The 43,061-nt window shown below is 51.9% G+C and carries 37 protein-coding genes; 25 read left to right on the top strand and 12 right to left on the bottom strand.

All coding sequences use genetic code 11. The annotated features are described in order from the left end of the window. Positions 1-1,694, bottom strand: a 1,694-nt coding sequence (locus D8V06_RS13355; protein WP_177434420.1) for a ShlB/FhaC/HecB family hemolysin secretion/activation protein, incomplete at its 3' end; no start/stop codon positions are given. A gap of 317 nt (positions 1,695-2,011) precedes the next feature. Between D8V06_RS13355 and D8V06_RS13350 the strand changes: the two genes are divergently transcribed. The 5 genes from D8V06_RS13350 (at position 2,012) to D8V06_RS13330 (ending at position 7,884) form a co-directional block, all read left to right on the top strand. Beyond that, positions 2,012-2,599, top strand: a complete 588-nt coding sequence (locus tag D8V06_RS13350; protein WP_130905490.1) for a fimbrial protein — start codon at positions 2,012-2,014, stop codon at positions 2,597-2,599. Between the two features lie 109 nt (positions 2,600-2,708). Further along, a complete protein-coding gene (locus tag D8V06_RS13345) occupies positions 2,709-3,251 on the top strand; it encodes a fimbrial protein (protein WP_130905491.1) in 543 nt (180 codons plus the stop codon). A 30-nt stretch (positions 3,252-3,281) separates the two neighbouring features. Next, entirely contained in the window at positions 3,282-4,040 is a 759-nt protein-coding gene (locus tag D8V06_RS13340; RefSeq protein WP_130905492.1) for a fimbria/pilus periplasmic chaperone, read from the top strand. 6 nt (positions 4,041-4,046) lie between these two features. After that, entirely contained in the window at positions 4,047-6,668 is a 2,622-nt protein-coding gene (locus D8V06_RS13335; protein ID WP_130905493.1) for a fimbria/pilus outer membrane usher protein, read from the top strand. Further along, the gene (locus D8V06_RS13330) at positions 6,655-7,884 is read left to right on the top strand and encodes a hypothetical protein (RefSeq protein WP_130905494.1); all 1,230 of its coding nucleotides are present in this window, start codon (positions 6,655-6,657) and stop codon (positions 7,882-7,884) included. The genes D8V06_RS13335 and D8V06_RS13330 overlap by 14 nt, the downstream gene beginning before the upstream one ends. A 189-nt stretch (positions 7,885-8,073) precedes the next feature. Here D8V06_RS13330 and D8V06_RS13325 read toward each other — a convergent pair whose 3' ends face one another. Then, a complete protein-coding gene (locus D8V06_RS13325; RefSeq protein WP_130905495.1) occupies positions 8,074-8,571 on the bottom strand; it encodes a hypothetical protein in 498 nt (165 codons plus the stop codon). Then, positions 8,550-9,359 carry a winged helix-turn-helix domain-containing protein gene (locus D8V06_RS13320; protein ID WP_177434419.1) on the bottom strand — a complete coding sequence of 270 codons (810 nt, stop codon included), beginning with the start codon at positions 9,357-9,359 and terminating at the stop codon, positions 8,550-8,552. Before D8V06_RS13320 ends, D8V06_RS13325 begins: the two co-directional genes overlap by 22 nt. Before the next feature lie 646 nt (positions 9,360-10,005). Between D8V06_RS13320 and D8V06_RS13315 the strand changes: the two genes are divergently transcribed. Both D8V06_RS13315 and D8V06_RS13310 read left to right on the top strand, forming a co-directional pair. Then, entirely contained in the window at positions 10,006-11,652 is a 1,647-nt protein-coding gene (locus tag D8V06_RS13315; protein WP_130905497.1) for an EAL domain-containing protein, read from the top strand. Positions 11,653-11,969: 317 nt separating this feature from the next. Next, complete coding sequence (locus D8V06_RS13310; protein ID WP_130905498.1) at positions 11,970-12,605, top strand: DUF1120 domain-containing protein; 636 nt, start codon at positions 11,970-11,972, stop codon at positions 12,603-12,605. Positions 12,606-13,018: 413 nt separating this feature from the next. Here D8V06_RS13310 and D8V06_RS13305 read toward each other — a convergent pair whose 3' ends face one another. The 4 genes from D8V06_RS13305 to D8V06_RS13290 all read right to left on the bottom strand — a co-directional run bounded on the left by D8V06_RS13305 (position 13,019) and on the right by D8V06_RS13290 (position 15,328). Then, on the bottom strand, positions 13,019-13,465 hold the full coding sequence (locus D8V06_RS13305; RefSeq protein WP_241667816.1) for a YMGG-like glycine zipper-containing protein: 447 nt from the start codon (positions 13,463-13,465) through the stop codon (positions 13,019-13,021). Positions 13,466-13,803: 338 nt separating this feature from the next. Then, positions 13,804-14,007 carry a carbon storage regulator gene (locus D8V06_RS30390; RefSeq protein ID WP_177434418.1) on the bottom strand — a complete coding sequence of 68 codons (204 nt, stop codon included), beginning with the start codon at positions 14,005-14,007 and terminating at the stop codon, positions 13,804-13,806. Between the two features lie 138 nt (positions 14,008-14,145). Beyond that, the gene (locus D8V06_RS13295; RefSeq protein ID WP_130905501.1) at positions 14,146-14,820 is read right to left on the bottom strand and encodes a DUF3313 domain-containing protein; all 675 of its coding nucleotides are present in this window, start codon (positions 14,818-14,820) and stop codon (positions 14,146-14,148) included. A 190-nt stretch (positions 14,821-15,010) separates the two neighbouring features. Continuing rightward, positions 15,011-15,328, bottom strand: coding sequence for a DUF2388 domain-containing protein (locus D8V06_RS13290; RefSeq protein ID WP_130905502.1), 318 nt, complete (start codon positions 15,326-15,328; stop codon positions 15,011-15,013). A gap of 909 nt (positions 15,329-16,237) precedes the next feature. Between D8V06_RS13290 and D8V06_RS13285 the strand changes: the two genes are divergently transcribed. The 8 genes from D8V06_RS13285 (at position 16,238) to D8V06_RS13250 (ending at position 26,465) form a co-directional block, all read left to right on the top strand. After that, complete coding sequence (locus D8V06_RS13285; RefSeq protein WP_130905503.1) at positions 16,238-16,873, top strand: response regulator transcription factor; 636 nt, start codon at positions 16,238-16,240, stop codon at positions 16,871-16,873. A gap of 38 nt (positions 16,874-16,911) precedes the next feature. After that, the gene (locus D8V06_RS13280; RefSeq protein ID WP_130931096.1) at positions 16,912-20,553 is read left to right on the top strand and encodes a transporter substrate-binding domain-containing protein; all 3,642 of its coding nucleotides are present in this window, start codon (positions 16,912-16,914) and stop codon (positions 20,551-20,553) included. Between the two features lie 497 nt (positions 20,554-21,050). Beyond that, the gene (locus D8V06_RS13275; protein ID WP_130905505.1) at positions 21,051-21,377 is read left to right on the top strand and encodes a hypothetical protein; all 327 of its coding nucleotides are present in this window, start codon (positions 21,051-21,053) and stop codon (positions 21,375-21,377) included. 102 nt (positions 21,378-21,479) lie between these two features. Next, positions 21,480-22,007, top strand: coding sequence for a serine acetyltransferase (locus D8V06_RS13270; RefSeq protein ID WP_130907819.1), 528 nt, complete (start codon positions 21,480-21,482; stop codon positions 22,005-22,007). Between the two features lie 30 nt (positions 22,008-22,037). Beyond that, positions 22,038-22,400 (top strand): NUDIX domain-containing protein, encoded by a 363-nt coding sequence (locus D8V06_RS13265; protein ID WP_130907818.1) that lies wholly within the window; start codon positions 22,038-22,040, stop codon positions 22,398-22,400. A gap of 457 nt (positions 22,401-22,857) precedes the next feature. Then, positions 22,858-25,215 (top strand): tetratricopeptide repeat protein, encoded by a 2,358-nt coding sequence (locus D8V06_RS13260; RefSeq protein WP_130931095.1) that lies wholly within the window; start codon positions 22,858-22,860, stop codon positions 25,213-25,215. Between the two features lie 297 nt (positions 25,216-25,512). Next, a complete protein-coding gene (locus D8V06_RS13255; protein WP_130907817.1) occupies positions 25,513-25,698 on the top strand; it encodes a hypothetical protein in 186 nt (61 codons plus the stop codon). A gap of 134 nt (positions 25,699-25,832) precedes the next feature. Beyond that, complete coding sequence (locus tag D8V06_RS13250; protein WP_130907816.1) at positions 25,833-26,465, top strand: hypothetical protein; 633 nt, start codon at positions 25,833-25,835, stop codon at positions 26,463-26,465. A 1,200-nt stretch (positions 26,466-27,665) separates the two neighbouring features. Here D8V06_RS13250 and D8V06_RS13245 read toward each other — a convergent pair. Then, a complete protein-coding gene (locus D8V06_RS13245; protein WP_130907815.1) occupies positions 27,666-29,105 on the bottom strand; it encodes a TolC family outer membrane protein in 1,440 nt (479 codons plus the stop codon). A gap of 427 nt (positions 29,106-29,532) precedes the next feature. Further along, a complete protein-coding gene (locus D8V06_RS13240; RefSeq protein ID WP_130931094.1) occupies positions 29,533-30,165 on the bottom strand; it encodes a hypothetical protein in 633 nt (210 codons plus the stop codon). 318 nt (positions 30,166-30,483) lie between these two features. On the opposite strand from D8V06_RS13240, the gene D8V06_RS13235 reads away from it, so the two are divergent. From D8V06_RS13235 to D8V06_RS13225, 3 genes are all read left to right on the top strand, one after another. After that, a complete protein-coding gene (locus D8V06_RS13235; RefSeq protein ID WP_130905275.1) occupies positions 30,484-30,786 on the top strand; it encodes a PepSY domain-containing protein in 303 nt (100 codons plus the stop codon). Positions 30,787-31,900: 1,114 nt separating this feature from the next. Beyond that, positions 31,901-32,080, top strand: a complete 180-nt coding sequence (gene csrA / locus D8V06_RS13230) for a carbon storage regulator CsrA (RefSeq protein WP_130905383.1) — start codon at positions 31,901-31,903, stop codon at positions 32,078-32,080. A gap of 118 nt (positions 32,081-32,198) precedes the next feature. Continuing rightward, complete coding sequence (locus tag D8V06_RS13225) at positions 32,199-33,029, top strand: cell envelope integrity protein TolA (protein WP_130903520.1); 831 nt, start codon at positions 32,199-32,201, stop codon at positions 33,027-33,029. A gap of 183 nt (positions 33,030-33,212) precedes the next feature. Here D8V06_RS13225 and D8V06_RS13220 read toward each other — a convergent pair whose 3' ends face one another. Continuing rightward, positions 33,213-33,584, bottom strand: coding sequence for a hypothetical protein (locus tag D8V06_RS13220; RefSeq protein WP_130908166.1), 372 nt, complete (start codon positions 33,582-33,584; stop codon positions 33,213-33,215). Positions 33,585-33,945: 361 nt separating this feature from the next. Here D8V06_RS13220 and D8V06_RS13215 point away from each other — a divergent pair, with 361 nt between their 5' ends. Beyond that, the gene (locus tag D8V06_RS13215) at positions 33,946-34,128 is read left to right on the top strand and encodes a hypothetical protein (RefSeq protein WP_130903522.1); all 183 of its coding nucleotides are present in this window, start codon (positions 33,946-33,948) and stop codon (positions 34,126-34,128) included. Between the two features lie 525 nt (positions 34,129-34,653). Then, the gene (locus D8V06_RS13210; protein ID WP_130931093.1) at positions 34,654-35,298 is read left to right on the top strand and encodes a hypothetical protein; all 645 of its coding nucleotides are present in this window, start codon (positions 34,654-34,656) and stop codon (positions 35,296-35,298) included. Positions 35,299-35,524: 226 nt separating this feature from the next. Here D8V06_RS13210 and D8V06_RS13205 read toward each other — a convergent pair whose 3' ends face one another. Further along, positions 35,525-36,184 (bottom strand): response regulator transcription factor, encoded by a 660-nt coding sequence (locus D8V06_RS13205; protein WP_130931092.1) that lies wholly within the window; start codon positions 36,182-36,184, stop codon positions 35,525-35,527. 376 nt (positions 36,185-36,560) lie between these two features. Here D8V06_RS13205 and D8V06_RS13200 point away from each other — a divergent pair, with 376 nt between their 5' ends. The 5 genes from D8V06_RS13200 (at position 36,561) to D8V06_RS31020 (ending at position 41,869) form a co-directional block, all read left to right on the top strand. After that, positions 36,561-36,887 carry a hypothetical protein gene (locus tag D8V06_RS13200; RefSeq protein WP_130908164.1) on the top strand — a complete coding sequence of 109 codons (327 nt, stop codon included), beginning with the start codon at positions 36,561-36,563 and terminating at the stop codon, positions 36,885-36,887. Positions 36,888-37,929: 1,042 nt separating this feature from the next. Then, entirely contained in the window at positions 37,930-38,364 is a 435-nt protein-coding gene (locus D8V06_RS13195; protein ID WP_177434417.1) for a hypothetical protein, read from the top strand. Between the two features lie 715 nt (positions 38,365-39,079). Continuing rightward, positions 39,080-39,406, top strand: coding sequence for a hypothetical protein (locus D8V06_RS13190; RefSeq protein WP_130903380.1), 327 nt, complete (start codon positions 39,080-39,082; stop codon positions 39,404-39,406). A gap of 444 nt (positions 39,407-39,850) precedes the next feature. Further along, entirely contained in the window at positions 39,851-40,483 is a 633-nt protein-coding gene (locus D8V06_RS13185) for a hypothetical protein (RefSeq protein WP_130903381.1), read from the top strand. 510 nt (positions 40,484-40,993) lie between these two features. Continuing rightward, on the top strand, positions 40,994-41,869 hold the full coding sequence (locus D8V06_RS31020) for an ion transporter (RefSeq protein ID WP_206663013.1): 876 nt from the start codon (positions 40,994-40,996) through the stop codon (positions 41,867-41,869). 1,008 nt (positions 41,870-42,877) lie between these two features. Here D8V06_RS31020 and D8V06_RS30585 read toward each other — a convergent pair. Next, the coding region (locus D8V06_RS30585; protein WP_206663184.1) for a hypothetical protein at positions 42,878-43,061 on the bottom strand (184 nt) is incomplete at its 5' end.

Here is a 43,061-nt window from a genome sequence, read left to right as displayed (position 1 = left end):
GATCGGATAAAATCGGGGATAAGCAGCGGGCGGGACAAAGTGAACCCGAGCATGGCGTGAGGCCAGTTCAGGCGCGTGCCGATGCTTGCACCGGCAATAGTGGCGTCTTCGGCATATCCCGGTTCCTCATAAATTTCATCAACGTAACCTGCATCCAAACCTACAAACGGGGCAAAATTGCCGTAATTTGTTTGAATGGGCAGCGTTATGGTGTTGTTGACGAAGATGGCCCGATCTCCCCACAAAGCAGGCCCTTGAAACCCACGCACGGTGTATTCATCACCAATACCTTGCTTGTACGTGGTCACCGTACTGTCTTTGGCATACTGGCCTCCGACATGCATGGCGTACTCAAAATCCCGGTCATAAAGTTGAAGCCCACCTGACCAGGCCGTGTTAAAAGCAAACAATCTCACATTGGTGGGTTTGCCATTTTTTTTGAAAGCCGCATCGCTACCGCCAAACGCCGAAAGCCCTTGGGTCAAACTCCAGTCGCCATATAAAACTCCGCCTTGGAGCTTATTGACCATTTGTAATCCCATGGTCAGCGCGTTGTACCGTAAACTACTGGCTTCTAGATACGTGTCTTCTAAATAGTTCGCGCTTTCTTTACGTTCTAACTGCGAGTAAGCGGAAAGCTTGGTGTTCGTGTCCCGCCACAACGTATGCGACAGCTTGATGTCATAAGTTTGCGAGTCGCCATGGGTGGAATAATCACCGAAATTCCCCGACAGTATATTGCTGTAATAAGAGTCGCTGTAGCGTAGTTCAACAAGGCTGTAGCCCACCGGAAACGAATAATTCACCCCGGCGGAATATTCCGACTTATGCTCGTCATCCTTGAAGCGCCGGCCATTGCCATACACCGAAAGCGAGTCATTACCCAACAACAAGTCATTCAAACTGGACGTTAAAACATACTGATAGCGCCCATTGCTCGGAGAATTCACGCCGGAGTTATTCATGCCGAGCGAAACGGTATTGGCCTTGCTTGGGGTGGTGACAATATTCAGAAGCGAATAACCCGCGCGTTCCGACGGCACGACATCGATGGTGGCCCGCTTGGCGCCGTTGTTAAGGTTTTCAATCGCTTGATCCAGATCAAAAATATTAAGCGGTTTGCCGATGACACCCGGCATCGCTTGGAATGTCATCATCTTTTCCGCGATTGAGCTAGGAGCATTGCCATTGACGAGCCAACCTTCGACCAACCCCCAATCGATCACCAGCGTTAAAAGTCCGGACTTCATGTTGCCGGGAATGACTTTCACTGCGGTGGTCGAAAAGCCCTTTCCGCTGTAGCGATTGGTGATGTCGCGCACTAGGTAGAAGACGTCAGTGCCGTCGAGCTTACGACCGGTATAACGCTGCAATATGTCGTCAACCTCAACCGCGTCAGCAGGAAACAAACCCGTGTCAACTTCAATGTGGTTAATCATGAAGCTCGGTCCGCCACGAATCCCTGCGGGCTCAACCGTTTGATCGGGCTCATCAACCAAGCCTTCTGGGCTACGGCGCGCTTCATTGAGGGCGCGTTTGATCATAGCGTCTTGATAGATCTTATTCTGTTGATCCTGCTCCCGACTCGTCGGCAGGGCCTGTTGAGGGGCCGCGATCACCCATGAAGGAGGGATCGCTATTAGGAGTAAAAGCGCTGAGGTAATAAAGCGTCCTTTACGTTCCAATAAACTCATGGCGGCTCCTCGCGACCAAAAATAATAAATAGTTGTTGTAAGACGCTTCAAGATCATGCCAATGTTCAGTCGAACTGAAATGCATAGAAATCCTAAACAGAAACCGCGCTTCGCCAGAATCAAAAATTGTTATTTATTATTATTTAGATAATCAAACACGCCTCGCCCTCTTGCCGCTGGCGTTAATCGGCTTAAATATTGTTATTTTTTACACCAATCACTTCCGCCGCGGTCGATGGCGACCTACCATTTAGACACTTACGCGCTAAGGCCTAAGTTCAAACCCCTTGTTTTATTAAATTCGACGAGACTATTTTATGATTAGCATGAAGAAGTTTGCATTCGCGGCCAGCGTAGTGGTAGCGACGGCAATGGCGCAAACAGCAATGGCTGCCGATACCGGCGTGATCGATTTCACTGGAGAAGTGACAGATACCACTTGCGACGTTTCCGTTAACGGCGGCACCGCTAACGCCACTGTTACTTTGCCGCGCGTTTCGAGCAGCGCCTTGGCCAATGCGGCGGATGTCACTGGTCGCGTATTTGTGCGTATGAACCTGAGCAATTGCGGTCTGGTAGCAGGTGGCACCGGCACGCCAGCCACCGCCGTGCATGCATTCTGGCAGGCTTCGCCAATCATTAATGTCAATGGTCGTTTGAATAACCAGACCGCCGTTGCGAGCGGTGGTGCCACTAACGTTCAGATTCAAATGCTGAATGACACCTTGCAACCAATCGACCTGTCTAAGCCAGATGGTCAGCAGAACACTACCAACGCCACTATCGTTGGCGCAGCCGGTGCCGGTACTGCCGAACTGGTTCACTACGCCCAGTACTACGCCACCGGCCAGTCCACTCCGGGCTTGGTTACCTCGCAACTGGAATATGTTCTGAGCTACAACTGAATTCCAGTCAGTTAGGTAGAACCTGTCGGCGTTCCGCTCATTGGGAGGGAACGTCGGCTTTGTTTGCGGTCATCGCCGATGCCCGCGCAATGTCTGGCTGAGTACTTATATGAAGCGGCCTATTTATCATCGCGGCGGGGGAGTGCTCGCCCTGTTGGTGCCGTTGGTCACATTGGCGGATACACAGACCGTCACTGTCCTGGGTGAACTTAAAACGTCAACTTGTGAAGTGCGAATCAACGGCGCAAACACGGACGCCACCGTTGCCCTTCCTCCCACCACAGTGGCCAAACTTGCTTCGGTGGGCAATGTAGACGGTAAAACCAGTTTTACACTCAATCTGACTAATTGCAGTTCGACCGGTGAGGTAGTGCCGTATTTTCAGAACACGCAAAGCACCATCACCCCTCAAGGTCGACTCAACAATACTGCCAGTTCAAATCCTGCGAGCGCCGTTGAGCTGCAGCTGCTCGACAGTAACTCAGGGGTGGTGAACTTGAGCCTGGATAGCGATTCGCAAAACGCGGCGACGCCCACTGCGCCAACCGCAGGTGCGGTCAACTTTTCTTTTTATATTCAATATTACGCGACTGCCGCCGCCAGCGCTGGCGCGGTCAGTAGTGCACTCACTTACGTCATTAATTATCTCTAGCCCTTTGGGCCCAACATCGGTGAAACACCCATGTACCGCTACCCTACTCGTTTGTTCGTTACTTGGTTGATGACATTTTTAAGTGCTGTGTTATGCATGTCGACGGCTCACGCATCAATCGTGATTGATGGTACGCGCGTTATTTATCCAGCGAAGGCCGCGGAAGTGACGGTGCGCCTGACCAATAAAGGCGAAGCCCCTCGCTTGGTGCAGGCCTGGATTGATGACGGAGATGAAAAGTCCAGCCCCGAAAAGATCGACGTCCCCTTTATTATCTTGACCCCCATTTTCCGTATGGATCCCGACAAAGGACATGCCTTACGGGTTCGCTATACCCAGAGCAAACCGGTTCCCACCGATCGTGAATCGGTGTTTTGGTTGAATGTCCTTGAAATTCCCGCCAAGCCCGCCGGCGACACCAGTGACGCCAATTATCTGCAGTTTTCCCTGCGTACCCGTATCAAATTATTTTTCCGTCCTGAAGGCTTACCAGGCAGCGCAGCGGCGGCGCCAGAACAATTGGTCTGGCAGGCTCAACCAGGGGGACTACTGGTGAAAAACCCCAGCGCCTTTAACGTCTCGCTTAAGCGCGTCGAGTTGGGAGCTAAAGGCGACGCAGGCACTGTCGAAGGCATCATGGTGGCTCCCTTCTCACAAGCGGTGCTCAAGCTTGTAGGGGCTAAAACTTCGAACCCGTCCAGTACGGTTACCTACTTTCCAGTCAATGACTACGGTGGAACCCCCGAACTTAAAGCGACAGCCCTGCCTTATCATGGTCGGGCAGACTAAATCATCATGGCTCGTATAATTACTGCTCCTTCTCCCAAAGGCCCTCTGTATTGTGCTCAGGCCCTCAGCGCCTTATTGATTTTGCCTGCGGCGGCGCACGCCGACCTTCAACCTCAATATGCTGATGTGGAATTTGACCAGCGCATGCTGTGGGGCAACGAGGCTGAAAAAAGCCATGTTGACCTGTCGCGCTTTTCCAAGGGCAACCCCGTATCGCCTGGCACTTACTCGGTACAGTTTTATGTCAATGATAACTTCTACCAAGAGCAGACTGTTCTGTTCACCGCAGGGGCTGACGGTACCAATGCGACGGCATGTTTAACTCCTTTGCAAATGCGTATTTTTGCGTTGGATATGACGAAATTAGATCCCAAAGAACGCTTGTGGGTAACGGGGGTCGATGCCCCCGTACCGCCCTGCCAGCCTGTCAGCGCCATCATACCCGGGGCTTCATCCCGTTATGATCTGAACGAGCAGCGCCTGGATATACAGATTCCCCAACTTTATTTGGCGGAGCGTCCGCTTGACTATATCGATCCCTCTTTGTGGGACGATGGCATCACCGCGGGGCGGTTGAACTATGCCCTTAACCTGTTTAGCAACGAGTCCCAAGGCCAACAAACGACCGACGGTTTTTTACAACTGGACGCCGGTTTTAACTATGGTGGGTGGCGCTTTCGGCAATTATCGAGCTTGAGTCGCAATGAGGACACTCAGACCTACCAACGTCAACGCACTTATGCCGAAACGGATGTACCATCGCTGGGCTCAACCTTGAGACTGGGTGAAACTTATACCGATGGCCAGGTCTTCGATTCGTATAACTTTCGCGGCGCCATGTTGGCCACTGATGAGCGCATGCGGCCGGCTTCGCAACGAGGGTATGCCCCCGTGGTTCGCGGGACAGCCAACAGTAACGCCAAGGTCACCATCACCCAAGGCGGAATGACTTTGTACCAGCGCTCTGTGGCTCCGGGGCCCTTTGAGATTCGCGACTTGGCGCCGGTGGGCTACGGCAGTGACCTTGAAGTCACTATCACCGAAGCTGATGGGCAAAGTCGTACCTACACCGTACCGTATTCGGCTTCTGCGCAGTTGTTGCGCCCTGGTCAAATTAACTATTTCACGGCCATTGGCCAGGCGGAAGGCCCTGGACTGGATGATTACACGCCTAAGGTCGCTCAATTTACGACCACCTACGGCCTGAATAACACCCTAACCCCCTACGGTGGTGTGTTGGCCAGTGAGGATTATCACTCCGTGGCCTTCGGCAGCGCGCTTAACACACCCATTGGCGCGTTCTCAGCTGATTTTACCTACGCAAAAAACCTTCTGGACGATGTGCAGGCGAATGAAGGCAGCAGTGTGCGCGTGTTGTATTCCAAGCTTCTGGACGCTACCCAGACCAACATTACCCTGTCCAGCTATCGGTACTCGACTGAAGGCTATTGGTCATTCAGCGATATGGTGCAGAGCGAGAATAACCGGCGTGCGGGCGGCAGCGTCAGGGACAGCACGGTATTTTCGGTCAACGACAAACAAAAAAGCCGGTTTAGCGTCAACCTGACGCAATCGTTGGGTGAAGGCTGGGGCAGTCTTTATCTCAACGGCGAAACGCGCGATTACTGGAATCGTTCAGGCACCGACAGCTTGTATCAAATGACCTACAACAACTCGTTTAAAAACATTAATTACAGCTTCGAAATCGATCGCACCCTCAATCAAAACGGTTTTAACACGACTCAATACATCTTGAGTTTCACCATGCCACTCTTTCCATCGGACAGCGGTAATCGCCAATACCTAACCAGTCGCAACACCTTCGATGACAATAACAATGGCCAAGCCCAAGCGACCCTGACAGGTACGGCAGGCGCTGATGGACGCTACTCCTACGGTGCTACTGCCAGTCAAGCCTTGGGCAATAGTGGTGACAGTGGCAGTTTGAGCCTGAACGGCGCCTATCAAGGTGCGCTGGCCAATGTAAACCTCGGCGTCACTAAAGGTGACGGGTATACGCAGACCAACGCCGGTATTTCCGGCGGGATGCTTGTGCACGCTGACGGCATTACCTTGAGCCAAAGCCTGGGACAAACCGTGGCGCTGGTGGAAGCCAAGGATGCAGCGCAGGCAAAAATCATCAATGGGTACGGCACCAAGGTCGGTGATAGCGGTTACGGCGTCGTGCCAACCTTAACCCCCTATGCGCGTAATCGCGTCGAGCTCGATCCATTGGGATTGTCGACCGATGTGCAATTGGACTCCACCAGTAATGAGACTATTCCTGCGTCCGGGGCCATTGTGCGGGTCAAATTCAATACCTCACAAAAAACATCCGGCTTGATCACCGCCACCCTCAGTGATGGCTCGCCGCTGCCTTTTGGGGCTGATGTGAGAGATGCCCCCGCGGGCAGTACCGTGGGTTATGTTGGGCAAGGCGGTCACATATTCGTCCGCGGCATTGAGTCCACCGGAAAGTTGTTCATTGCGCTGAATAAAACCGACGGCTGTGTGATCAAGTATACGTTGACGAAGAAAGCGCCTACGGCTAAGGGCATGAATGCCATGGCCCAAGCCACAGGGATTTGTGAACCTTTCGCGCTGAGTACCGCCCATGTCCAAAAATAATGAAACCTCCTCCCTCAAATGGATATCACGCCGAGCGGTCCTGTTAGGCCTGTACATGGTTTGTTCGTCCGGCACCGCATACGCCGCGGGCTGTTCGATCATCCTCAACGGCACGGATGGGAGTGTCAGCCAGAACAGTCCCTTCATTTTGTCCTCAATTTTTAATATCGACACCGGCGGCAACGGCCCTCCGTCCTGGATGGATGCGGCGACCCTTCCGATCAACGCCCTGATGACCGACATCAGCTTTCCAACGAGTTCGCTCGGTGGCTGCTCGGTAGCGTCCACCGCGGTTGGGCATAAAGTCGAAATTTTGTTCGTGGCGCCCCCGGGCTCCTTGCCCAGCGGTAGCGGTTACATCGTGCCGAGCAATGTGCCTGGCGTGGGGTTGCGGTTGCAATTTCCGGGAAAAGTCAATGGACCGATAGCGAACTCCATTGTTGTGGCGGCGCCGACCGCCAACGTCAACCCCACCGGCGTGGTGACTTATTTGCCTTTCACACTGCGCGCCAGCTGGATGCGTACCGGACCGTTTTTGGCGACTCCCGGGGTGGAAACGTTCCTGAATGTGAGCAACGGTGGGGCCTTCAAAATTTATGACATGACGCTCGGTCAGCTGACGTCTGATGCCGGAAACCCGGTGTCGACCAACTTGCGACCCAGCAACACTGCGCCCAACAACATTCCAAGCTTGGTGGTGAAAACCCCGGCGTGCCAGGTCGGCAGTGTTGGAGGCGCTAACACGGGTCGTCAGGTCACCATGCAGAGTGTCAATGTCACTGACTTCAATGCCGTCGGCAATCAGGGGCCTATCAGCACCAGCCAAAAAGAAACTGGATGGTATTTTTCCTGTGAGGCTCTCGCCAATCAAAGTCTACCCGAGGTGTCCTTTAACACCGCCTTTCCGGGGCCGGAAGATGGCGTTGCGTTACCTACGGCTGACAGTACCTTGGGCATACAATTATTGATGCGAGGCGTGCCCGTCCAATTTGGGGTCACCTACCCGAATCAACCGCTCGGAGGTCCTGGCGCGCCGTTAACGGGTAAATATTCCAGTGACGACGGCGCCACCTTCCAGACTCAATACTTGCAAAACAACGAATTCAATGGCGAGGTGTTAAACATCCCCATCACGTTCCGCTACTACAAAAATGGCTCCCCCCTGGTGCCCGGCGCCTTCTCGGTGAATTATGCGTTCACCATTAATATCTTTTAAGGGTAGCCTTATGGTGCAACGGTCATGACGAGGGAAAAGCGGAGTCGGTAGGGTTGACTCTCTTGGAGCAAGACGCACCGGACGCAGAGTGTGGGCCGTTGGAGGAAAAGGAGATATCCGCTTGGGGCACGAAGCGGACGACCTCCCTCATAGTGCTTCGCACCTGGATCAGCCTCCGCTTCGTCGGCGTTAAGGGTTCATGCAGCGCAAACGACTCAACTCATAGATGTACATACACAGCGCCTCGCCATGCGGGGCGCTGAGTACTTGAAAGTTAAGGATCGCGCCAGGTTGGGTGGCGTATTGATATTTCGCGATGAGCTCAGCATTTTCTTGGTATGGGGTCCAGCGAGATCGCTGGTCCGTCATTACGTTTTTGACTTGTAACTGCCCACCGAGGGGGTGGGTGTTGAGGACGTCGGCATAAAAAGTCTCATAATGAGTCGTCCCGTCGACTTGATGGATTTCCGTTAAAGTAAACATTTGCTGATTGAGCGTCAGGTACTCTTCAGTCAGTTGTTCGGCGGTGGGTCGTAATTGTTTAAAAGTGGTTTGATATTCTCCGTTGTATTTGCGCGCGGCAAGCGACGTATAAAAAAGTGCGGCGCATATACAAGCCAATCCCGCCAGCACTAGCCAGGGTATCAGGATGCACAAAAAGGCTTTCAGAGCGCGGATTCTAGGCACTGTTGAACAACCTCCATCGGTTTTATACTGTTGTGGTCGAATTTTAAGTTTGACGTGCTGCCATCGGCGCGAATACATGAGACGGCATAGGTATTTTTACTGCTAAGAAGCCAGACTTCACCTTTTAACGTAACGGGGAGTTTGGCCTGATCAGCAGCAAACATATGTTGAAATTCTGATGCCTTATCGCGCGTGGCAGCAATAAAATGCAATGTCACCTTGTCATGGTAGGCGTTGGTAATCTGAATTCTGGACTCCTCGATTTCAGGTGCTTGAACCAGTGCTACTACCAGCAAAGGCAGCACCACCGCATAGCCGAGCAATAACTTTCGGCGATTGCTCATGGGCGGCATCATCGATAACAGCGTGGGAATCCCTGTTGGAGGATATAACATCTCAGAAGGCGTCGGGCGTATCGGAAGGTCCTCGGTGTCACCGATATGGCCTGCATCGTCAATGACGTACTGACGATTAAAGCGATATCCTCGTCGAGGAACGGTCATCAAAATCTCATGTTCGCGACTGTCATTGAGAATGGCTCTGAGTGAAAAAATCGCTTGATTCAGACTGCCCGAGGCGACAATACGGTCATCCCATACGTGCTCAACAATTTCAGCCCTGCTCTTAACACTGCCTGGCGCGCTCAACAAAAAACTTAGCAGGCGTGATTCAGCCCTGCCTAGGGTATGGTGATCAACTGTTTCGTTCGGTGACAGAATGGACAATGTGGAGTACTCCGGGTCAAAGGTCACCACTTCTCCCCGCTTTAATCGAAACACATAGTTCATGCTGGAACTCCCGTCAGATGAGCTTATGAAGTGCCCTCGTCGTCGATAACATCGAGAAAGTGAGGTTGCCACCCAAGGGCAATGGTGCATAACGCTCATTGACGCTCTGCCGTGTGTCGTGGCGATTGAACCGATCATTTTTACTTTTTAAATTGAACTGCACAGACGAGATAACTGGCTGTAGGGTAATCCTGCAACTGAGGGTTAGTGCGGGCTCTAGCCACTCTGTCTGCCGTGCAGGAATTGGGAGGCGGCGTCACTTCCGTCACGCCCGTCAATCAATGATCTTTAAGCGCAGTGAGCCCGCCGTGGGGCGGATGAGGAAAGGGTCAGGCATGAGTGAGAGCGGGTGTCTTGATCAGACTGCGCCTGTACCTGGGCGAGTTGAGGCTCGGATTGAGCTTAGCCATGGGCGTCGATAAACCTCATCATCCGCCTTTCAGGATTTCCCTACAGCGATTCAAAAATACTTGCGGTTCAATGGCGCTACAAGCAGGAGTTTCTTCGTCGCTGCCGGATTAGGTTGTGCTTTTCGGTGTGTCGCCCCATCAGGTAGACCTGTGCGCACCCAATCAGTGCGCCTCACAAGAGCGAATTCAGGCCATCTGCGGATTCGCTGCATAGCGATCGCAATCAAGGACCCTAAATGAACCTGTTGCGAAAGTTGTGCGCTGTTATGGCTTCGGACAGTGGTTTGCTGTCCAGTGGCGTTCTTTCAATGAAAGGCGCAGCCCTTAGACGATGGTGGTTATTGACGCTGTGGATTCCCGGCGCTCTGACTGTGGTCGCGATGATCTGGCTAATCAGTGACCGATTGACGCAGATGCAAACGGTGCGCGGCATGAGCGAGCTAGCTCTTGACGTTCATGCGCGTGCTCAGCAGATCGATGAGCAGGTCGATCGTGTCTTGACGACCATGAGCGCACTAAGCGCCTCGAATAAAAGCTGTACGGCCTCAGTGTTCCAGGCGCTGGCCAAGGCGGTCAGAGCTGACCGGTACGTGTATGAAGCAGCCCTGCTGATGCCCGACGGTTCAGTCTGCTCATCTTATGGCTACCCGCTTGCCCGGTCCGTTCTCCCGCACCGAGGAGCAATTACTTATTATCCGCGCAGAGAACGCGAGTATTGGTTTCCAGGTCTACTCACCGACGATGTGAATCAGGATTACATTGTCATTGCCCAGGATAAGGCGTTTGTCTGGGTGAACAAGGACCTGTTTTTTGACGGCCTACCCAGCTTTTCATCCCGAGCTTACCGACTCATCGATGGGCGCGATGCGCACGTGGTGATGGCTCGAGACGATGACCCGATTGCCATTGGCCGGCCGCCACCCGTAGGGCAGTTGGTAGCCCATAAAGACGCCTGGTACCTCGCATTGGCCACGCCATGGCCTAATGTACTCGGCGTCATCAGTGAGCCAGCGACCGAGGTTAACCAGACGCGCTGGTTGATATTTCTCGCCGTGTTGTTTGGCAGCGGCATATCGAGCTTTGGGCTTGTGCAGGTTGGACGCTATGTTTATCGGCATCAGTTGTCGCTTGCCGCTCAGCTCTCACGGGCCATGCGCCACAATCGTTTGAACCTCCATTATCAGCCGATCGTCGATCTGCGCACGGGGGATTGGCGCGGTGCCGAGGCCTTATTACGCTGGAGCGTCAAGGGACGAACACTGAGTCCAGCCATGGTGGTCGCCGAGGCTCAGCGCTGCGGCTTGACCAATGAATTGACTCGCTGGATATGTCGACGGGTCGCTGAGGAATATGCGGCTTTTTTTCAATATTGCGACAGTTTGTACATCACCATCAATTTATCTGCCGAGGACTTGGCAGACAGCCAGTTTGCTGACTTTGTCAGTGCATTGTTCCGTGAATACCATGTCCCTGCTGCAGTGATTGTATTTGAGCTTACCGAAAGCGTGGTGCTGGACAAGGATGCCGCAGCCTCTCAGATGCGGCGATTAAAAGAACTTGGGCATCGTATCGCCGTTGACGACTTTGGCACTGGCTATTCTAATCTGGCATATTTAGAGCACCTGCCGATTGACATTCTTAAAATAGATCGCTCTTTCTTAACCCTCGACCGCTGTCACGCATCTAAAGCCATGTGGCGACAAGTGCTGCGTATTGCTCAAACGATGCAATACAGTGTCGTAGCCGAAGGTGTGGAGTTCACAGAGCAGGCGCATCTGCTTAGCCAGGCTGGAGTCACGCTGGCGCAAGGCTGGTTATACTCCCCCGCTTTGCCTGCTCGCCAACTCGCGCTACAGCGTGCAGCGGGGTCCTCCGCACTCTGACGTGCAATGGATTAAAGGTCCGGTTCGGCGCCTATTATTACCTGCAAGTGAAGTAGCGGTGTACCGGTATCGCACGGTAATTTTCCAGCGCCGGAACTAAAACCGTGGACACCCACTTTGGCTGCTTACATGACCATTTTTCAGTATTGCCTTACAGAAAAGCCCAGAGCAATGGCGCTTACTGAATCTAGAGAGCGCGATTAAACAGATTGGGTTTGCTCGGGCTTTTTTCTGGTGCGCTCTGATGTTCAGCTACGTCGTTATTAGCAAGGAAGTCACATCCAACTGGATTCACTTACTTTTCCTTGGAAGCAACTATGAAAAGACTATTGGTGTTGCCACTGTGCCTTTTAACGCATGCCGCTGTGGCGGCTACGTCTGTTGACATTACCGTGACGGGTATCATCTCGCCGCCCGCTTGCGATATTGCTATGACGGGCAATGGTCAGATCGATTTTGGCGAGATTGTCTTGGCTCCGACAGGCGTCTCGGATGCCCCTCAGCGAGTCAGCCAAACGCTAAGTATCACCTGTGCAGCCCCCTCTTATGCGGGTTTTAGATTAGTCGATAACCGAGCTGCCACCGTGCCGTCATCGGTGATTGCCCCTGATCATTTTGGATTGGGATTAGATGGCGCAAGTCATCCTATAGGCTATTACGACATGGCGCTCCAAACTATACTAGCGGATTCAGCCACAGGATTAGTTAAAGTTTCGACGGATAATGGTAGTACCTGGGCTAATGCTTCGGCCGCGCTTCTTAAGAGTTATGCATCAGGCTCGAATACCTATGCCTTTGATTCCGCGACAACCCCGACCACCGCGCCTAAGGCGGTGACAAATGCATCAAGTCTAATTGCAGTGGCCTATCATATTCAGCCGCGTAACACTTTGGATACCAGTAGCACAATAGACCTCGATGGCTCTGCCACATTCGAGCTGATTTACCTATAAGACCCGTGTTGTTGTAGCGGGAAGCGGCCAGGTAATGGATTTCCTGCAAATTGTGTCAGCTCTAGCTTGTTAGGCCAGCGCCTCAGCTTGATAGAGCATCGGCTCGACACTTATTGAGCTTAGGGACTTGTACTGGGAGTCCGCACCCGGTGGCAATGCATTATCGTAACGGCAACTGTGTCGTGTTTCATCCCAGGAGGGCTTTGTATAGGGCGCTTGATGCCAGTTTCTGCGACCCCGTCAGCAGTGCGCCCTCGCACGGGGGCGCCTAACATGGTTATAACACGGATGGCAAAATGATCTGCAGAAGGAGGCGCGGAACCCCATAAACGGCTTTAGACGGCGGGTACTCGCCAGCGGATTGCGAGGCAGCGACCCAATTTGCTCGGTTATTGGATAACCTGGGGCGAAGACTATGGCAGAACCTCATAACCGCGCTGCTGCAGGCACGCACTGTACACCGAGTTATTGGCTCTTACTGCCTGGTCGGTCGCAGCCATGGCTTGTTGGCGTTGGTGCCGCTGGCGGGCACCACCGACTATAGCTCCCGCCGTCGCAGCGCTGATCGCGTGATTTTGACGATAATCTTGTTGTGTGTCGTGACTGAGTTGATCATAGATACGCTCATGTTGATGCCCTTTGATTTGCGCTGCTGTGACACCCGCCGCGGCACCGACGGCCGCTCCTCGAACTCGCCCGCCAATGGCGACATCGGTAGAAATCGGATGCTGGTCATTGGCTTGGGTGCGACAGGTGCCCGTGTCTTTCTGAATCGTTTCTGAGCTTTGATTTTTCAGCGGAACCACTGTCGCTGCCCCGGCTGTCACACTAAAAATCAAGCTGACCGCGAATACGGTCATGGCACATACATTCATAATTAGCGTCCTGTGAAAGGCTGCACAGCCGGCTCTTGTTAGAGCTCGGTATTGTCGGAGGTGGAGTTAAAGCCATCGCCCGAAGAGGGCTCGATCGCTGCAAATACGGTGTTTAGAGGGCGGTGATGTCGGTCTAAGAAAGACTTAAAAGTTGGTAAAAAATAACCGCTGAAAGCAAACCGATGCCTGCCCCTGCGAGCATTGCTAGCCCCAGAGCCGCTAGCTGACAGACCCATTCCCGGGAGCACGATTCTGGAGGTCGTGATGGGGGGCGTAACGAAAAATTCAGGGAGTCAGACGAATCTTCCTGGGTAGTAGGCGCATTAGCCCTCCGACCGTTCATTCGCCTGCACCTCCGGCCTGCCTTTATCTTGATCGCCTAAGAAATAGGTTTCACTCTCGATCAGCAGATGAGGGCTCGCCTCAAGGCTAAGTTGAACGGTATGACTGTCGGTGCTGATGATTTTAAGCACGATGTCATCTCCGATGAATATACGCTCACCGGGAAGCCGGGCCAGCTTGAGCATACTTGCTCCCAAAAGAGAATTTTCACAGCGTTGTCTTATTGCGAGGAGTCGGTAACGGGATTCGCCACAGGGGCTTAACCAAGGTCGATTGATCATCCTTCGCCAGCGCAGCTCCTCACTAGGACTCATTTAAATGGGTTAGCGAAGGAAAACTTCCAGATCGTTGGTAAGCGCTCTGATCGCGCCTTTGAACGCCTGCGCGGTTATCGGCTGGCTGGCATTTTTAAGCTGTTCGCCAAACGCTTTGCGCACGACCTTGGCCACGGTTTGCGAGGTCTGCATGTCGATCAACTCGGCTTCAAGATATAGCTCGGTATTTTGATCTCGATGGCCAGTGGCGGCGCCCACTCCGCTAATGACCGCAGCCACCGGGACCACCTCATACCATTTGATGCCTTCGTTGGAGGCACTCACACCCGTGATCGCAACGCGAAGCTCCAGAGCGCGAGCATTGGCCGGGACTGCGTCTACATTGGCGAGCAAGTGGTACTTTTGGCTCAAAACTTTCTTAGTAATTTTGCTCATGTAGGCTTGCAACTGATCGAGAGTCGCCTGATCTACGCGTTCATTGGGCTTGGGTGACGGAAACAATTCCAGTTGCTGGAAAACGACTGTGTCGTAGGCATCCGGATCCCATGATGGACTGGTCCAACGTAGGGATTCCTCACCGCTTGGCGTAGTGACGGTGTGCAGATCCTCGTAATTTTCTAGAAAACCGGAGTACTGGGTTTTGCTGGTAATTTTGGAGGTGCAAGCGCCGAGCAGTAAGCTACTCAATACCATGCCAAACAACAGCTTTCGAGAGGTGTTCATCTGGTTATTTCCGTTGGACAAAATCAAGGACGACGAGATTGCAGTAAAACGAGCCCTGCTTACGCTTGCCATCAAGTGGCAGCGACTGGCGCCAGTCATTCCTGAGGGGGCGCGAAAAGACTGTCTTCCCAGGAGAGATCAGCGGCTACAGCGCACTGTGGTGACCATCAATATGACCCTGCAATCACTGTTAGATCGCTAGGATGGCGCGAGCCAACTCGACGTCGCTCAGCGAGCTCAGCTCCGGTGTGGAGTGACGAATGTATTGCAACGCACTTTCCAGCTGCGCTCCGCGAATGCTCCCGTCGGTAGCCACAAAACTGGCTGCATCATCTTGGGCGGCAAGTACAATTTTGTTGTCTTTGAGCGAGGACGACAGTTTGGAGGTGACATTGGACGTGGCTTTTACAGCATCGGAAATGGAGGCGCTGACCATGCTGGATGCTTGGACATTTGCCGCCATGGCCATCAGTAGAGCAGCCATTGCTGAACAGATGAAACGAAGCATAGGGGCTCCTGTGAAAGGTAAAAGTAGACTGGTCGCTGGACAAATACGTCCTTCTATCGACGCCAGTGAACAGAATGGGAGGCTCTGGGGAACTTGTGGTTGGCAGATGCCGCCATTCTTAAGCTCGTTATCTACAGACCATAGTTAAATGACCTGAGCGATTAGAGGTCAAAAACCCGCGCTGTGGCTGTAGGTAAATCCTGCAAATAAAGATGGACAACCGAACTCTCGGGCGCGGTTTGGCAATCCGCAATCTGGCCACCCATCGAGTCAGACCACGCTCTATACGAGCGTGCCTGCGGATAGCCCATGAACTCCCCTCGCGATCCTTACCGGCTGTGCCAGGGGCCTTGCCGCGTGCCTGTGCGCGCCGATAAGGAGTTTTAGAGGCTGCGGTCTTGCAACGCCCCCTTTCATATCCTGCCTGGTATTGAATGAAAAATGTCACTTCAACACCACAGTCACCCGCAAAACTGTACCTATATCCAGCCGCTGGAGTGAGGATCCGCTGTTTGCTGCTAATCCTCGAATCAGGTAAGCCCTACGCATAATCGGGCAGGCACCCTGCATTTTGGGAAGGCTTACGCGAGTAGCATGATTTGTGTCGCACGTAATTGCGCGTTGCGATGGCACTTTACCCACTGCGCTAAACGACCGCCAATAGCTCTCCTGAAAAACTACGTCACGGACCGGCACTCAGGGGGAACTGTCTGAGTTTTGCTCTGGTGACAAAAGCTTGATTCACGTTACGATGCGACACCTGGCCATCAATGATGGCCTTGTGACATCACTGCGAGAGAGCTGGCTGCTTTGCGGAAATCCGCCCGGCCCCAGAGTTTTATAGGTCGCCATTTGAATTGGAACATTAGCGTTGACTCAAATACCCACTCAGCCACAAGGTTTTGCCTCATGTACAGAAAAAGGAATCAACTTAGAGAGGTCCGTCCCAGACCAGAAGGCCGTATTCTGATTGCCGATGACGATCCAGTCATTCGTACTGTATTAGCGATGCGCCTGCTTCGTGAAGGCTACATAGTGGCCGGCGAGGCCAGCAGCGGCGTTGAGACCTTGCGCCTTGCCCAAAGCTGCTCCCCCTCTTTGATATTGCTGGATCTGGATATGCCGTTGATGGAGGGATTGTCTACCTTGCGACGATTGCGTGAGGAGCATCCTTCGTTACCGGTACTCGTGTTAAGCACCCTTGATGCTAATGTGTACAGTTATCGCTGCATTCGCCTGGGCGCTAAAGGCTTTATTAGCAAAAACGTCGGCGTTACGTTGATTTTGAATGCTATTAATCAGGTATTGGAGGGACGAATGCTGTTTCCCTACCAAACCACCGCCGGCGTCGCTAGTGATTTGTCCGACGGCGAGATTGTCGCGCTTCGCTGCTTGGTTCTGGGCGGTAGTCACGACAGTATTGCATCAGCCTTAATGATCACCGCGACCGATGCTCAGAAGATCAACAATCGCCTCAATGCTAAATTGGGCATGACTGGCAATGATGAGTTGATCAGCTTTGGTCGGAGCTTGACGTGGAGTTGAGCTATGCGCAAACGATCCGTTCGAGGACAGGAGTCCCTATGTCGATTCGTAGCAGATTTTTTTCATTCAACGGCAATCGGAGTGTTCTTCGCTATCGCGTGTTACTCCTCATATTCAGCTGTTGCTTTTCCATGCAGCAGGTATTAGCCGCGCAAAGCTTACATTTAGAGCCGCAAGCTAACTTGCCCTTGATCAGGCTCGAATTGTCCGCAGATGATTTGACGTGGTTACAAACGCGCCGAGTGATCCGTCTTGGTGTGAGTGAGCACGACTACGGTCCATTATCCATATTGCGCAAACATAAACTTAAAGGATTAATGGCTGATTATTTATCAATCATCACCAGTAGTTTAGGTCTAACCGTCGAAATACAGACTTACCCTGATGGTCAAAGTGCACTGCAAGCACTCCGAGCAGGGAAAGTAGATGTGCTGGGCTCAGGCTCTTCTTACGAAGCCCAATTGCCAGGCCTTTTATTGTCCGCTCCTTACTCAGTGAATCAACCGGTATTGGTCGGTCGCGATGAAAGCATCGCAGGCCGTCTGTTGAACGCTCGATCGAAAATGGCCATGGTGGACGGGTATGCCCCCATTGACGAATTACACTCAAGATTTCCCAATGTGCAATTACAGCCCTATTCCTCCGTGCGCGAGGCGTTGCATGCTGTGGAATATAAGCATGCTGATTGGGCGGTTTGTGATGCGGTGACCGTTGCTTACCAGATGGGCCTAGGTGAGCTCCCTAATTTACGTATGCGTCCGTTAACGGGAGTACAAGCACCGGGCTACAGTTTTGTGTTTCGGGCGGATGATGCGTTGTTAGTGACGCTGTTTAACCGAGTTCTTGCGCAGGTCCCTCAAGTGACCCAGGCGGATATTCTGTCCAACTGGGGCGGAAGCCCGCGTTTTGATTCATTGCGCGCCACACCCTACACCCCGGAGCAGATACGTTGGCTGGTGACTCGCCCTGAGGTGCGTGTGGTGGTTAACGGCGCACTTCCGCCTTACAGTTTTTTTGACGATGATGGCAACTTTAGCGGCCTGGTCGCAGATTTGTTATATGAAGTCGGACTGCGTAGCGGTTTGCGCTTCAAGGTGATCGAGCGCAGCACAGCGACCGAAAGTCTTGACATGCTCGCTGATGGCGAGGCGGACCTATCACCCATTGTGCTACTCACGGCTGACCTTCAGGCCTCCAGCAATTACACCGAGCCGTTTGCAACCAGCAGTTTTGCATTGGTCGGCGTACGCGGCATCACCCCCAATAGTCTGGCTGACCCGCAGATTCAGCAAGTGTCGCTGACACGGGGCTCACCCATCATCGCTTGGCTGCATAAACAGTACCCGCATATTCAGATCCACGAAGCCGATAGCCCCCTGGAAAGCCTGGTCGCAGTGGCCAATCACGACGTTGATGCGGCGATAGTGTTGCTGCCTTTGGCGCGTTATCTGATCAATCAATACTTCGCCAAAACCTTAAGTGTCGTGACGTCCTTGCCGGAGCATCAAGCGGGGTTAGCCTTTGCGGTGGCGAAGGACCAAGCTCTGCTCTTAGGTGTCATAGAGGCTACGTTTGATCAGTTTGAACCCAGAATGGTGAACAATCTGTTGGAGCGATGGCAAGGGAGCCGGCCGGCGATCAGCCATATTTGGGGAAGCTATGAGCGGCGTTTACACTGGGCAGTGCTCATTGCAGCTAGCGTTTTGGGAGTACTGCTAATATGGTTTGTCTATACGGTGTATCGACGCATCCAAAGTCGGACCGAGCAGGCGCGCCAAGCCTTTCGAGGAGCACTTCTAGATGGTCTCCCCCAGCCTGTGGTAATGCGCGATGTGACCGGGGCATTTGTATTGTGTAACGACGCTTTTTATGAGGTTTTTGGTTTACAGCCGTCTGATGTTATTGGTCGCAAGTGGGAAGAAGTTAAAGGATTAGAGGGCGCTCAGGTCAACGTTCAGGCGCGCGATTATGAAACGCTATTGCGCGACAACGAACCCGACATGCGTCAAGTGGAATTAAAGATTCGGGGTGAGGTGCGCAGCTATCGTCAGTGGACAGTGCCCCATAAAGATATCAACGGGCGCAGCGTAGGTTTACTCATGGGCTGGATTGACATGTCAAAAACGGAGCGTCTGCTGCGACAACTACAAGACATGCGCGATCAGGCCGTGCAAGCCAGTGAGGCCAAAAGCCGCTTTTTGGCTGTAATGAGCCATGAAATACGAACCCCCCTCAACGCTATTATCGGTCTGCTTGAGCTCACGTTAGCCCGCGTTGACAAGAATGAGCCATGGGATCGGCCCTCAATCGAGGTTGCCTACTCCTCGTCTAGGGCGCTGATGTTACTGATAGGGGATATTTTAGATTTATCCAAAATAGAGTCCGGGAAACTAGTGCTGGAGCCGCAGCGCAACAGTCCCAAGGAAATACTGCAATCGGTGGAGCGGGTCTTTCAAGGACTGGCGCGCCAGAAAGGGTTGTACTTGGAGACCGACTTGCAACTGGAGTCTGAAAATGAGGCCTGGATCGATGGCGGGCGCTTAAAGCAAGTACTGTCTAATTTAGTGAGTAACGCTATTAAATTTACTGACCGAGGAGGGATTCGCGTGTCTCTCTACACGCGCCAGGTAGAGGCTGAATTGCAGATGACCTTTATTGTGGAAGATAGTGGCATTGGAATTTCCTCAGACAATCTGCAAAAGCTATTTCAGCCGTTTAGCCAAGTCCATGAACAGGCCAGTGCTCGGGGTGGTACCGGCTTAGGGCTGGTGATTTGCCAGCAACTGGTTGAGATGATGCAAGGCGACTTGCAGTTAGCGAGCACGCCAGAGCAAGGCACACGAATTACCGTGACGCTCAGCGCACCCGCGCTGAGCGCTAGTCATCCGGAGCCTCGCCCGCTATTAACCAATAAGCGGTCAACGTTGCGAGTTTTGCTGGTCGATGATCACCCGGCCAACCGCTTATTGCTGGGTCAACAACTGGTTTTTCTCGGTCATACGGTCAAAGAGGCCGAAGATGGGCAACAGGGCTTTGCTCTGGTGGAAGCCGAGACTTTCGATGTCGTCATTACCGACTGTGATATGCCCGTCATGGATGGTTATGAATTCACTCGACACCTGCGTGAGGAGGAGCGTCATAGCGGCCGTGCTCCCCGCTTTATCGTAGGGTTCACTGCTAATGCGCAAGAATCAGAACGCCAACGGTGCTTGGCGGTGGGCATGGATGATTGCCTGTTTAAGCCTGTCAGCTTAGACATGCTTAGAGCCTGCCTGGAAAAAGCCTCAGTCGATCCGTTGTTAACCATGACGAAAATAAACTCTACTGAAAGCTCAGCGACCACGATATTCGATCTGGATATGTTCAACTCCCTTACGGGCAGTGATCCAAAACTTGCGCGTTTGCTGCTTGACAGTTTGTACACTAATAATTGTCAAGACCTTCAACGGTTTGATGAGCATTTATCCGCAAAACGCTGGTTCGATTTGGCACGCGTGGTTCATCGTGTCAGAGGTGCGGCGCGAATGGTGGGGGCTCAGGGACTGATCGAGGCAGCCAAAGTCTATGAGGAGGGATTGCGCCAGGAATTGACCGAGCAGGAAGCGACATTGCGAGCCATCCAGGTGCGCACGGCGATAGAGCGACTGCAAGAGGCCGTGGCAGGATACATGAACGCCTGAGTTCAGGGCTTACGCTGGAGCGTGAGCGCGCAAAAAAGCGTCGTAACGCCAGCCATACAGCGGTAGCAATATGAATGTCGGGGCGTCGGTTGGGTTCTATGTCGATGCCCCGCAATACTGGGCGGCAGGATTATTGAGCCCCTGCTAGCTCAAGCGTCCAACGCCCCCCCCCCCCTGCGTTCAGCTTTGGCGAGTGCAGGCAGGCATGCGCCATTCTAAGTTAACTCCTTATAAGCTGGCATGCAGGGACGTGCCGGGCCAAGTCTGTTATTGTACGTTCCTCCCCTCTAGAGAAGCCTTGATGCCCGCAGGAGCTTCATCGATTTAAGTTGCAATCAGCCCAGCAAACGTTCTGTCAGAGTGTCTACTCCGATCTAGCTGGCAATCGAAGCGCCCCCCTCGATCAGTCAGTATGTCGTCAATGTTAAGGAAATACCTACAGACAGCCAACCCAGAATGAATTGATATGGGATTAGGGTTTGGTGTTATGTTTTTGCATGAAAGAGGAAAAAGGGATGGCATTAATAAGTTGTCCCGGCTGCGGCCTTCACCAAAGCGATAAAGCCTGGACGTGTAGTGGCTGCCAACACGTGTTACGCATTCCAAAACGAGGAGTGTTTGGACGTATTTTTAAGTGGTCGTTTATTTTTTTTAATCCCATGATGGGCGGATGGATGATTTATGAATTATCCACTGCGGAATCGGCGAGCATTGAATCGCAAGCACTCATCATCACCGCGGTATGGGTGGTTGGTGGGGTCAACCTTGGCCTGCTTGTACTTTTTACCCATCCCTCTAACGAGCCTCCCAACAATTGTCTGTAAAAACGGGCGAGGTCACGGGTTCGGCCATGGATTAAAAGCGTATCCCCCTTTCGACCCAAGGCCGTTAGCGCCCCATTGAGACCCTTGCCCAGGAGCTTGATTGTGAACCTCGATACGTTGATATTGCACTGGACTTTAGAGGTATCGAACAAGAAAAAACCTGGAAGTCGTATTGGCCTTATCACCAACATCATCCAGCGTGCAGTAAAACACAACTCGCTTCGGTATCTGTTTCTCTTCCGCCTCGCTCAGTACTTGTACTCTGGCAACGCTATGTCACGCAGCTATGCGAAACATTTGATAAAAAAGATAAACCTTAAATACGGTATTGATATCGGCATTGATGCGCAAATTGACTTCGGTTTTAGGATCGCTCACCTTCCTGGGGTGGTGATTTCAGGGCATGCTCGTATAGGTCGGAACTTTTTGGTCCGCCAAAACACAACGATTGGTATCAAGACGTTAGGGCTGGAACATTATCTGTTAGCCATCGGCGACAACGTTAGCGTCGGCGCTAATAGCTGCATTATCGGTGATCACTTGGTGATCGGTGACGATGTCACTATCGGCGCAATGACCTTGGTCAACAAAAGCATCGAGTCGGGAAGCATCTTTTACAATGCACGTTAACCGCCATTCTGCCTTCTAAGTGACGGAAAAATGAAAGTCAGAGCGACCGTCATTTGCGAAAGTGATCGGCACATCTTATTCGTTCGAAAACCTAAAGCTAAATGGGGGCTGCCTGGCGGCAAAGTTGAGGCGGATGAAACTATCGCAGAGGCAGCTGCACGAGAGCTCAAAGAAGAAACAGGATTGAAGGCAGATACGTTTCTTCTCATGTTTGAGTACGAAGCACGTCATACCCATCACTATGTTTTTGAGGCCTGCCCCTTAAACGCAGGGCTCGCCGCACCTCAGCATGAAATTACTGAGTGTATGTGGCTGGCACTAGACAAACTGAATGAATTGGACGCAAGCGATGCCACCAAATTAATTGTTAGGTCATTTGTGCGTCGCCTGTGACGCGACTATGCGCGCACTAAAATTTCCTTTTTGTCGCGCTCTTGCCTCGTTCGTAGGATGCTATACGCGGTCCGGACTGCTTGAGCAGTGAGAATGACAAGAGCAGTCAATGCTTAAACCTCGTTCGTCGCCAGTGCGCAGACAGGTGCGACATCATGCAGAGATTTAAAATTACGAATACCTCGTCGCCCAGGCTTATTCATCCTGCCTATCTTTAAAGAGGGTTTTCCTGACACCTATATCATGTGTTCAGTGGTATCGATGAATCTTTACAACGCACGGCCTTCCAACATGGTCCTGGCGAATTTCCGGGTGGCCCTAGCGCTGCTAGCCCGAAAGTCGGAAGTGAGAACCCGCTCGATCGGATGTCCACGCAGTCTGACCGTTCATTTGACTGCTGGAGGCTCACAACAAAGCTGAACCAGCCTGAACGCGAACCTGGACTACGGAAGTCGTAATGCCGACAAATAAAAACAACACGAAAACTGCAAAAACCGATTCGCCACCGATCCCAATCAACCGCTACCTGTTTCCCGTCTTCATCGGCATGCTGCTGTTGGCGATAGTGGGCATCGGCTGGCTTCTGTATGGCAGCAAGCCGGTTCCAGTCAGTTACGCGCCGCCGAGCAAGCCTTCCGTACAACAACCGGTCAAACCGAAAACTGTCGCCCTGGCACCGGCCAGCATGGTCGACGAACAGCAATGCCAAGGCTGTCACAGCGCCCAGGTCAAGGACTGGCAAGGCTCGCATCACCAACTGGCGATGCAGGCGGCCAGCGCCGAAACGATGCTCGGCGATTTCAACAACGTCACCTTCAAGGCGGAAAACGAAACCACCCGTTTCTCGCGCAAGGACGACGGTTTCTGGGTCAACACTCCGGGCATCGACGGCAAGAATGCCGACTTCAAGGTTGCCTACACCTTCGGCATCGCGCCGTTGCAGCAGTACCTGATCGAGGTCGGCGATGGCCGCCTGCAGGCGCTGGGCGTGGCCTGGGATACCGAGAAGAATCGCTGGCTCCATCTCTATCCTGGCCAGGGCGTGACCTTCAAGGACCCGCTGCACTGGAGCAAACCGAGCCAGAACGCCAACTTCATGTGCGTCGAGTGCCACACCACCGGCTACAAGCGCAATTTCGATGCGGCGAAAAACACCTTCGACGGTCAGTGGAACAGCCTCGGCGTCGCCTGCCAGGCCTGTCACGGGCCGGCATCCAACCACCTGCAATGGGCGGAGAAGAAGTCCGACCTAATCCATGCCGGATTCGCCGTCGACCTTAAGGACAAGAACGCCACGGTCGAAATCGAAACCTGCGCCCGTTGCCACGCCCGCCGCGCGCCATTGGGTGATGGTTACACCGTCGGCAAGCGCCTGATGGACGATTACCTGCCCAGCGTCCTGACCCGCGAGCTGTACGCACTGGACGGCAAGATCAAGGACGAGGTGTTCGAGCACGGCTCTTTCGCCCAAAGCAAGATGTTCGACAAGGGTGTGCGTTGCAGCAATTGCCACAACCCCCACAGCGAACAGCTCAAGGCGCCGGGCAACGGTGTCTGCCTGCAATGCCACAACACGGCGGGCAAGACGGCGGTCGAAGGGGTCGATGGCAAGGGCCTGCAGGCGAAGAACTACGATTCCGTCGAACACACCCGTCACACCATGGGCCAGCCGGGATCGCAGTGCGTGGATTGCCACATGCCGGGCAAGTTCTACATGGGCAATGACTTCCGGCATGACCACAGTTTCAGCATCCCCAATCCTGAACGTGCGCAGAAGCTCGGCACGCCGGATGCTTGCCTGACCTGTCATCAGGGCAAGGCCGGGGACAAGGTCACCGAGCAGTTCAAGTTGTGGAGCGCTGCCGATGCGCCGCAGGCCCCGCGTTACGACGAGAGCCTGTGGCTGATTCGCAATGGCCAGGCGGGGGCGGCGCAGGCGCTGTTCGAACAATTGCAGCGCAGCAATCTGCCGGCGATTCAGCGGGCGACCCTGCTGGCCGAGTTGCCTGCCTACCCCAGCGAACAGGCACTGAAACTGGCGAGCGAAGACCTGAACAACCCGGCGCCGCAAGTACGGGAGAGTGCCGTGCATGCGGTCAGCGCCTTCCTGCCACCACCGGAGCGGGCGCAGTTGCTGTCGCCATTGCTGAGCGATCCGGTGAAAGCCGTGCGCATTGCCGCCGCGCGGGATTTGCTCGGCGTGGAGCGCAATGGCCTGGGCGCTGCGCAAGGCAACTGGAACAGCGCCATCGCCGAGTACGAGGTGGTGCAGAAAAGCCTGCTGGAACGCGCCGAAGCCAATCTCAACCTGGCGTTGCTGTATCAGGCCAGCGGTCGCAATGGCGAGGTGGAAGGCCTGCTGCGCTCGGCGCTTCTACACGATCCGGACTTCTACCCGGCGCTGGTGACGCTGGTGCAGTGGCTGGAGGGCAATGGCCGCAATCAGGAGGCACAAACGCTGCTGGCGCAAAGCCTCAAAGAGCACCCCAACGCCGCCCTGCTGCAACACACCCAGGGCCTGGCGCTGGTACGCGCCGGGCAGACCGCCCAGGCCATGCCCTACCTGCACAAGGCCGCGCAACTGGAACCGCAGACCGCGCAATATGGCTACGTGCTGGCGGTGGCATTGCATGACAGCGGCAAGGTCGAGCAAGCCTGTGCAGAGCTGGAGCGCTTGTTGAAACTCGCCCCCACCAACCGCAACGCCCGCCTGGCGCTGATCCAGTACTACCTCAACAACGGCCAGGAGGCCAAGGCGCAGGTGCTGCTGCAGGGCTGGAAGAACTTAAACAGAGGGGATCCGGCCTTGAAATGATGCGCCTGGTGCAGGCTTCGGCGCAACGGACTCAAGGATTGACCATGATCCCCCCTGCACAACTTTCAGCTTCCATCTCTCCGCGCATCCAGATGTCGAACTTGGTAAGCAGCCTTTGCGACAGCGAATGCCCGGTAAGCGTACAGATGCCCAAGCGGCGTTAACTTCACCGAACAACGCCCGCGTTATCGTCCTAACGTTCCCGCGGCTAATGAGCGCCCCGATGAAGACCTCATGGCGAGTGCCGGGATTAAAAAAGAGCCCAATATACTCAAATACGCCCTAAGGAGGCTTGATATGACATTTAACCATCGCATTCCCGTGACCAATTCAGTCGACATGGCAATGCAAATTGTTGCTGCTCTGATCGCCGCAGGCCTACTGCCAAACGACGGCGAAATCATGACTGAGACACAGCGAAAGATTGCCAGCATCCTTAGAGAGCATCTGCCAGTCGCTGCTCCCTATTGCGAGTGTCATTGATCAGGCCGGTCGCTCGACATCGCTGTTCAGGACTTCAGAACGCTTTCAGGATCGCCCTACAGACTCGATATAGAAAGCTAGGAACTATGCGTGCAGCGGGACTCGTCCCGGTCCTAAATTACTGATGAGCATTTATGAACGATCAAAGTCAAGAGCCATACAACCTACAAATTAGTCAGATCCTTACGATAACGCTGGATCAGCTCCTATCGTATTTAAACAATAATGATTGTATGCATCCCTGTGCCGCTTGCGGAAAATCGAATTGGAGCATACCTCTGGCAGACAACATGCCAGCGATTTATATGACGCCTAGTGTCAGAAATCCATCAATTTCGGCTTGGGCATTTCATGTTAATTGTAATGAGTGTGGCGGCATAAAAATATTTAATGCCGCCCGTGTTCGTGAGTATGTCTTCGCCAATCAGGGGGGGGAAGACATAACCCACACTGCGATGCCAATCGACCACCCATTAGCGGAAGTACAATCGCTGGAAATCCGCACAATCCAGCTCGAAGACCATACTAAAAATATCCAGGAAGATATTGAGTCGCTGGAAGGTGAGCTTCAGACATTTCGCACCGAGACCAAGGGCGAACTTTCTTCATTGCGCGATGAATTTTCAAGCGTTCGAGCGGAGATACAGCAAGAATTCACCTGTACAAGGCAAGACATGAAAAAGGAATCGCGAGTGCGTTTTTGGGTATTGATGCTCATCACCGGCGGACTCGCAAGTTTGATGATAAGAGGCTTCGGCTGGGTATAGCCACGCGCAATGGGCTAATGCACGTGCGATGATCGATGAAAAATTTCAAGGTTATCCCAGTCCGTCTAGCCTATCCGATGCCTCAGAACAATACCCACTCGCTGCAGGCGACAATAATGTACAGGGTCGTCGTAACCGCGTTATTCGGAATTTTATTATTTGCTGCCAGTCAAGGAGATGCCGTCGACACGGAAATGGCCCGACAATTACTAGCGACGTTTAGCGGCTTTTTCAATTTGTAGTTCATGCTGCCCTGCCTACCGCGGGGCTTTTTTTGAACGAAACCAAGAAAAAACAAGCTCGCAAATACCCCTTTACCGCTGAGCGGATGGTTACGTTGGACGGCACGAGCGCTCCATACCGCAGTGAGTCCCAGGATAAAAGCACGCCGCCAATGCCACTATCCTGAGCCACGCTCAAGCTGTCCTGCACCATCCTCTTGAGGGGAAGCGTCCTTCGAAAAAATTACCAATGTTAGGTTAGGTGAAAGCTTCTTAAGTCGTTGCGCACCACATTTTAAAATGTCTCGTTTGAAATATGCCGTCCACGTGTACTGGGAGCTGCGTACGCAGCCACTGAGGTAGGTCTCTATCTCCGCTTCCGTCAACTCGGCGACGGTAGCTATTTCTCTGGATGTAGGCCGAAATTCCATTATCGATTTCCTTCCCGCCTAACGGGTCATTTAAGCAGTTGGTCAGAGCCTTGTTCACGTCAGCTATCAGCATTTTCGCGGCACGATGTAAACCCAAGCCGGTATGGTTTTCGCGTATGCAGCGATTCGTTAACTAGACCGCCATTGATTGTCCGATCGCGTAATAGCGTTTGTGCCTGACTAACCTGCCGGCCGGACACAGTCAAGGTACTGCGGGAAACGGGCAACATCTGTAGGCTTTTTCTGAAAACTTCGAAAGCGGCATGAAAAAGTGCCCCCCCTTGTCGCGACCTTTTTCCTAAACCTATGGCGCGCTGAATTAAGCGCCTAAACCATCCAACAGCTTTGTTCTTCACATGGCTGCAGGCCTCAATGAACAACAAATCAGGATTTGGCGCGGATAAACACCGACTGCGTTATTTTGAGGAGCACTTGCTGTCGCCGACCGGAAAGACAAAACCTATCAACACTTGAGGGGGGGCCGGTTATTCGGATGGAAAACGGCTCGATTAAAACTTCAAACGAGCCTGTTCGCCGGGCAGTTGTTTTCACTGGCCTGGTTTAAATTTAAGCTGTTTGGCTGCAGCCTCAGCCAGGTCCGGAGGCAGGAAATCTTTGTCCGGATTGTAATCACCCTTAAGCCAGTGGGTCAGATTATGTAAGTCTTGTGGACTCAGCGTTCCGACCTGTTGCTTCAGGCGCAAAGTATCGAGGATGTAATCATAGCGGGTGTTGTTGTAGTCCCGTACCGAGCTGTAGAGCTGGCGCTGCGCATCCAACACATCGACGATGTTGCGCGTCCCTACCTGATATCCGATTTCAGTCGCTTCCACTGCGCTTTGGTTAGAAATGATTGATTGTTTGCGCGCCCGTACCTGCTCAACGTCAGTATTGACGGCACGATACAGGTCACGGGTGTTTTCCACGATGGCGCGAAGCAGCGATTCGCGTTGTTGCTCTGTTTGCTCTAATTGCGCATACGATTGACGCACCTGGGAATTGATCAAGCCGCCACTGTAGATTGGGATATTCAGCTGCAAGCCGATCGAGGATTGCGCGACATCGCCTTTGTACGGTTGACCCAACGCGCTGGGGTTGCTGAACCCCAATGCATCATTGTCGCCTTTCTCGTACCGAGCGACCATATCGACGGTTGGTGCGTGGCCAGCCTTGCGCTGATTAAGAGTTTGTTCGGCGGCACTGACTGCATAGTTGCTGGCCTGCAGATTGAGGTTTTGTTGAGCCGCGGTATCAACCCAATCCTTAGCATTGTTTGGTGCTGGCGGTAGGATCGGCAGACTATGGGAAATACCCCAGATCGCGTTGTATCGCCGGTTAGTGAGGTTCACCAGGGCTTCGAAAGCATCATCCACCTGGCGCTGGGCAACGATGCGGTTGACCCGTGCCGTGTCGTAGCTAGCTTGTGAGTTCAGCACATCGGTCTTATCCGCGAGGCCAACCTTAAAACGCTCATTGGACTGATCGAGCTGGCGCTTGAACGCGGCCTCTTCGGCCTTGGTCGAAGCCAGGTTATCTTGGCTACGTAGCACATTAAAATAACTGTCTGCGGTTTGCAGAATGAGGTTTTGCTGGGCTGCTGAGAGCTGTAGCGCCGCCTGTTCATTCACATCCTTGGCCGCCTGGAACTGAAACCAGCGATCGGCACGAAACAGCGGTTGCGCCAGGGTGGCTTGGTACGAATGCTCGTAGCGATTTGCAGCAGCCGAAGGCTGGTCGATCGAGGTGCGAACACTGGCAGTTTCTGCGCTACCGGACAGATTGGGCAACAGCCCGGCGCGAGCTTGCGGTACGACTTCCTTCTGCACGCCATACTGGGCGATGGCGGCAGCGAGATCAGCGTTGTTTGCTACAGCCTCTTGATAGACGCTCACCAGATCATTATTGGCTGACAACGGAGCTTCAGCTGCCCAGGGCATGGTATTGGATGCACAAAACACAGCAATACCCAGTGAAAATTTGCGCAGCATGTGATGATTCCTAAACATGTATAAAACCGTGAAAAATTTTGCACCTAAGAATGGCGCCACCATTACAGCGTCAAGACGCGGTTAGGTAAGGAGGTGATAAGCTTGTTCGCGAATGCATTCGAGCGGCAGTAAGAACCCGTAGTTACGTCTGATACGAGCCAGCAATACCTTCGCATTCAGCTTCAGGTGTCGCACGGATGGCGGCCAGGTATGAACCGCGCCGATTGAGCAGCAATACGGATGTGGCGACACCGACGGTTGCCTTCTCTCCCCCTCGCCAATACGGCCCGTTACCCAGTGAAAGGCAAGCCAGGGTATGTCATGGGAGGGGGATGGCCTGATGCATTACTATTAAGGTTGCAACCCACCGTCGCGCAGACGAACCGGATTCATCTTGAGGTCGCCTGCAGCACCGGCGGGCTAAAAATCACAGATAGACCAACTCGATAGTGGCCGAGCCATCCAAATTAATCGCGTTATTGGTGTCTAGGGTATTCCTTGGCGCAATCGTTGGCGTCACGGTCAGGTCGAGGGAGGCGCTGGTAATGGCCTGTGGAGGAGCGGTGCCATTATTGGTAGGATTAACGGCATAGGTCGTATTTGAACCAGTGAAGGTATTCAAGTCGCCAGCGTTTGTACCTGCTAAAGTCGTCCAGGTAGTAAGGTTCGCGGAATATTTGACATAGCCCGTTCCACCATTGGCGCTGGGATTGAGCATGATAATTCTGTACCAACCAATCTTATTACCCGCTCCATCGGTACCGAGCCCATACCGTATGTTACCCCCAGTGCTTGTACCGCTTCGATTGTCAATCCCCCTAAATCCTACGTAAGCCGGCCCGGTGCAAGCTATGCTCATGGGATGACCAGTACTCACGGGCAGTAGGGTCTCGCCGGTAGGATTCAAAGCAATTGATGAACCAAAATCAAAATTTGCGTCGGCGATGGCGATGTCGCATGCGGCCGGCGTGATTTTGCCATCCACCCCCATTTCAGTCGAAGTGGCGGCAAAGGTCAAAGGCGTTAAAAGCATGAAGGGTATGACTAAAAATTTTCTCATGGACGTGGTCTCAAGGCGAAAATTAATAACACCGCGATTCAAAGCTACCGGCGCAGCCTGGTGAGCTGAACCTTGGCCTGCGGAAGGTTTTGCCGCTTTACAAACGCTATTCCACTCAACGGGGCTTTGCTGTAGGAAAACCCTCAACTTGAGCGCCCCCCCCCCCAACCACCCCTGTATCAATGACTGCATCCGCGTGACAGAAAAATATACACAAGCTATACACGTCTCCTTTAAGCGCGTAACGGCAAATTAAGGATGAATTAAGTTATAACAACTAGCCTTGACCCCCGTATCCGGCATCTCAAGAGAAACCTCATGAAAACCGCGATCGCACTCTCTATGGCTCTGCCCCTCACTGTCGGCTTGGCTCAGGCCGATGACTTGCATTTCGAACAGGTTCCGCAGTTGGTCAAAGAAGGCAAAATCAAGCCTCTGAGCACCTTGAATCAGGCTGTGATGAAATTGCATCCGGGAGCCACAATCACCGACACCGATCTGGATAACCACTTCAACGGTTACACTTATGAAGTTGAAGTGCTCGATACCAACGGTGCTGAGTGGGACGTGGACTTAAATGCCGCAACCGGGGCAGTATTGAAAAACCAGCAAGATAATTGACATGACCTCCATCGAAGCGTCGTGAGTGATGCGCTTTCGGACAGAAGTGCAACACAACGATAGTGTTGCCCAGCTCTGCGCAGCGATGCGGCATGGCGGGAGGACTGTACATGCCCCGGCATCCTGAGCTTGAATTCGATTAGAGATCTTCCCTAGCTCAGGTCTAATCGATGACCGGTCTAACCTTTCCCCGGACGATTTTAGGACTCCATTCGCATGGGCTTCGCTAGCGTGGCGAGCCGTTGTAGGCCTTCGCGCTTAAATTCGTCAGAGTTGAGGGATTTCCCTACAGCCTTTGGGTGGCGGTTACGTTTGAATGTTTTTCGGAAACCGACAAACAGTGGCCCGGCGTGAGGCATCACTTCAGGGCCTTGCGCGTCGGTTTTCGCCTCTCTGCCCCTGCCCCTGCCGCATGAGCGGCATCAGAGCAAATGGGTTGCTTAGCACCGGCGAGCCCGGTACTTCGAAAATGGGAGGTCTTGGCGTGGTGATCGCTTGCGTCGTGCGATTAAATTGGCGCCGAGAAAGACAGTAGCGCTACACCCTCTCGCCTGCATGCCCGGCATACAGCCCTCCTATGACGCTGCTTTCTCTCGAATGGTGACGCTTTTAGCCCGTATTCCTCCCATCAGGATATGGGTTCTTTTTTCTTTCTGATCCAGGCTTGTCAATAGCTTGGATCTCCTGCCTGAGACGCAACTCATTAGCTCGAAGACATGCCGGCGTACTCGCCTTTATTGCAGGAGGCGCAGCTGCAAGCCCCTCTTCGGAGGAGTGAACGATTGACCAGCAGTGGTAGGACCAGGCTTGTTTCGCCTACTTGATCAGGATGATGACATTTTTTGTGCTACAGATGTTCTTGCGCTTGTGGGTGGCTCGTTGCGCGAGGCCAGCTGTAACTCGAACTACTGCCAGCATCGCTATAAGAAAAACCACAGCTTTTGTTAACTGCAGGCTTGGTGGGACGCAAGCCGCGCACCTCTTGAAGGATTTGCCTACAGACGCTGCTCTAGAAGATGGGGATGATGTGCGCGAGTGCATTAATTTTAAGCGTCACGCTACGCCGCTTGAAAGAACTGACGTAGAAAACAATTAACCACCCAAGGTAAACCTTATGCTTATTTTGATGCGCAAGATTGGCGAAAGCATTCATATTGGTGATGATATAACCATTACCGTACTTGGCATTGAAGGAATACAAGTGCGAATTGGCACTCATGCTCCGCGAACAGTGCCAGTGAACCGCCAAGAAGTCCTGCAGCGGGCTAAGGCAGAGGTTTTGAAGCAGTCATAAAGGCAGTGATGTTTTGTCGTTAAACGAGGACTCTTGCCCTGAAAAATGCCAAGAATTAATACTCAGCTGGGTGACTAGCGTCTAAACCTCGAAACCCTGAAAAGCAAAGGATTAAATCGTGAAGCTACAATATCTCATCATTCCTTTGATGTGTCTTGCGCTGGCAGCTTGCCGCGATCCGGATCCTAAGAGTGTTTCACTCCCCACAAACAATAATAGCATATTGGATGTCGTCGAAGCCTACCAGGCGAAAAGAGCCATTCAAGCCCTCAGCGAAACTGACCGCACGCTACTGCAAACCTACTTAGTCCGTACTGCTATGGATTACGCGCTCGATGAACACAAAGGAAAGCCCATAAATATCGGCGAGGCGATCATCGCCCAGCAAGCATGGCAGGATGAACAAAACGCTAAGGCGGCCAAGCAGCAAGCCATTAAGGACGAGGAGGAAGCCGCCAAACAGCAAGCCATCCGTGAGGCAGAGGTAGCTCAGCAGCAAGCTATAAAGGATAACGAAGCCAAACAACGCGCGCTTTTGGAGGAAATTAGCCAAAAAAAAACTGAAGCCTTGGCTATCATGAATGCTGCACTAACAGCCAATTTGGTTTCATTTAAATTAAAGAAAAAAAATTACAAGAAAAAAATCTATTCAGACTATATTGATATTGAACTCGTTATAAAAAACAACGGCGAAAGCGAATTGTCTGGATTTAAAGGTGCATTAGTGATCAAGGATACGATGGGCAATCCCGTAAAAACGCTCGAGATCTCAGCCTCTCTCGAAGTCGAGCCCGGGCAAGCTGTGTTGTACACAACTAAACTTGACCATAATTCGCTGCTAGAAGAGGATAAATTGCTCGCCACGTTAGATCTGGAAAAGGTCCATTATGAGTGGATCCCCAGCGTGTACACGTTCAAGAGCGGCGAAACGCTTAAAATTCCTACCTAGCAAAACTGCTACTTTTCTATCGAAACAGTATTCGCCCCTTATGGAAAAGAAAAGGCTCACCATCCTGGCTCTTTTGAAAGAATAAGCAGAGAAAAAGACCCACTTCTCGGTACCGCAGGGCTGGCCAGTAGCAAGGCCCGCCCATTAGTAGAGCGTCCACTCGGCTTCATCGCTACTGCGGTCTCAATTGGCTCTGCAATTGTCACCATGATACGACGAGCTCACTATTTTACTATCGACGATTTCGAAGGTCGTTACGCAAGACAAGGTTACGATCGTCGGCGGATACCCCCCATAACCTCGAGTATAAACCGTGTCGCCGGAAAGGGTCGATTGATAGATGGGTTCTGCCCCTGGAAGCATCACTGATTGATTATGATTATAAGTCAAGAAACGGTGCCCCTGGGACTCATAGACTTCGTCTGGCGGCCCCCAGCGTCGGATTAGGCTCAATTCCTCGATGCCTTGTAGGGCACTCAACATGTTCTGATATTTGGCCTCCGCGGCACAAGCAGACAGTAATAGCCCTATGAGGGCGAGCAGCAGCTGTTTCATTTCAGTCTCCCTTCACGCTCCACTTCAGCAGCTACGAATGCAGTGGCGCAACCGTGCGTTGCTCAGATAAGGTGCGCACCTACTGCAGCCCAAGCCAATTTATGGGCTCTTGCTGTACGTCATTAGTTTAATCCACTGCCCACAGTGCGGCTGCCAGTCCGATGTAGTATGCCTCTGAAGTCATTCAGAGAGCAGTCTTAGGTGTATGCCCTCTGGGCGAGGCGCTTGAGCTCATTGCTCTCTTGATGCTGGGCCGGCTATTCTCTAGAGGGTGACCGCTTTTTATCCCGCCTCGAATCGGCTAATGAGCGTCGCCAATGAACTAAAACTTGCGCGTTGAGTGTTGAATAAAAGGCCGATGATGACCAAAGATGAATTGCGAACTGAACTGCTTCGCCAAGTGCAGCATTTTCAAGAGATCGAAGGCGGCGAATTAAAGACCTATGCCGCCCAGCTTCCACCCGACCGAAAAACATGGAAAAAAAAGCCCAGCGAACAAGCGCAATTGTTTCAGAAAGAGTTTGCGGAAGCAGAACGCTCATGAAATGCATGAAAGATGCGGCTTAGCTTCCGACGCCTGAGGCTAATATAACATTGAAGGTTGTGGCCGTATTCAATGAAGTCAGTGCGGCTGGTGTGCTTCTTTGCAAGAACAATCTAGGGAGGGTTGATGCTTGATCTCGATAAACGCGATCGATTTTGCGAGCATTATGGAAATAAAGGCAGGCATGCGGTATCACGCGCGGGCTCACCTCCTAAGCCAATTCAATATCTCGGAAGTTGCCATATCTTTGACCTTGCCCCCCCTGTGGGTTGAACTGCAACATACCTATAGGGCGTTACCCTCCCCCAGAGCAGGATCGCCCTACAGAAATATTGTGTTGTGCGTTGCTAATCTCTCATACGTCAGGATGATAGACGTAGCTCAGCAATAAAATAGTATAGCGTTATCAGTGAGGAGCAAGAGGCTGACATTTATCAGAGCAATAAATTTTAAGGGTACACATTATTGACTGTAGCTATATCGAACGCTAACCCACGGTGACGTTGATGAAGAGAGGTGCCGGCGATGAGGGTAATTATCCCACTGGTTTTAGTAGCGCATACCGCTGCTGCAGCAACATCCGTTGACCTCGCAGTTCAAGGGACAGTCTCTCCTCCCTCCTGTTCGATTGCCCTAAGCGGTAACTTGAACATAGTTTTGGGGACAATTCCTTCGGGCGCACTGAATCAAACCGTTAGTACAAGCCTCGCTGACGTCCCGGCAGGCGACCTCAAAATTGGTTGTGCCGGCCCTACCTTGGTTGGATTATCCGCGGTAGATAATGTTCACCCCACAACCTACTTCCCCGTTGCTCAGGATGCCAAATATTTTGGACTGGGCACTGATAGCGACGGCCACAACGTTGGCAATTATCAAATTTATTTAGATAACCCTAGTATCGACAGCGCGCAAGGTTATATGACAATGCCCTCGAACAGTGGAAGCACTTGGTTTTCTGTGAGCGGCGCCAACAACGCCACCTTAGTCAGGGCCTCGCCCACTACAATCTCATCGTGGAGCAAAGTGGCCGCTGGATCTCCTCCATCATTGCTGACTACAGTATCTGTTCCAATGGTCATTAGGCCCATGATTGCGCCCAAAAACAGTATTAACACAACTGTACAGATTGAGCTGAGCGGCTCCGCGACGCTTGAGCTTCTTTATCTATGATTGCTGAGTGCTCTCGAGCCGCGCGTTGCGTTCATTGACTGCATTTTTATATTCACAGTTAAAGTCATAATCGAGCGTGACTCAAATGAGAGAGAGTTTGTACCCTTACACATTAAGCATGCGCGACATAACTCAGTGAATTCAGCAAAGTGTCAGCAGAAGGCAAACCGAGGCTGAGCCGCTGATTGACTAAGAGTAGTCAGGCGACGGCATCAGCCTTTTAACATTATTTAAATCTGTGTACAATTTCTACGACACTCTTAGCATTCAGTTTTCGTAGAGATCGGGTTTTGAAAGTGCTGACCGTTTTATCGCTTAACTGCATCCGTTCAGCGACCTGCATATTGCTCATCCCTTCAGATAACAATTGAAGAACCTGGCGTTCACGCACTGACAACCCCCTCATTGGATCGTCAACACTTTGGGCTCGCTCTCGCTCGACCCAGTCAGGATAAAATGTCTCCCCATTTCGTACACGCAATAACGCCATGGACAAAGCGCTGACCTCCTGCGCCTTGCTAACGAATCCATGGGCTCCCGCCAAAGCGCAGTTCATGATTGATAGTCGCGAAGTGTGGGCCGAAAAAACCAATGTTTTAATTGGTAGCGCCAGCTGCTTTATATGCTCGAGAACCACCAAACCACTTAATGTGGGAAGATCCAATTCAGTGATCATCAGGTCGGGTTCATGCTGATGAATATACCGAATCGCCTCTCTTCCATCGCGAGCCTCTGCGATCCGCTCCAGACCATGTCGTGATAAACAAGTATGTAGTGCCAGCCGGATAAGCGGGTGTTCATCTACTATGAGCACCTTGTTGTTAGTGGGTTTGCACCGGGACTTAATGGCGCTTGATTCACTTAAAGTATTACACGACTTGTCCATGTTTTACTCGCTAAGTAATTATTGTTGGAGGCCGGTAGCCATTAGTACCGGGTCTGAATTTATTTGCCCTAGACAGAGAAGAGCAATGTTGTGCGATGAAAGCATATTTATCTACTCCAGCATACGCGCTTTGGATGGGTCATGACTGTAGGGATTTCCCGCAGATGGCTTGATGACTATCAAAACTGACAGGACACCTAGTACCTCACCGGCTCAGCGCTGACTCTATTTGCAGTATTTACCTACAGAATTGGATTCTAGGCTGCGGGTTTAATGCGCACCGACGCGGCGGTCAGTCTAGAGACGCTGAACAGCAGTCATGAATCAAGCGTTACCACGGCGGATGATATAAAAAGACGCTTAATGAGGTTACTACGTGAACGACGAGCCAAAACTGGTTTCACGCGAGGCCATGCTGAAGGCCTTGGAGGAGCAAAAAAAAATATTTTTTGCCGCTGGACACTCAATTCAGCAGATTCAGGCAGGGATCAGTGGGCTAACCGGGCATAGCATTCCTGATGCCCATTACCTTCGGTTACGAAAGGAGCGTGCCAAACTTGCGCCCGCTTTACGTAGACTGGCGCAAGCAGGTAAAACACTCAGCGCGGCGGCGCTGACGCTGAATATGAAAACCGCTCGAGCGCAAATAATCGCCCGAGAAAATGCCATTCAGTTCCCCGTCGAGGGATTTCGCTCTGAATAGCACAAGCCGTGCGTCGGCGCGAAAGGCGCTAGCTGACTTTACCTCGCCAAGGGAGCGATGAGCTTTCAGTGTTATCTCAGATACACCTGCAGTTGTAATAGGATAGAAAAAGTCCGTCATGATATGCGATAGAGCGCCGCTTCCCGCTGCCACTACAAATCCTCAATTAACGGTTGGTGCTACTCGTTTCTTCTGAGCAAGCATCACATGCGTTTTACTCTCGATAGCGAATCAGCTTGCTCTAAGCTGTGGCCGGTCTTGGCAAAGCTGCAAGGAAGTGCAAGCGACAGCGCAACTCCGAGCTGCTCAAATTCAAGCCCTGGACAGGAACACTAGGTTCATCCCTACAAGCGCTGCGCTTTCCGCCTACAGGCTTAAAGCAAATTAACTAATAGAATCGATCCCCTGAGAAAGCTAGCGGTGCGGGCGGTGCCCGATTTTTAAAGGTGGGCGCTTCTTTTTTCCAGGGCCCGCTCGCTAGCTTTCTCCCAGAATGCCCATGTTTTTTTTCAGCTAGGATCCAATCAGCGCAACCACAATACGTTGTACTTAAGGTTGCTGCGTACGTCCTGATCGTTTAACTGGTTGCACTCGGAAGGATACCAGCTCTCTCTGATGCATGGGAGGTATTTTGGCCGAGCGCTATTTGGTACGCGGATGGACTTGTCGGCCTCGGCCGAGCAGTTAGAAAGCAGTACTATCTCCCTACAGGGTATTAGGCGCTTCCTTACAGTGCAAGCCGCTGAACTATGGCGCAATGCATGAGCTGCCGCCTCGCTCACCACGCTGATTCTTTCTGAATGGTGCGCCACTTCAAGATATTAAAAGAGGACTTTCCCGTGAAAAAGCTCCTGCTAGTGCCCTTTGTCACATTGATCCATCCGGTTTTAGCGGCAACCTCGGTCGACATGCAGGTGCTCGGAACCATCAACCCACCATCATGCGACCTTACGATAACCAGTGGCGGAAATTTTTCTTTGGGCACGGCAATTGTTTTACACCAAGCGGGAGTACCCAACTGCCTACCAGCACAGCATTGCAAATGAATATCGCTTGTCAAAATCCGACCCTGGTAGGGTTCAAAGCACTGGATAACCGAGCTAATACAGTTGTCGTATCCAACAATTTCAACTTTGGGTTGGGTCTCGACGGAGGTGGTAATAAAATCGGCGACTACATTCTGGAAATTTTGAACGTTAATATAGACGGCAGCGCTGGTGCTTTAAAATATAAGACCACAACTACTTGGAATAATGCCGGCGGCGCAGGTGGTGGTGGAAAGCTAATCCCCTATGGCGTTCGGCCAGATATTTTTTCTCTCGGGTCCACGAGCACCACCCAAAACAACCCAGTAGCATTTACCACTGCCTCTTATGACCTCGCTGCGACAGCAACGATTGCTCCAAAAAACACGTTAGATGCAAATAGTGATATTAGTTTAGATGGCGCCGCCACTGTGGAGTTAATTTATTTGTAATTTGACACATGCGTTAGGGTAATAAATGTTACTGAAAGCGACGGCGCGAAACAACCGCTAGGAGCGGTTGGCAGCTGATTTATCGCCCGGCAGCTCAGGCCCCTAGCCAGCTCATCAATGCTGCCAGCCGTTAGTCCCCGGGAAGCCTTAAATCGCTCCAGGTCGTTGCGCGCACCGGAGCACAGGAAGATTTTGTGATACTAGATTCGCCCCTACCACTAAATAGTTATAGTACATTGGCCTATTCTTTCTTAGGGAACGGTCCTTCACCGACACGATAAGGATGTCTGGCCGCAGATAAACAGCGACTTATCGACCCTAGGGACAGCACCCACCAAAAAATTAATGGTTTTTTACAAATGAAGGTTTTCCCTACTTACAGCGATCCGGCCCTTGAGTTAGCTTCACATTGAGAGCTAAGCGCGCACGCTTGAAGCTGAGAAAGAACTTAGCGTCAGAATGCGCGCCCTTTCGAGCACCAGTAGTGACAGTGCACTTTGCCCACATCTCTTGCCCTGGGAGCTGTGGGTTTTTTTCTTTGAAGCCAGCTTAACTTGGGAGACGGCTTTACTCTCGCTTCCCGGAGCTACCCATCGTACAAGCGACATTGCGGGATTTCCTTACAGACAGATTAGTGAGTTAGGTCGAATATGCCGCGCTGAACGTGTTCGCAGCTTATAGGGGCGAACATCAGCGCCTGATGGGAGGTTCATAAATGGTGTCAACCAAAATGCGAAGCGCGTGGATAGCGGTAATTGTGTCGTTGATGATCACAGGGTTCGCTCATGCGGATCTTGCAAAAGGTACTCGCGCGATAATTCCGGCCGAAGTGCCCCTGTGCAATATTCTCAGCATCGATGCGGAAATGACGTTACTGGATGCAGGTATTTCAAAAGCAGTCAAAGGTTGCACACTAAATACCAAGCCTCAAGATGCGGTTCTTTTGATGAACTATGAGAGTTTAAAAATGGGCAAATATAGCCGGTGGTACCTTCTCGACACGGAGGAAGAAACGTTCATTCCCAATTCGATGATTAAGTGAGTTTAGATACCTTCATAAAAGGCTTGGGCTCGTCTGTCGCCCCATAAATCGTCTACGCTTCTTGATGGTCGCGCCCGACGCGGCCCGGGCTGTGCAATTCTCGCGCTTTCCAAAGGCCCCGCGCTCGGACCAATTTTAGAGTAACGCAGGGTGCCTATCTGCGACCCGTATCTTGTTAGCAAGCGCAGTTCACTGCCAATTTAAGTTTGTGCCGAGCCGTCCTAGGTCAAAGTTTGACGACTTCTGGCCCAAAATGCTGGCTGGGTTGCATCCTGACCAATATTGATGTTTTTGGGGTGAGCGCAATCCCCTTACAAAGCATTAGGGGCTTCCCTACAGAAAATGGATTTAGGTTATGGATTAATACGACGTACCTCTCCATTTAGTTGTGCAGGAGTGGCCGCTACGATTGGCGCATATTAGAGCCCCGTGGGAGGCTTTTAAATGAAAAAGTTTCTGTTAGCACCATTCGCGTTATTGATGCATTCTGCTTTAGCGGCAACAACAACTGGTTTGAGCGTTACCGGCATTATCGACCCGCCATCTTGCGACGTTTCGATGGTGGGAAGCGATTTTTCTTATGGAACATCAATTCTTCTAAATCCGACTGGAAACACTGCGCTAGGTGTTAGTGCCCCGCAAACATTGAACATTACGTGCGCTGGACTCGTGTTGGTAGGAATTCGAGGAACCGATAACAGAGCAGGAACAAATGTTACCTCGATTAACCCTAATGCATACGGATTGGGGCTTGACGGAGGAAACAATAAAATTGGCGATTATACACTGAATTACTCAAATGTTTCGCTGAATGGTGGCACTGGTTTTATGGTTTGGAGCACAGATGGTGGGACGACATGGGCTGGCGGAAATGGAGGCGGGACCATCAACACCTACGCTGCTCAGGCCATAACCTACGGCCTTAAGGCAACGTCAGGCGCGGGGCAGCCTGTTCCGATGACGAGCGCCTCTTTTAATCTAGCTGTTACTCCGACTATTGCACCCAAAAGCACATTAGATGCGAGCAACACCATTCAACTGGATGGCTCCGCCACCATTGCGCTGGTGTACCTTTAATGCGCCCTATATAGGCGCGGAAATACTGGGTTGCTCAAGCAAGTGACTGAAGAATATCAGAAATTATCGAGGCCTGGTCATTCTAGTCACTTGCGCTCAATCGTGTGGTTAGCTTACGTTTGGACGACGGCCATCAAGCCGGCATTCAACTATATTTTTTGCAATTCGCTGTTTGCGCACATGATCAGTAAGATGCGCCAGCGCCAGAAGTGCAAGCGACGCCCCGTTAGACGTCCGGGGAATCTCACAGGCTATTCTTCTAAAACAGACAGTCGATGCGCACCTTACGCTTTTGGCGAAAAACGAAGTTGAGCTGCCAAGCAAAAGATTTGGCGCTCTATCTTCGGAAGCGAACTTCCGATTGAGCTGAATGTTTCACGTCTGCTTAATCGCTTCGTATCGCTGATGTTCCTCCGAGCAACAATACCAAACCAAAGCGGCCCGTATCGGGTTACTTAAAGCCCCCGAGCCCAAACTTAAACCATGCTCACCTTGCACTGAGCCTTTTTAATGACCCGAGGACATAAGATTGGCTTTCAATCGACCACCCTATTTCATGCTCAGAATCCGTTCAATTTTTTGCTGCGTCACCTCATGAGCAAGGTTCTGATTCGTTTGAGAGGACTGATCGCTTGCGAGTTGGATGTTCAGTTAAGGCGCAAGGTTGGGTTATCTATCACCAATAAAATATTGTGCTTTTTGATCGTTATCGCCATGCTGACAGGCATCCTGGAAACCGAAAAAATCGTTACGGCTGGTCGAGAGCCGTGGTTTAAAGCGGCCGAGCTTGGATTCGCCATGGTTTTCTCCATTGAATATGTCCTGCGCGTATGGACGTGCGTAGAAAACCCTAAATACAGAACTCGATTTCATTATGTTTTTAGCCCGATTGCCATGCTAGAACTAGCCATTGTGCTGGCGAGCTGGCTTGTCGCGTTAGGCTCGACAGGCTATCTCGTGCGCGGGTCGCGGTTGATAAGAATTTCCCTTATCGCTAAATTGGGACGTTACTCAAAGGCTTTACATAACATCCGCCTCGCTATTCGTGCTAGAAAAGAAGAGCTGTTAATTAGTTTATGCGCTGCGATACTCCTAATGTTAGTTTCATCGATGGCGCTTTATATTGTGGAAAGCGACATTCAGCCGGAGCACTTTGGTAGTATTCCGAGGGCCATGTGGTGGTCCGTTGTCACGCTCACCACCGTGGGGTATGGCGATGTTTATCCCGTCACCACCATCGGTCGGATATTGGCTGCCATTACAGCGATCAGCGGTATCGGCCTAATCGCCTTGCCCACCAGTATATTGACCTCGGCCTTTAGCGAGGTCATACAAAAAAAGAAAATTGCCGATCTGAAATCTGACACTTTGTCAAAGCGTAAGTGACGAGTCTTTTCCCGCATTCGTCGCTTCTCATCTGGTTTTGGATTCAGCGCTACTCAAAGTCAGTGTGAAATATCGCATGCAGGCGACGCGTTTCGACTAGTAAATTAATTTCATTAACTCGTAAACCCGCAGGTCCGTGCTATTTATCCGGCACGCCGCAGCCTACTTCCACACTTAAGGAACACTCTTAAACAGGGTGATGCTTAATCAAGAGTCACTCCATTATGTTCTCCGGCTGTGCTTCAGCTACCGCTAGAATAAATCCTGAACAACCGGAAAGTTACGTTTGGCGACGATAGGGTTTATGTCTCGGACACCCCGCCGGTCAAGGGCTTCTGCACCAAGTACGAGCCAGCCCTAAAAAATAATTAAATTTGACCTCGATTGTGTGGACGACGAAAGCCTCAGTGCGAAGCGCGAGCGGCGGGTCAAATAAAGCATCAGCATGTCTACTCTGCGAGGGCTGCCCTGTATGGCCTGGGTTCAACACTGGCCGCATGGGTAATATTTTGAATTGAATGATGTTCCGGGACCGGGAGCCTTCAATGCAACCAATAAATAATAATTTTTAATTTATTCACCGAACCTATTGATAAGAAAGTGCCTCGCAGCTGCCCACTGTGTGTCAGGAGTGTTTGTGGTCTACGCTCATGTAGCATTAGCGGTATCGGCGTTACTGCATGTCATACCGGCTAGCAATTGATAGTGCTGTCAGTTGCATGGCTAAATGGCTACTAACAACTCATTTATAGCAGTGCTTGCTCAAGTTTCGATGCCGGATACTGTTGACAGCTATTCAGCAATTAATAATTAACATGTGTGCCGCATAAAATAATATTAATTTTGATGAGGTAAGACAAGTATGAACAATCAGCTCAATGATAGTTGCGCCGTCCTGGAGCCAGGCTTTTTCGAATATTTAGCCAGCTCACACTCTTGGCTGGGCGAATTTAATCCTTATTGCCTGCCCGCCGCATGACGATACGTATCCAATAATGTTGCGCCTACTCAAGCTTGATGGAGTGCGAAATGTTTGCCCTGTAACTTCAATGCATCAGCCTTGGACGTTACGTAAGTTACCATAATTAAATAAATTACTCCAGCCCTCTTCGTCTTGAGATTGCAGATGGTCGAGTTGTGACGAATAACAACGGTATGACCGTTTGCTATTGCACTTGGCTTTATCCCTATC

The organism is Pseudomonas sp. Sample_24, assembly GCF_004307605.1.
GTDB lineage: Bacteria > Pseudomonadota > Gammaproteobacteria > Pseudomonadales > Pseudomonadaceae > Aquipseudomonas.
This window is presented reverse-complemented; position numbering and strand designations above follow the sequence as displayed.

Excerpts from the sequence above, each read along its gene's own strand:
- D8V06_RS13350 (WP_130905490.1), top strand. The coding sequence starts at position 2,012 with ATGATTAGCATGAAGAAGTTTGCATTCGCGGCCAGCGTAGTGGTAGCG.
- D8V06_RS13345 (WP_130905491.1), top strand. The coding sequence starts at position 2,709 with ATGAAGCGGCCTATTTATCATCGCGGCGGGGGAGTGCTCGCCCTGTTG.
- D8V06_RS13340 (WP_130905492.1), top strand. The coding sequence starts at position 3,282 with ATGTACCGCTACCCTACTCGTTTGTTCGTTACTTGGTTGATGACATTT.
- D8V06_RS13335 (WP_130905493.1), top strand. The coding sequence starts at position 4,047 with ATGGCTCGTATAATTACTGCTCCTTCTCCCAAAGGCCCTCTGTATTGT.
- D8V06_RS13330 (WP_130905494.1), top strand. The coding sequence starts at position 6,655 with ATGTCCAAAAATAATGAAACCTCCTCCCTCAAATGGATATCACGCCGA.
- D8V06_RS13320 (WP_177434419.1), bottom strand. The coding sequence starts at position 9,359 with ATGAACTATGTGTTTCGATTAAAGCGGGGAGAAGTGGTGACCTTTGAC.
- D8V06_RS13315 (WP_130905497.1), top strand. The coding sequence starts at position 10,006 with ATGAACCTGTTGCGAAAGTTGTGCGCTGTTATGGCTTCGGACAGTGGT.
- D8V06_RS13310 (WP_130905498.1), top strand. The coding sequence starts at position 11,970 with ATGAAAAGACTATTGGTGTTGCCACTGTGCCTTTTAACGCATGCCGCT.
- D8V06_RS13305 (WP_241667816.1), bottom strand. The coding sequence starts at position 13,465 with ATGACCGTATTCGCGGTCAGCTTGATTTTTAGTGTGACAGCCGGGGCA.
- D8V06_RS30390 (WP_177434418.1), bottom strand. The coding sequence starts at position 14,007 with ATGCTCAAGCTGGCCCGGCTTCCCGGTGAGCGTATATTCATCGGAGAT.
- D8V06_RS13295 (WP_130905501.1), bottom strand. The coding sequence starts at position 14,820 with ATGAACACCTCTCGAAAGCTGTTGTTTGGCATGGTATTGAGTAGCTTA.
- D8V06_RS13290 (WP_130905502.1), bottom strand. The coding sequence starts at position 15,328 with ATGCTTCGTTTCATCTGTTCAGCAATGGCTGCTCTACTGATGGCCATG.
- D8V06_RS13285 (WP_130905503.1), top strand. The coding sequence starts at position 16,238 with ATGTACAGAAAAAGGAATCAACTTAGAGAGGTCCGTCCCAGACCAGAA.
- D8V06_RS13280 (WP_130931096.1), top strand. The coding sequence starts at position 16,912 with ATGTCGATTCGTAGCAGATTTTTTTCATTCAACGGCAATCGGAGTGTT.
- D8V06_RS13275 (WP_130905505.1), top strand. The coding sequence starts at position 21,051 with ATGAAAGAGGAAAAAGGGATGGCATTAATAAGTTGTCCCGGCTGCGGC.
- D8V06_RS13265 (WP_130907818.1), top strand. The coding sequence starts at position 22,038 with ATGAAAGTCAGAGCGACCGTCATTTGCGAAAGTGATCGGCACATCTTA.
- D8V06_RS13260 (WP_130931095.1), top strand. The coding sequence starts at position 22,858 with ATGCCGACAAATAAAAACAACACGAAAACTGCAAAAACCGATTCGCCA.
- D8V06_RS13255 (WP_130907817.1), top strand. The coding sequence starts at position 25,513 with ATGACATTTAACCATCGCATTCCCGTGACCAATTCAGTCGACATGGCA.
- D8V06_RS13250 (WP_130907816.1), top strand. The coding sequence starts at position 25,833 with ATGAACGATCAAAGTCAAGAGCCATACAACCTACAAATTAGTCAGATC.
- D8V06_RS13245 (WP_130907815.1), bottom strand. The coding sequence starts at position 29,105 with ATGCTGCGCAAATTTTCACTGGGTATTGCTGTGTTTTGTGCATCCAAT.
- D8V06_RS13240 (WP_130931094.1), bottom strand. The coding sequence starts at position 30,165 with ATGAGAAAATTTTTAGTCATACCCTTCATGCTTTTAACGCCTTTGACC.
- D8V06_RS13235 (WP_130905275.1), top strand. The coding sequence starts at position 30,484 with ATGAAAACCGCGATCGCACTCTCTATGGCTCTGCCCCTCACTGTCGGC.
- csrA (WP_130905383.1), top strand. The coding sequence starts at position 31,901 with ATGCTTATTTTGATGCGCAAGATTGGCGAAAGCATTCATATTGGTGAT.
- D8V06_RS13220 (WP_130908166.1), bottom strand. The coding sequence starts at position 33,584 with ATGAAACAGCTGCTGCTCGCCCTCATAGGGCTATTACTGTCTGCTTGT.
- D8V06_RS13215 (WP_130903522.1), top strand. The coding sequence starts at position 33,946 with ATGACCAAAGATGAATTGCGAACTGAACTGCTTCGCCAAGTGCAGCAT.
- D8V06_RS13210 (WP_130931093.1), top strand. The coding sequence starts at position 34,654 with ATGAGGGTAATTATCCCACTGGTTTTAGTAGCGCATACCGCTGCTGCA.
- D8V06_RS13205 (WP_130931092.1), bottom strand. The coding sequence starts at position 36,184 with ATGGACAAGTCGTGTAATACTTTAAGTGAATCAAGCGCCATTAAGTCC.
- D8V06_RS13195 (WP_177434417.1), top strand. The coding sequence starts at position 37,930 with ATGAATATCGCTTGTCAAAATCCGACCCTGGTAGGGTTCAAAGCACTG.
- D8V06_RS13190 (WP_130903380.1), top strand. The coding sequence starts at position 39,080 with ATGGTGTCAACCAAAATGCGAAGCGCGTGGATAGCGGTAATTGTGTCG.
- D8V06_RS13185 (WP_130903381.1), top strand. The coding sequence starts at position 39,851 with ATGAAAAAGTTTCTGTTAGCACCATTCGCGTTATTGATGCATTCTGCT.
- D8V06_RS31020 (WP_206663013.1), top strand. The coding sequence starts at position 40,994 with ATGACCCGAGGACATAAGATTGGCTTTCAATCGACCACCCTATTTCAT.